Annotated in this window: 51 protein-coding genes; 33 read left to right on the forward strand and 18 right to left on the reverse strand. The window is 58.0% G+C overall.

Features of this window, described 5'->3' with window-relative positions:
- Positions 1-224: 224 nt before the first annotated feature.
- Positions 225-1,916: a long-chain-fatty-acid--CoA ligase FadD1 gene (gene fadD1 / locus CKW31_RS25205; protein WP_095101186.1), complete on the reverse strand. Its 1,692-nt coding sequence runs from the start codon at positions 1,914-1,916 to the stop codon at positions 225-227.
- A gap of 404 nt (positions 1,917-2,320) precedes the next feature.
- Positions 2,321-4,009, reverse strand: a complete 1,689-nt coding sequence (gene fadD2, locus CKW31_RS25210) for a long-chain-fatty-acid--CoA ligase FadD2 (protein WP_095101188.1) — start codon at positions 4,007-4,009, stop codon at positions 2,321-2,323.
- A 210-nt stretch (positions 4,010-4,219) separates the two neighbouring features.
- On the opposite strand from fadD2, the gene CKW31_RS25215 reads away from it, so the two are divergent.
- Positions 4,220-5,164, forward strand: coding sequence for an alpha/beta hydrolase (locus CKW31_RS25215; protein WP_095101190.1), 945 nt, complete (start codon positions 4,220-4,222; stop codon positions 5,162-5,164).
- Positions 5,165-5,236: 72 nt separating this feature from the next.
- Entirely contained in the window at positions 5,237-5,707 is a 471-nt protein-coding gene (locus tag CKW31_RS25220) for a MaoC family dehydratase (protein ID WP_095101192.1), read from the forward strand.
- Between the two features lie 705 nt (positions 5,708-6,412).
- Here the strand turns inward: CKW31_RS25220 and CKW31_RS25225 are convergent.
- Positions 6,413-6,574, reverse strand: a complete 162-nt coding sequence (locus CKW31_RS25225; RefSeq protein ID WP_095101194.1) for a hypothetical protein — start codon at positions 6,572-6,574, stop codon at positions 6,413-6,415.
- A 160-nt stretch (positions 6,575-6,734) separates the two neighbouring features.
- Here CKW31_RS25225 and CKW31_RS25230 point away from each other — a divergent pair, with 160 nt between their 5' ends.
- The 3 genes from CKW31_RS25230 (at position 6,735) to CKW31_RS25240 (ending at position 9,449) form a co-directional block, all read left to right on the forward strand.
- On the forward strand, positions 6,735-7,679 hold the full coding sequence (locus CKW31_RS25230) for a LysR substrate-binding domain-containing protein (RefSeq protein ID WP_095101380.1): 945 nt from the start codon (positions 6,735-6,737) through the stop codon (positions 7,677-7,679).
- Between the two features lie 88 nt (positions 7,680-7,767).
- Entirely contained in the window at positions 7,768-8,238 is a 471-nt protein-coding gene (locus CKW31_RS25235) for a RidA family protein (RefSeq protein ID WP_095101196.1), read from the forward strand.
- Positions 8,235-9,449 carry an aminotransferase class V-fold PLP-dependent enzyme gene (locus tag CKW31_RS25240; RefSeq protein ID WP_095101198.1) on the forward strand — a complete coding sequence of 405 codons (1,215 nt, stop codon included), beginning with the start codon at positions 8,235-8,237 and terminating at the stop codon, positions 9,447-9,449. Before CKW31_RS25235 ends, CKW31_RS25240 begins: the two co-directional genes overlap by 4 nt.
- Here the strand turns inward: CKW31_RS25240 and CKW31_RS25245 are convergent.
- A complete protein-coding gene (locus CKW31_RS25245) occupies positions 9,446-9,784 on the reverse strand; it encodes an aspartate-semialdehyde dehydrogenase (protein WP_095101200.1) in 339 nt (112 codons plus the stop codon). The two genes, CKW31_RS25240 and CKW31_RS25245, sit on opposite strands and share 4 nt — an antisense overlap.
- A gap of 215 nt (positions 9,785-9,999) precedes the next feature.
- Here CKW31_RS25245 and rapA point away from each other — a divergent pair, with 215 nt between their 5' ends.
- Positions 10,000-12,846, forward strand: a complete 2,847-nt coding sequence (gene rapA, locus CKW31_RS25250; protein ID WP_095101202.1) for an RNA polymerase-associated protein RapA — start codon at positions 10,000-10,002, stop codon at positions 12,844-12,846.
- 111 nt (positions 12,847-12,957) lie between these two features.
- On the opposite strand, the gene CKW31_RS25255 is transcribed toward rapA, so the two are convergent.
- A complete protein-coding gene (locus tag CKW31_RS25255; protein ID WP_095101204.1) occupies positions 12,958-14,313 on the reverse strand; it encodes an MFS transporter in 1,356 nt (451 codons plus the stop codon).
- Positions 14,314-14,596: 283 nt separating this feature from the next.
- Between CKW31_RS25255 and CKW31_RS25260 the strand changes: the two genes are divergently transcribed.
- A complete protein-coding gene (locus CKW31_RS25260; RefSeq protein WP_095101206.1) occupies positions 14,597-16,831 on the forward strand; it encodes an EAL domain-containing protein in 2,235 nt (744 codons plus the stop codon).
- Between the two features lie 698 nt (positions 16,832-17,529).
- On the opposite strand, the gene CKW31_RS25265 is transcribed toward CKW31_RS25260, so the two are convergent.
- Positions 17,530-17,835: a DUF2288 domain-containing protein gene (locus CKW31_RS25265; RefSeq protein WP_095101208.1), complete on the reverse strand. Its 306-nt coding sequence runs from the start codon at positions 17,833-17,835 to the stop codon at positions 17,530-17,532.
- A 326-nt stretch (positions 17,836-18,161) separates the two neighbouring features.
- On the opposite strand from CKW31_RS25265, the gene CKW31_RS25270 reads away from it, so the two are divergent.
- The 5 genes from CKW31_RS25270 to CKW31_RS25290 all read left to right on the forward strand — a co-directional run bounded on the left by CKW31_RS25270 (position 18,162) and on the right by CKW31_RS25290 (position 23,154).
- On the forward strand, positions 18,162-19,289 hold the full coding sequence (locus CKW31_RS25270; protein WP_095101210.1) for a branched-chain amino acid ABC transporter substrate-binding protein: 1,128 nt from the start codon (positions 18,162-18,164) through the stop codon (positions 19,287-19,289).
- A gap of 216 nt (positions 19,290-19,505) precedes the next feature.
- On the forward strand, positions 19,506-20,435 hold the full coding sequence (gene livH, locus CKW31_RS25275; RefSeq protein WP_095101212.1) for a high-affinity branched-chain amino acid ABC transporter permease LivH: 930 nt from the start codon (positions 19,506-19,508) through the stop codon (positions 20,433-20,435).
- A complete protein-coding gene (locus CKW31_RS25280; RefSeq protein ID WP_095101214.1) occupies positions 20,432-21,688 on the forward strand; it encodes a high-affinity branched-chain amino acid ABC transporter permease LivM in 1,257 nt (418 codons plus the stop codon). Before livH ends, CKW31_RS25280 begins: the two co-directional genes overlap by 4 nt.
- Positions 21,685-22,452 (forward strand): high-affinity branched-chain amino acid ABC transporter ATP-binding protein LivG, encoded by a 768-nt coding sequence (livG, locus tag CKW31_RS25285; protein WP_003413166.1) that lies wholly within the window; start codon positions 21,685-21,687, stop codon positions 22,450-22,452. The genes CKW31_RS25280 and livG overlap by 4 nt, the downstream gene beginning before the upstream one ends.
- A complete protein-coding gene (locus CKW31_RS25290) occupies positions 22,453-23,154 on the forward strand; it encodes an ABC transporter ATP-binding protein (RefSeq protein ID WP_003413161.1) in 702 nt (233 codons plus the stop codon). It begins immediately after the preceding gene.
- Between the two features lie 196 nt (positions 23,155-23,350).
- Here the strand turns inward: CKW31_RS25290 and CKW31_RS25295 are convergent, their stop codons facing one another.
- Positions 23,351-24,274: a LysR family transcriptional regulator gene (locus CKW31_RS25295; RefSeq protein WP_095101382.1), complete on the reverse strand. Its 924-nt coding sequence runs from the start codon at positions 24,272-24,274 to the stop codon at positions 23,351-23,353.
- Between the two features lie 114 nt (positions 24,275-24,388).
- On the opposite strand from CKW31_RS25295, the gene CKW31_RS25300 reads away from it, so the two are divergent.
- The 5 genes from CKW31_RS25300 to nhaA all read left to right on the forward strand — a co-directional run bounded on the left by CKW31_RS25300 (position 24,389) and on the right by nhaA (position 29,760).
- Positions 24,389-24,988: a short chain dehydrogenase gene (locus CKW31_RS25300; protein ID WP_095101216.1), complete on the forward strand. Its 600-nt coding sequence runs from the start codon at positions 24,389-24,391 to the stop codon at positions 24,986-24,988.
- Positions 24,989-25,049: 61 nt separating this feature from the next.
- Positions 25,050-25,730 (forward strand): COG3650 family protein, encoded by a 681-nt coding sequence (locus CKW31_RS25305; RefSeq protein ID WP_095101218.1) that lies wholly within the window; start codon positions 25,050-25,052, stop codon positions 25,728-25,730.
- Between the two features lie 687 nt (positions 25,731-26,417).
- Entirely contained in the window at positions 26,418-26,573 is a 156-nt protein-coding gene (locus CKW31_RS29920) for a hypothetical protein (RefSeq protein WP_176469985.1), read from the forward strand.
- Between the two features lie 200 nt (positions 26,574-26,773).
- Entirely contained in the window at positions 26,774-28,384 is a 1,611-nt protein-coding gene (locus CKW31_RS25310) for an NAD(P)/FAD-dependent oxidoreductase (protein WP_095101220.1), read from the forward strand.
- Between the two features lie 194 nt (positions 28,385-28,578).
- Complete coding sequence (gene nhaA, locus CKW31_RS25315) at positions 28,579-29,760, forward strand: Na+/H+ antiporter NhaA (RefSeq protein WP_095101222.1); 1,182 nt, start codon at positions 28,579-28,581, stop codon at positions 29,758-29,760.
- A gap of 218 nt (positions 29,761-29,978) precedes the next feature.
- Here the strand turns inward: nhaA and CKW31_RS25320 are convergent, their stop codons facing one another.
- From CKW31_RS25320 to dinG, 5 genes are all read right to left on the reverse strand, one after another.
- Positions 29,979-30,443 carry a glycine zipper 2TM domain-containing protein gene (locus tag CKW31_RS25320; RefSeq protein WP_095101224.1) on the reverse strand — a complete coding sequence of 155 codons (465 nt, stop codon included), beginning with the start codon at positions 30,441-30,443 and terminating at the stop codon, positions 29,979-29,981.
- A 160-nt stretch (positions 30,444-30,603) separates the two neighbouring features.
- Positions 30,604-31,251, reverse strand: coding sequence for a pyridoxamine 5'-phosphate oxidase (gene pdxH / locus CKW31_RS25325; protein ID WP_095101226.1), 648 nt, complete (start codon positions 31,249-31,251; stop codon positions 30,604-30,606).
- Positions 31,252-31,318: 67 nt separating this feature from the next.
- On the reverse strand, positions 31,319-32,440 hold the full coding sequence (locus CKW31_RS25330) for an OmpA family protein (RefSeq protein WP_095101228.1): 1,122 nt from the start codon (positions 32,438-32,440) through the stop codon (positions 31,319-31,321).
- A 153-nt stretch (positions 32,441-32,593) separates the two neighbouring features.
- Positions 32,594-33,742, reverse strand: a complete 1,149-nt coding sequence (locus CKW31_RS25335; RefSeq protein WP_095101230.1) for a serine hydrolase domain-containing protein — start codon at positions 33,740-33,742, stop codon at positions 32,594-32,596.
- A gap of 217 nt (positions 33,743-33,959) precedes the next feature.
- Positions 33,960-36,104, reverse strand: coding sequence for an ATP-dependent DNA helicase DinG (gene dinG / locus CKW31_RS25340; protein WP_087269212.1), 2,145 nt, complete (start codon positions 36,102-36,104; stop codon positions 33,960-33,962).
- Positions 36,105-36,234: 130 nt separating this feature from the next.
- Between dinG and CKW31_RS25345 the strand changes: the two genes are divergently transcribed.
- On the forward strand, positions 36,235-36,699 hold the full coding sequence (locus CKW31_RS25345) for a CopD family protein (RefSeq protein WP_095101232.1): 465 nt from the start codon (positions 36,235-36,237) through the stop codon (positions 36,697-36,699).
- Between the two features lie 191 nt (positions 36,700-36,890).
- On the opposite strand, the gene CKW31_RS25350 is transcribed toward CKW31_RS25345, so the two are convergent.
- The 3 genes from CKW31_RS25350 to CKW31_RS25360 all read right to left on the reverse strand — a co-directional run bounded on the left by CKW31_RS25350 (position 36,891) and on the right by CKW31_RS25360 (position 38,805).
- The gene (locus CKW31_RS25350) at positions 36,891-37,649 is read right to left on the reverse strand and encodes a hypothetical protein (RefSeq protein WP_095101234.1); all 759 of its coding nucleotides are present in this window, start codon (positions 37,647-37,649) and stop codon (positions 36,891-36,893) included.
- On the reverse strand, positions 37,642-37,917 hold the full coding sequence (locus CKW31_RS25355; RefSeq protein ID WP_095101236.1) for a DUF1145 domain-containing protein: 276 nt from the start codon (positions 37,915-37,917) through the stop codon (positions 37,642-37,644). The genes CKW31_RS25350 and CKW31_RS25355 overlap by 8 nt, the downstream gene beginning before the upstream one ends.
- Positions 37,918-38,103: 186 nt before the next feature.
- Positions 38,104-38,805, reverse strand: coding sequence for an OmpA family protein (locus tag CKW31_RS25360; RefSeq protein ID WP_095101238.1), 702 nt, complete (start codon positions 38,803-38,805; stop codon positions 38,104-38,106).
- 266 nt (positions 38,806-39,071) lie between these two features.
- Between CKW31_RS25360 and CKW31_RS25365 the strand changes: the two genes are divergently transcribed.
- Both CKW31_RS25365 and CKW31_RS25370 read left to right on the forward strand, forming a co-directional pair.
- Positions 39,072-39,569, forward strand: coding sequence for a DUF6231 family protein (locus tag CKW31_RS25365; protein ID WP_095101240.1), 498 nt, complete (start codon positions 39,072-39,074; stop codon positions 39,567-39,569).
- 3 nt (positions 39,570-39,572) lie between these two features.
- Complete coding sequence (locus CKW31_RS25370; protein WP_095101242.1) at positions 39,573-40,046, forward strand: YchJ family protein; 474 nt, start codon at positions 39,573-39,575, stop codon at positions 40,044-40,046.
- Between the two features lie 13 nt (positions 40,047-40,059).
- Here CKW31_RS25370 and CKW31_RS25375 read toward each other — a convergent pair whose 3' ends face one another.
- Entirely contained in the window at positions 40,060-40,572 is a 513-nt protein-coding gene (locus CKW31_RS25375; RefSeq protein WP_095101244.1) for a hypothetical protein, read from the reverse strand.
- Between the two features lie 101 nt (positions 40,573-40,673).
- On the opposite strand from CKW31_RS25375, the gene CKW31_RS25380 reads away from it, so the two are divergent.
- The 13 genes from CKW31_RS25380 (at position 40,674) to pdeM (ending at position 55,882) form a co-directional block, all read left to right on the forward strand.
- Positions 40,674-41,162: an LEA type 2 family protein gene (locus CKW31_RS25380; RefSeq protein WP_095101246.1), complete on the forward strand. Its 489-nt coding sequence runs from the start codon at positions 40,674-40,676 to the stop codon at positions 41,160-41,162.
- A 4-nt stretch (positions 41,163-41,166) separates the two neighbouring features.
- Positions 41,167-41,376, forward strand: a complete 210-nt coding sequence (locus tag CKW31_RS25385; protein ID WP_095101248.1) for an SEC-C metal-binding domain-containing protein — start codon at positions 41,167-41,169, stop codon at positions 41,374-41,376.
- A 106-nt stretch (positions 41,377-41,482) separates the two neighbouring features.
- Positions 41,483-42,133, forward strand: a complete 651-nt coding sequence (locus tag CKW31_RS25390; protein WP_095101250.1) for a glutathione S-transferase N-terminal domain-containing protein — start codon at positions 41,483-41,485, stop codon at positions 42,131-42,133.
- A 257-nt stretch (positions 42,134-42,390) separates the two neighbouring features.
- Entirely contained in the window at positions 42,391-44,856 is a 2,466-nt protein-coding gene (locus CKW31_RS25395; protein ID WP_095101252.1) for a penicillin acylase family protein, read from the forward strand.
- 327 nt (positions 44,857-45,183) lie between these two features.
- Entirely contained in the window at positions 45,184-46,239 is a 1,056-nt protein-coding gene (locus tag CKW31_RS25400; protein ID WP_095101254.1) for a ligase-associated DNA damage response exonuclease, read from the forward strand.
- Complete coding sequence (locus CKW31_RS25405) at positions 46,236-47,951, forward strand: ATP-dependent DNA ligase (RefSeq protein ID WP_095101256.1); 1,716 nt, start codon at positions 46,236-46,238, stop codon at positions 47,949-47,951. The genes CKW31_RS25400 and CKW31_RS25405 overlap by 4 nt, the downstream gene beginning before the upstream one ends.
- Positions 47,952-48,280: 329 nt before the next feature.
- Positions 48,281-49,063 carry a transporter substrate-binding domain-containing protein gene (locus CKW31_RS25410; protein ID WP_095101258.1) on the forward strand — a complete coding sequence of 261 codons (783 nt, stop codon included), beginning with the start codon at positions 48,281-48,283 and terminating at the stop codon, positions 49,061-49,063.
- Between the two features lie 85 nt (positions 49,064-49,148).
- Positions 49,149-49,877, forward strand: coding sequence for an ABC transporter permease (locus CKW31_RS25415; RefSeq protein WP_095101260.1), 729 nt, complete (start codon positions 49,149-49,151; stop codon positions 49,875-49,877).
- A complete protein-coding gene (locus CKW31_RS25420; RefSeq protein ID WP_095101262.1) occupies positions 49,874-50,584 on the forward strand; it encodes an ABC transporter permease in 711 nt (236 codons plus the stop codon). Before CKW31_RS25415 ends, CKW31_RS25420 begins: the two co-directional genes overlap by 4 nt.
- Before the next feature lie 9 nt (positions 50,585-50,593).
- The gene (locus CKW31_RS25425) at positions 50,594-51,712 is read left to right on the forward strand and encodes a succinylglutamate desuccinylase/aspartoacylase family protein (RefSeq protein WP_095101264.1); all 1,119 of its coding nucleotides are present in this window, start codon (positions 50,594-50,596) and stop codon (positions 51,710-51,712) included.
- 13 nt (positions 51,713-51,725) lie between these two features.
- Entirely contained in the window at positions 51,726-52,490 is a 765-nt protein-coding gene (locus CKW31_RS25430; RefSeq protein ID WP_027898451.1) for an ABC transporter ATP-binding protein, read from the forward strand.
- 249 nt (positions 52,491-52,739) lie between these two features.
- Entirely contained in the window at positions 52,740-55,229 is a 2,490-nt protein-coding gene (locus CKW31_RS25435; RefSeq protein ID WP_095101266.1) for a ligase-associated DNA damage response DEXH box helicase, read from the forward strand.
- Complete coding sequence (gene pdeM / locus CKW31_RS25440; RefSeq protein ID WP_095101268.1) at positions 55,226-55,882, forward strand: ligase-associated DNA damage response endonuclease PdeM; 657 nt, start codon at positions 55,226-55,228, stop codon at positions 55,880-55,882. The genes CKW31_RS25435 and pdeM overlap by 4 nt, the downstream gene beginning before the upstream one ends.
- Positions 55,883-55,994: 112 nt before the next feature.
- On the opposite strand, the gene CKW31_RS25445 is transcribed toward pdeM, so the two are convergent.
- Complete coding sequence (locus tag CKW31_RS25445; RefSeq protein WP_095101270.1) at positions 55,995-56,213, reverse strand: hypothetical protein; 219 nt, start codon at positions 56,211-56,213, stop codon at positions 55,995-55,997.
- 118 nt (positions 56,214-56,331) lie between these two features.
- Complete coding sequence (gene dcd, locus CKW31_RS25450) at positions 56,332-56,898, reverse strand: dCTP deaminase (RefSeq protein WP_027898447.1); 567 nt, start codon at positions 56,896-56,898, stop codon at positions 56,332-56,334.
- Positions 56,899-57,180: the final 282 nt, after the last annotated feature.

Genomic DNA, 57,180 nt, shown 5'->3' on the forward strand with positions numbered 1-57,180 from the left:
TACTCGAATCACTTCGAGGCAGAACGTGACGTGATGGATTTTATTGCTCACTACAACCATCGACGTTGCCACTCTGCCTCGAATAACCTGCCGCCAGCTATTTTCGAAAAACTGGCGGCCTAATACTCCTACAGAATGGTCCAAAAAAACTGGACCATTACACCTCGGCTCCTACAGAAAATAACAAACCCCGCATTTGGCGGGGTTTGGGCTATCGGGTTTGTTTACTTCTTCAACCCCAACTTCTTCAACTCTTCATCGCGCAATTCACGACGCAAGATCTTGCCAACGTTGGTGGTAGGCAACGAGTCGCGAAATTCGACGCTGCGCGGGACTTTGTAGCCGGTCAGGTTGGCGCGCATGTGCTCCATGACTTGATCCTTGGTCAGGGTCATGCCCGGTTTGACCACCACGAACACCTTGATCGCTTCGCCGGATTTATCGTCCGGGACACCAATGGCCGCGCACTGCAGCACGCCCGGCAAGGTCGCCAGCACGTCTTCCAGTTCATTGGGGTACACGTTGAAGCCGGAGATGAGGATCATGTCTTTCTTGCGATCGACAATCCGCATGTAGCCGTCAGGCTGAATCAAGGCGATGTCGCCGGTCTTGAGCCAGCCATCCGCGTCGATCATTTCATCGGTCGCGTCCTGACGCTCCCAATAGCCTTTCATCACCTGAGGGCCTTTGATGCACAGCTCGCCGACTTCGCCCAGCGGCAGTTCGTTGCCTGCGTCATCGATGACTTTGCACCATGTCGAAGGTGCAGGAATGCCGATGGTGCCGATCTGGATTTTCTGGTTTGGGTTACAGCTGGCTACCGGACTGGTTTCAGTCATGCCATAGCCTTCGCAGATGGCGCAGCCGGTCACTTCTTTCCAGCGTTCGGCAGCGGCGAGTTGCAAGGCCATGCCGCCCGACAGCGTCACTTTAAGGGCCGAGAAATCCAGATTGCGGAATTCCGGGCTGTTGCACAGCGCCACGAACAACGTATTGAGGCCGACAAAACCACTGAATTTCCACTTGGAAAGCTCCTTGACCATCGCGGGCAGGTCACGCGGGTTGCTGATCAGGATGTTGTGGTTGCCGATCAACATCATCGACATGCAGTGAAAGGTGAAGGCATAGATGTGATAAAGCGGCAGTGGCGTGATCACCACTTCGCTGCCTTCGTTCATGTTCGCACCCATCAAGGCCTTGCACTGCAACATGTTGGCGATCAGGTTGCGGTGGGTGAGCATCGCGCCCTTGGCCACGCCGGTGGTGCCACCGGTGTATTGCAACACAGCAACGTCATTGCTGGCCGGCACTGCTTCAGTGAACGAAAGGCCGCGGCCTTTGCTGAGCACCTGATTGAACTTGACTGCCGTCGGCAAGTGATAAGCCGGGACCATCTTCTTCACATACTTGATAACGCTGTTGATCAGCAGACGCTTGAGCGGTGGCAGCATGTCCGCCACTTCGGTGACGATCACGTGTTTGACACCGGTCTTGGGCACGACCTTTTCAGCCAGGTGCGCCATGTTCGCCAGGCACACCAACGCCTTGGCACCGGAATCCTTGAACTGGTGTTCCATTTCCCGCGCGGTATACAGCGGGTTGGTGTTAACCACGATCAGACCGGCGCGCATGGCACCGAATACGGTGATGGGGTATTGCAGGACGTTGGGCAACTGCACGGCGATACGGTCGCCGGGTTGCAAGTCGGTATGGTGCTGAATCCAGGCGGCAAACGCGCCGGACTGCTCATACAGCTCACCATAGGTGAGGGTCTGACCCAGATTGGTGAAAGCCGGTTTGCTGGCGAAACGCTCGCAAGACTGCTTCAATACGGCCTGGACGTTGGGGTATTCGTCAGGATTGATCTCGGCAGGTATGCCAGACGGATACTTGTCCTTCCAGAAGTTTTCAATCATGGAAGCCGGGCTCCTCAGCGACAGCGAATTCTTCACACCGCTTGAATGCGATGATTTTTTTGTGTTTTGGAATTTTGCAGTTCACGCTTCGTTGCTTAATGACGGGTCAAAAGCGGGCCGAGAGTAGCAGCTTTGCAAATGGCCGCCTAGAGGCAAGGAATGCTTCCACAGTCACATAAATGACTCAAGAATTCATAAAAGTCACGTTTAGAGTTTTAGTTCTATTTATTCTGGATCTGGCTGAAATGGCTGGTTTAGAGACGTCGACCTGATCCAGCTTTGAAATGCGGCCTTAATGTGGGAGCGGGGCTTGCCCGCGATAAGACCTCCTCGGTCTATCTTGGATCGAGGTGCTCCTATCGCGGGCAAGCACCGCTCCCACATAAAATCCTGATCCACAAAAATCACGCGATATCCCGCAACTCCCTCCTGAGAATCTTGCCCACCGGCGTCATGGGCAGCGACTCGCGTAGCACGATCTGTTTGGGCACTTTATAGCCGGTGAAGTTTTCTTTGCAGAACAGCTTCAGCTCCTCAACGCTGACGCCGCCTGCGCGAGGCACTACAAACAGTTTCACCGCCTCCCCCGAGCGCTCATCAGGAACGCCGATCACTGCACAGTTGGCGACGCCCGGATGCCCCATCACCACCTCTTCGATTTCATTCGGGTAGACGTTGAAACCGGACACGATGATCAAGTCCTTCTTGCGATCGACGATGCTGACAAAGCCGTCGGCTTCAATCACCGCGATATCACCGGTCTTGAACCAGCCTTCGGCATCCAGTGCTTCGGCAGTCGCCTCCGGACGTTGCCAGTAACCGAGCATCACCTGCGGCCCCTTGATACACAGCTCGCCGCGCTCGCCTGACGGCAACTCATTGCCCGCATCATCAATGACCTTCATCAACGTGCCCGGCACTGGAATGCCAACCGTACCAAGACGCGCATATTCACCATAAGGATTGGCGCTCGCCACGGGCGAGGTTTCGGTCAAACCGTAGCCTTCGACAATTCGGCAACCGGTAATCTGCTCCCAGCGCTCGGCCGTGGCCTTGACCAGCGCCGTACCGCCGGAGTTGGTGCTTTTAAGGCTGGAGAAATCCAGCGACTTGAAGTCAGGGTGATTCATCAAGGCAACGAACAGCGTATTGAGGCCGATCATCGCCGTGAACCGCCATTTGCCAAGCTCTTTGATGAAGCCGCCAATGTCTCGGGGATTGGTGATCAGAATGTTGTGATTGCCGCTGACCATCATGCACATGCAATTCGCTGTGAATGCATAGATGTGATACAGCGGCAGCGGCGCGATCATGATCTCTTTGCCTTCCTGAAACACCGGTTGGCCGTCGCTGCCGTGCTGCAACATACAGGCGTAAACCTGCTGCATGTTTGCAACGAGATTGCCATGGCTGAGCATCGCGCCCTTTGCCAGACCGGTCGTGCCCCCGGTGTACTGCAGCACCGCGATGTCACTGAGTTGCAGGGCCACTGGATTCAGTTGATGGCCCCGCCCCTGACGCAGTACAGCTTTGAAACGGGTTGCCTGCGGCAAGTGATAAGCCGGAACCAGTTTCTTGACCTTATCGACGATCGTATTGATCAGCCAGCCTTTGGCAGCCGACTGCATGTCGCCCATTTTCACTTCGATCAGGTACTGGATGTCGGTATCAGGCAGCACTTCCTGGACCAGCTTGCCGAACACGTTCAGATACACCAGCGCCCGGGCGCCGGAATCCTTGAACTGGTGGCGCATTTCCCGAGCCGTGTACAAAGGGTTCGTATTGACTACGATCAGGCCCGCGCGCAAGGCGCCGAACACAGCAATCGGGTATTGCAGCAGGTTGGGCATCTGCACCGCAATGCGGTCACCGGGCTTGAGGTCAGTGTGCTGCTGCAGCCATGCCGTAAAGGCGGCGGAATGACGATCCAGTTCGGCATAAGTCAGGGTTACCCCCATGTTGCTGAACGCCGGGTGATCGGCAAACTTGCGACAGCTGCGTTCGAATACTTCAACAACCGACGTGTACGCCTGCAAATCCACTTCGGACGGCACGCCTGCCGGTCGCTTGTCGCTCCAGAAATCAGGTTGCATTGTTTTTATCCTCTTACCTGAGAGTGTCTGGCCCACGATGATGGCGCGGGGACTTCGCGGACGTTAGCAGCTAAAACACGGAAGGCAAACATAGAAGGAGGCGACATCATTACCATGAATTACAGAGCTGGCCGGTCTGCGATTCATCAGTCACTCTACACTGCATAAACAAAGCGTTTTAACGCTGCCTTTACCGTTTCCGGAGTCGTCATGAAACATCAGCCGTTCTGGCTTGACGCCAGCGACCGAAGCCGTCTCTACGTTAATGTATGGCTACCTGCGGTCGAGCCAAAAGCGGTGGTCATGCTGTCCCATGGCATGGCCGAACACAGCGGCAGATATGCGCGTCTCGGCAAGGCGCTGGGCGAGGCCGGGTATGCCCTGTATGCCCATGACCAGCGCGGCCATGGCAAAACGGCTGATCAGGGCATGCTCGGCCATTACGCTAACGAGCAGGGTTGGGCAAAAGTAGTCGGGGACCTGGCCAGCGTCGCTCAAGCCATCAACCAACGGCATCCTGACGTACCGGTTTTCCTGCTGGGCCACAGCATGGGCAGCTACATCGCTCAAGCTTATTTACAGCACCACGGCGCAGGCTTGCAGGGAGCGATTCTCAGCGGTTCCAATTTCCGGCCAGTCGCTCTGTATCGCAGCGCTCGCGTGATCGCCGGCCTGGAACGCTTTCGCCAGGGCAGCACGGGGCGCAGCCAACTGATTGAATGGCTGTCGTTCGGCTCATTCAACAACGCGTTCAAACCGGCACGCACCTGTTTTGACTGGCTCAGCCGCGATCCTGATGAGGTCGACAAGTACGCGCTCGACCCATTGTGCGGCTTCCGTTGCACCAATCAGTTCTGGCTGGACATGCTGGGCGGCCTGCAGCAAATCAGTAAGCCATCGAACCTGGCGCAGATCGATCCGGGCTTGCCGTTGCTGATCATAGGCGGCGAATGTGATCCGGTGAGTGATGGCAAGCGTCTGAAAGATCTTGCCGACGCATTGGTCGCGGCAGGCCATCAAATGTTACAACTGAAGATCTACCCGCAGGCGCGGCATGAAGTGTTCAACGAAACCAATCGTGATGAAGTCACCCGTGATCTAATCGACTGGCTGGAACAGACACTGAACCAGCCAAGACCGCGTCGGGCAGAGTAAACGAAGCTCACCGAGCGGTGCCGGACCGTTATCGCTGCGTTTGACATCAATATTCAATTTTCAGGATCACTCATGACCCAGGTTACCAACACGCCGTACGAAGCCCTCGAAGTCGGTCAGACCGCCACTTACAGCAAGACTGTTGAAGAACGTGATATCCAGCTGTTCGCCGCCATGTCCGGTGATCACAACCCGGTTCACCTGGACGCTGAATACGCAGCATCGACCATGTTCAAAGAGCGCATCGCCCACGGCATGTTCAGCGGTGCATTGATCAGCGCTGCCGTAGCCTGCGAGCTGCCTGGGCCGGGCACTATTTATCTGGGTCAGCAGATGACCTTTCAGAAGCCGGTCAAACTGGGCGACACCCTGACTGTGCGCCTGGAGATTCTGGAAAAGCTGCCGAAATTCCGCGTGCGCATCGCGACCCGTGTCTTCAATCAGCGTGATGAGCTGGTAGTAGACGGCGAAGCCGAAATTCTTGCGCCACGCAAACAACAGACCGTGACGTTGACCACGTTGCCAGCGATCAGCATCGGCTGATTTTTCTGATTGGTGTCGTGGGACCGGCTTTAGCCGGGAAGGCGGTGTTCTCTGCGGATGAAGATTCAGCATCTGTCCCGGCCTCTTCCCGGCTGAAGCCGGTCCCACGTCGTCATTGATTCCTGTGGAAGCGAGTGGGCGGGCAAGCGCCGCCCAACAGAAAAAACGCGCCAAATCGAACACAAAAAAATGGGCGACCGAAGTCGCCCAAAATGCCTTGCGTGCTCTTTTTATTGGAAGGCCTCTGCTTCACTTGCGTTTTTGCGAGTCCTTCCAGATGAATAGTCCCTGTTCAATAGGACTAGATTACCCAGATGCGCAGGGTAGAAATTGACTCAGATCAATAGCACCGCACGCCCGGTCGGTGAGCACGCAAATAACTGATCCGGGAAACGTTATTGAGAGGCTCAACGGATCACTGGAGCGAACTTGTTCGCGAAGCGGCAGACCTGAATCACCGCGTCACACCCTCTCGCCAACAAGTTGCCTCCTACCTGACTTAACCCGAACCAGTAGGAGCTAACTTGTTCGCGAAGCGGCAGACCTGAATCACCGCATCACGCCCTCTCGCCAACAAGTTCCCTCCTACCTGACAGCGTACGCCACACGGTAGCGAGCGATCGTCCACGTCAACTCTCGGCACCTGATTTGAAGGATTCGCAATCTTCGGCAGCTTCTATAGAGAAAGCACTTCGGTGCGTTCGCCTAGCGCTTTTTTGGCTTGTTTTTCGACTTTTTCTTGCCCTTAGCCAAGGGCATCGCCTGCTCGAATGCATTGCGCATTTCGTTGAGACGTTTGTCGTTCAGATCATGTACCCGCTTGGCGCGCTCTGCGCCCAGGTCGATCAGGTTTTCATCTGCGCTCATGACCAACAACTCTCGAACACTGGGAAGTGGGGTCAATAATGCTCAATCGCAGTGAGCCTGACCAGTGGCTATCTGACAAGAACATCGCCTTTGTTCACGCCAACCCTTTTTTAACGGCACAATTGCCGGTCAGCGCTGTTTATCAAAGGACTGGATGTTCATGCAATTATCCGCTTCAGAACCCTCGCCACAACCGGCACTGCATGGCGACCTGCCGCCAATGCTGACGCTGCGTGCCTTCGAAGCCGTGGCGCGGCACCTGAGTTTCGTCAATGCGGCTCGCGAATTATCAGTGACGCAAAGCGCCCTGAGTCATCAGGTACAAAAGCTGGAAGCGTTTCTCGAGTGCCGTCTGTTTATCCGTCGCACTCGCGCCATCGAACTGACCGAGGCAGGACGCGCTTATCAGCTACAGGTTCGACAGGCACTGGAAGGCATTGCCGCAGCGACGCGCATTATTCGCCATACCCCGCCCGCGCCCAGCGTATTGCGCATCGGCCTGCTCGCCTCGTTTGCAACGATGTGGCTGGCACCGCGTTTGTCCAGCTTCATCTCGGCCAATCCCGATATCCGCGTCGAACTGGTGCCGTCCTATGACCTGGCCGACGTAGCCGGTGGCGAAGTGGCGCTCGCGATCCGCTATGGCAAAGGTGGCTGGCCCAACGTAAACGCAGTGCGTTTCATGAACGAACGCCTTTTCCCGGTGTGCAGCCCGCAGTACAAAACCGGATGGCTCGCAGCGCAAAAGGGTGTCAAACAGCCGGGACTGGCTCCCGGCCCACTGCTCACTGCGCAAGCGACCATTCCGTTCGAATGGCTGGACTGGGCAAAACAACTGCGCGTGGAAATCAGCCAGCTACAGAGCCTGATGCTGCATGACTACAACATCGTGGTAGAGGCGGCGGTCGCTGGACAAGGCATCGCAATGGGCCGTGATCGTTTGATCAAGCGGCGCTTGCTGGATGGCTCGCTGGTGCATTTGCTGACCGACGCCATCTACGAAGGTGAAATCGGTTACTGGCTGGTAACCGGGGACGAGCCGTTGGGCAGCGCGGCGCAACGTTTCGCCGACTGGCTGGTTGCCGTAAGCCGCGAGGATGATTGAGCGATATCGATACGTAGGGTGAAATCTTTCAGTTTGTCGGACTGATCGCCGCCTTTCACTGTGCGTCCATCTTTATGGAGAGCGCCCAATGAACAACAGCCTGCGTGAACAACTCGAAAAACTCGACCTGCGGCTTCCAACTCCGGACGGCCCGGCCGGCAACTACGTCAGCACAGTGGTCAGCCAGAACCTGCTGTACGTGTCGGGACAGATCCCCATGATTGACGGTCAGCCCGCTTTCATCGGCCGGGTGGGTGACACGCTGAGCGAAGAACAAGGGATGGCCGCAGCGGAACTGGCAGCGCTGGGATTGCTGGCCCAACTGGACTCGGTGATCGGCGACGATCTGTCGAAGCTGGTGCAAATCGTGCGGCTGGGCGTGTTCGTTGCATGCCCCAGCGACTTCACGCGACAGGGCGCCGTGGGCAACGGCGCCTCGAATCTGCTGGTCAGTGTGCTTGGCAAAGCCGGTCGACACGTCCGCACCTCGGTCGGGGTTTCCAGCCTGCCCGTAGGTGTAGCGGTCGAAGTGGACGCCATCTTCGAGCTGAAACCATGAGTCAGACTTTGACCGAAGCGCACATCCAGACGTTGCGCGCCGCAACGCCTGGCTGCCAGCAAGTAATCCATTTCAATCATTCCGGGGCGTCGCTGCCGAGCCAGGCGACCGTGACGGCAATGATCGAGCACCTGAACCGCGAAGCCAGCCAAGGCCCTATGGAAGCCGCAGCACAAGGCGAGATACTGCTGGAAAACGCCCGCAACACCGCTGCCCGGCTGATCAACTGCGCCCCCTCTTCCATCGCATTCATGAGCAGCGGCTCTGCGGCGTGGGGCATGGCTTTTAGCGCACTGGGAGCATGGCGGCGCGGAGACCGCATTCTGGTCGGGCGTCACGAATGGGGCGGCAACCTGGCTTGCATGGCCCAGGCCTTCGCCGCCGGAGCCAGCCTGGAAGTGATCCCGTGCGATGAGAGTGGTGCGGTGTCAGTGTCCGCGCTGGAAGCGATGATCGACGAGCGTGTGCGTTTGATCTCTCTGACATGGCTACCGGCCAACGGCGGCCTGATCAACCCGGCTGCCGCCATCGGCACCATAGCGAAACGGTACGGTATTCCTTACTTTATCGATGCAGGTCAGGCATTGGGACAAATCAGCGTTGATATGCAGGCGCTGGGCTGCGATGTGCTCAAGGGTGCCTGCCGCAAGTTCCTGCGCGGTCCACGGGGTACGGCCTTGCTGTATATCCGCGAGGGTTTCGTCGAAAAACTTCAGCCGCCGTTCGTTGACGTTCTTTCAGCGCCCAGAAACGGCGAAAGCTTTACGCCGCGCAACGACGCTCGACGTTTTGAAACCAGCGAAATGTCCCTGACGCTGATCGCCGGTCTGAATAACGCATTGAGCGAATGTGAAGCATTGGGCGTAGCGCCTGTCCGCCAGCGTATTCGGCAACTGTCGTCACTGTTGAGGAAGCGGATGGCAGAAGTCGCAGGACTGAAGCTACAGGACCTTGGCGAGGCGCATGATCACTCGGGGCTTGTTTCATTCACGCTGGAAGGCTGGGACGCCCTGGAGATAAAAAAGGAATTAGCCATGCGAGGGATAAACATCGGCGCCAATGGCGTGGCTTATACGCCGCTGGACATGCAGGCCAGAGGGCTGGTGAACATTGCTCGGATTTCGGTCAGTCATCTGAACACTGAAAGCGAGATAGAGACGTTGCTCACGGCATTGCGCGAAATGAGCAACGGACAGCAGAAAACAGCCTAGACCTGAACGTCGACCCAAAGCCCCTGGCGCGGCTCGTCATCAATGATTGGCACAACCGGAACGGTGTTGTCGGCATTCAGCGCAACACCTGGGACGGCCAGATGTTCAGGCTCGTCGAAACCTTCTTCACGGCGACGCTGCTGTTCTTCGTGGCGTTGCTGCTCTTCGCGCAACAACCATGCCTTGCGCTGCTCTTCTTCGTTACGCAAGTCGATATTGGTTTCGCCAGAACTGGCCTGCACCGGCGCTACAGGAGGAATGTCAGGTACCTGCCGGGCCGGATCCAGTTGCGAAGTCACGGGTACCACACTCAGGGGAAGCGTCGGCTGCAACATTATTAGTTCTCCTTTTGAGTGGATGTCGGCCAAGTGTCTACCGACTTGACCCCGTAAATGAGAAACTTTCGACTCTGTTTTTGGTAACTAGTGCCTTTAACAGGCTTAAATTGTTGCAAGGGCGTTTAAATACAGGTGTTTTGTCACTGTACCTTTGGCCTGGGCAGCGTGTTCCGTTAACATAGTCGGCTTTTTCAACGCGGGAGACAGGCAGCATGGCGCAGCAGTATCAACCGGGGCAACGCTGGATTAGCGACAGCGAAGCCGAGCTGGGTTTGGGCACCGTTCTGGCACAGGACGGCCGCTTGTTGACCGTGCTCTATCCGGCCACTGGCGACACACGTCAGTACGCACTGCGAAATGCACCTTTGACGCGCGTGCGCTTCTCTCCAGGCGATGTGATCACTCACTTCGAAAACTGGAAGATGACCGTCCGTGAAGTCGATGACGTTGATGGCCTGCTGGTCTACCACGGCCTGAACGCGCAAAACGAAGCCGTCACCCTGCCGGAAACCCAGCTGTCGAACTTCATTCAGTTCCGTCTGGCAACCGATCGCCTGTTCGCCGGGCAAATCGACCCGCTGGCCTGGTTCTCCCTGCGTTATCACACACTGGAACACACCAGCCGCCAATTGCAGTCTTCTCTATGGGGCCTGGGTGGCGTGCGTGCGCAACCGATCGCGCACCAGTTGCACATTGCCCGTGAAGTGGCCGACCGTATCGCGCCGCGGGTTTTGCTGGCGGATGAAGTCGGTCTGGGCAAAACCATCGAAGCGGGTCTGGTTATCCATCGCCAGCTGCTTTCGGGCCGCGCCAACCGCATCCTGATTCTGGTGCCGGAAAACCTTCAGCACCAATGGCTGGTGGAAATGCGCCGCCGCTTCAACCTGCAGGTCGCCCTGTTCGATGCCGAGCGCTTTATCGAAAGCGATGCCAGCAACCCGTTCGAAGACACCCAACTGGCGCTGGTTGCCCTGGAATGGCTGGTCGAGGACGAGAAGGCGCAGGACGCCCTGTTTGCGGCGGGCTGGGACCTGCTGGTCGTCGACGAAGCCCACCATCTGGTCTGGCACGAAGACAAGGCAAGCCCTGAATACTCGCTGGTCGAGCAACTCGCTGAAGTCATCCCTGGCGTACTGCTGCTGACCGCCACCCCGGAACAACTGGGCCAGGACAGCCACTTCGCGCGCCTGCGCCTGCTGGACCCAAATCGTTTCCACGACCTGCATGCGTTCCGCGCCGAGAGCGAAAACTATCGCCCGGTCGCAGAGGCCGTGCAGGAGCTGCTCGACAAAGGTCGTCTTTCACCTGAAGCGCACAAGACCATTCATGGTTTCCTGGGCGCTGAAGGCGAAACCCTTCTGGCAGCCGTCAACGACGGCGACGAAGAAGCCAGTGCACGCCTGATTCGCGAATTGCTTGATCGTCACGGCACTGGCCGGGTGCTGTTCCGTAATACCCGTGCCGCCGTGCAAGGTTTCCCGGAACGCAAACTGCACCAGTATCCGCTGCCCTGCCCGGCCGAATACCTGGAGCTGCCGCTTGGCGAACACGCCGATCTGTACCCGGAGGTCAGCTTCCAGGCACAGCCGGACGCCAGCGAAGAAGAGCGCTGGTGGAAGTTCGACCCGCGTGTCGACTGGCTGATCGATACCCTGAAAATGCTCAAGCGCGTCAAGGTGCTGGTGATCTGCGCCCACGCCGAGACCGCGATGGATCTGGAAGACGCCCTTCGCGTGCGTACCGGTATTCCGGCCACGGTTTTCCACGAAGGCATGAACATCCTCGAACGCGACCGCGCAGCGGCGTACTTCGCAGATGAAGAGTTCGGTGCCCAGGTCCTGATCTGTTCGGAAATCGGCAGTGAAGGTCGCAACTTCCAGTTTGCCCACCATCTGGTGTTGTTCGATCTGCCTGCGCACCCGGACCTGCTGGAGCAGCGTATCGGTCGTCTGGACCGGATCGGCCAGAAACACACCATCGAACTGCACGTGCCTTTCCTGGAAACCAGCCCGCAAGCGCGTCTGTTCCAGTGGTATCACGAAGCGCTGAACGCCTTCCTTAATACCTGTCCGACCGGCAACGCCCTGCAACACCAGTTCGGCCCGCGCCTGCTGCCGTTGCTGGAAAGTGGTGACGACGATGAGTGGCAAGCGCTGATTGATGAGGCGCGCACCGAGCGCGAGCGTCTGGAAAGCGAACTGCACACCGGCCGCGACCGTCTGCTGGAACTCAACTCCGGCGGTGCGGGCGAAGGTGAAGCACTGGTCGAGGCGATTCTCGAGCAGGACGATCAGTTCACTCTGCCGATCTACATGGAAACCCTGTTCAATGCGTTCGGCATCGACAGCGAAGACCATTCGGAAAACGCCCTGATCCTGCGCCCTAGCGAGAAGATGCTCGATGCCAGCTTCCCGCTTGGCGACGATGAAGGCGTGACCATCACTTACGACCGCAACCAGGCGCTGTCTCGTGAAGACATGCAGTTCATCACCTGGGAACACCCGATGGTGCAAGGCGGCATGGATCTGGTGCTGTCCGGCTCGATGGGCAACACCGCCGTGGCGCTGATCAAGAACAAGGCGCTCAAGCCCGGCACGGTCTTGCTTGAGTTGCTGTATGTGAGTGAAGTGGTTGCACCGCGCTCGCTGCAACTAGGTCGCTATCTGCCACCCGCCGCCTTGCGCTGTCTGCTCGATGGCAACGGTAATGACCTGTCGGGTCGCGTTTCCTTCACTACGTTGAATGATCAGTTGGAAAGCGTGCCACGTGCCAGCGCCAACAAGTTCATTCAGGCTCAGCGGGACACATTGAACCCGCAGATCAATGCCGGTGAAGCGAAGATCGCCCCGAAACACGCCGAACGCGTCGCCGAAGCACAGCGTCGCCTCGCCGCTGACACCGAAGAAGAACTGGCCCGCCTGACCGCCCTGCAAGCCGTCAACCCAACCGTGCGCGACAGCGAACTGGTTGCGTTGCGCGAACAGCGCGAACAAGGGCTGGCCATGCTTGACAAGGCGGCGTTGCGCCTTGAAGCGATTCGGGTGTTGGTGGCTGGTTAATGGCCTGGCGATAAATCACCGCGCTCCAATCGCGGGCAAGCACCGCTCCCACATGAGATCGCATTTCTCCTGTGGGAGCGGTGCTTGCCCGCGATTGGGGCGCTGCGGTCCTTAAGCAATAGAAGCTACCGGCTCATCCGCCACCATCCCCGCCTTCATACTCGCCGCATCCCGACTGAAACACCGCGAAGCCAGATACAAAAACACCAGTGTCATGAACAGCGCCACCGGGATCAGGTACATGGCGTCGTGCAGACCAACCGCCTTGTACACCTCGCTCATCTGCTCAGCGCCCGCAGCCGCCATGGCCGAATGGGCAAAGTGATCTGACAGCAAACCCACCACCACGGGCCCCAGCCCGCCGCCCAACAAGTACAACCCTGCGAAGAACAACGCCATCGCCGTCGCCCGCAACCGGGGCTCGACCACGTCCTGAATCGCGGTATAGACGCAGGTGTAGAAGTTGTACGCAAACAACCAACCCAGGCTGAACACACTGACGAACACACCAATTTCAATGCGCCCCGCATGCAAGGCATAGCCCGTGGCCAGCGTCGCAATCAACATGCTGCCCGCCGCGAACAACAACCGACCGTTGGCGAACCGTTGATGCAATTTGTCAGCGACCCAGCCGCCGAGCGTCAACCCGACCAAACCCGTTACACCGACAATCATCCCGGTCGCCACCGCAGCATCATGCAAAGGCAGCAGAAAATACCGTTGCAGCATTGGCACCATGAACGAGTTGCACGCATAAGTCGCAAAGTTGAAGGTCAGCCCGGCCAGCACCAGCCAGCCAAAAGTCGGCACCGAGAGCACGCGACGAATCGGCCTGTCGATTTTCTCCTCGGACATGCGCACACTTTCCGCTGCGCCACGCTTGGGTTCACGAATGAAGAACATGAACACCGCCAGCACCAGACCCGGCACGGCAGCAATGAAAAACGGGGCCCGCCAGCTGTCGAAGGCTGTAACCATCGCTCCGATGGTAAAGAACGCCAGCAGCAACCCCAACGGCAGCCCCAGCATGAAAATACCCATGGCCCGTGCGCGTCGATGAGCCGGGAACAAATCACCGATCAGCGAGTTGGCAGCCGGGGCGTAGCTGGCCTCGCCAATACCGACGCCCATCCGTACCAACAGAAACGTCCAGAAACTGCCCGCCAACCCGTTGACCGCCGTCAGCCCGCTCCACACTGCCAGACCCCAGCCCATGATTTTCTTGCGCGAGCCGTTATCAGCCATACGCCCCAGCGGCAGCCCCGCAATGGCATAGACCAGCGTGAACGCGGTACCGATGATTCCCAACTGAAAATCACTCAAGTGCCACTCCTTGCGAATCGGCTCAATGATGATCGCGGGAATGGTCCGGTCAAAAAAATTGAACAGGTTAGCCAGAAACAGCAAAAACAGAACGCGCCAGGCATTGGACGCCTGTGGTGACAATGGCTGCGGAGTACCTTGCATGGTGGAGCTCCTTTTTTATTGTTATAGCAAGCGCTTGAAGCAGAAGGACTCTGGTTAATCTAGGAGGCCTTTGAATAGCTGTCTGTAAACATTCGCGGAGGAAATGACCTGCCATGGCGACACCGGCATCGCGTTATAACTTTTCGCTATTGAGTTAATTCCAAATTGATTGGACCCCTCAGCCCTTTCCAGTTGGCACGTTTGGCGCAACTCCTATACTGACAGCGAATCGCCACCACTCCTGAATGCTGGCGACCCTGGTATTGAACACATGGGGCCCGCTATGGAATGGCTTGGTTTGCACTTGATGTCCGGTCAATCCCACGACGGGATGCTGCTGCTGGACTGTACGCACAACATGTTCCTCATGGCGCTGTCCTTTGGCGTCATCTCAGCTGCATGCCTGGCGACGCTGGATATCGGCGAGCGCATCATCCATTCGGAAAACCACCAGAGTCGGCAACGCTGGCAGGTGCTGGGAGCTCTCTGCCTGGCAGGCGGAGCGTGGGCCATGCATTTCATCGGCATGCTCGCCTTTGAAACCCCGATGAAGCTCAGCTACGACCTTCCCACGACCATTGCTTCGCTGTTTATCGCGGCCATCGCTGGCGCGTTCGCGATCAAAGCCATCAGCCAGGAAGTCCTCGGGCCAGGGCAATGGCTGCTTAGCGCCATCGGTATAGGCCTAGGCGTGGTCATCATGCATTACGTCGGCATGTCGGCATTGCGCTCGTCTGCCGTTCAGTACTATCAACCCGGTCCGTTCGGGCTCTCGATCCTGATGGCCATCCTGTGTGGCGCAGTCTTCCTGCTAATGCCCAGCTATTTGCGTCAGGGCAGCGGCATGTTCCACCAGATGCTCAAATATGGCGCCAGCATGTTGCTCGGCGCGGGCTTGCTGGGCACCCATATGATCGGCATGTGGTCGCTGAATCTGGTGCTGCCGGAAAATGTCCCACTCGAATCGGCGCCCCCGGAAAACGCCATGCAACTGGGCCTGACCATTGCGATCATTGCCCTGCTGATTATTGCCGGTAGCCTCAGCGCCTCGATGGCAGACAAGAAACTGCAAAGCAAGGAACACGACCTGCGCCGCGTGAATGCACTGCTCAGCCAACTGGATCAGGCACGAATGTCGTTGCAACAGGTGGCGCATTACGACGCACTGACCAATCTGCTCAATCGTCGTGGCTTCAACCAGACCTTTGCCGAGAAGCTGACTGACCATTACGCCAGCGGCGGAATGATGGCGGTGATGTTCCTCGACATCGACCATTTCAAGCGTATCAATGACAGCCTTGGGCATGATGCTGGCGATGACCTGCTCAAGGCGATCGCCGAGCGCATTCGCAGCGCGACGCGTGGCGATGATGTGGTGTCCCGCTTCGGCGGCGATGAGTTCTGCATTCTGATCAGTCTGCATAACTATGAAGAGGCCGAGCAGTTGGCCAATCGGGTCATGCAGAAGATGAAAGAACCGATCGCCCTGGCGGGGCGGCATATGGTCATGACCACCAGTATCGGCATCAGCATCTTCCCGCAGGACGGCCAGACGTGCGACGAACTGCTCAAGCACGCAGACCTTGCGCTCTATCAATCCAAAGGCAACGGCCGTAACCGGGCGCATTTTTTCAGCCCTAACCTCAAGACCAAAGCCAGCCTGGAACTGCAGCTGGAAGAAGAACTGCGCAACGCGCTGCTTGAAGAAAACGGGCTGCAGGTCTATTACCAGCCCATCGTTGATCTCAAAACCGGTCAAGTGGCCAAGCTCGAAGCACTGGTGCGCTGGGAGCACCCGCAGCATGGTTTGCTAACCCCGGACCGCTTCATCGAGATAGCCGAGACCAACGGCCTGATCGCCGATCTTGATAACTGGGTGCTGCGCCGCGCATGCCTCGATCTGGGCCGACTGTCCGGCAATGGCCTGGATGAGCTGATTATTGCGGTCAATTGCTCTGCGCTTAACCTGACCCGGGAGAATCTCATCGATGACATCCAGCGCGCCTTGCGACAGGCCAATGTTCCCGCCCGGCGTCTGGAGCTGGAGGTCACCGAGAACGCTCTGATGGGCAATATCAGCACCACCATCGGTCTGCTCAAGCAAATCCGCTGCCTGGGTGTCTCGTTGTCCATCGACGACTTTGGCACAGGTTATTCATCCCTTGCCTACCTCAAGCGCCTGCCGCTGGACACGGTCAAGATTGATCGCTCTTTCATTGGTGATATACCCGGCTCCGCTCAGGACATGGAAATCGTTCAGGCAATCATCGTGATGGCCCATACCTTGCGATTGAAGGTCGTGACCGAAGGGGTAGAAACGTCGCAGCAGAAGGAGTTTCTCAGCAAATATGACTGCGATTATATTCAGGGCTATCTGGTCAGCCGACCACAGCCTCTTGAGCAGATCCTGCCGCTGGTGCAGAAGCTGAACCAGCGTAAAACGGCCAGTCAGACCGGCCCGAAGACAGCTCAGCACACTCCCATGCCGGAAAAGTGGAGTCATGGCCCCGCGCGCTGATGATGGGATTGAACAGGCTCAGTTACTCATGTCGTGGGACCGGCTTTAGCCGGGAAGAAGCCATTGCAGTCAGCACATCTTCATCGTCTGGAATACTGTCGTGGGACCGGCTTTAGCCGGGAAGAGGCCATTGCAGTCAGCACATCTTCATAGCCTGGAATACTGTCGTGGGACCGGCTTTAGCCGGGAAGAAGCCATACAGTCAGCACATCTTCATAGCCTGGAATACTGTCGTGGGACCGGCTTTAGCCGGGAAGAGGCCATTGCAGTCAGCACATCTTCATCGTCTGGAATACTGTCGTGGGACCGGCTTTAGCCGGGAAGAGGCCATACAGTCAGCACATCTTCATAGCCTGGAATACTGTCGTGGGACCGGCTTTAGCCGGGAAGAGACCATTGCAGTCAGCACATCTTCATAGCCTGGAATACTGTCGCGGGACCGGCTTTAGCCGGAAGAGGCCATTGCAGTCAGCACATCTTCATAGCCTGGAATACTGTCGTGGGACCGGCTTTAGCCGGGAAGAGGCCATTGCAGTCAGCACATCTTCATCGTCTGGAATACTGCCTTCCCGGCTAAAGCCGGTCCCACATCGGGTCATTTGGCGAAATTCATTGAGAGATTTCGCTACCCGGAGCCCCCGGCGCAGTTACCAGACTTCCCACTTGAACCTGCAGTTCGCACCAAAGCAGATCACGAACTAAGCAGGCGCCCTATCCTGGACCAGAACCCAAGGTGCCACTACGACGGCCCAAAGCACCGGATCGCGCTCCACAAGCTCTAGCGCCTTGGCTTCAGCCACCTTGCCGACTTCAGCACTGGCGAGCCACGCACCGACTTTATCCGCTTCGTTCTGCGCAACCGCCTGCGCTACCTCAATCAAATCCAGCGTCGGCTCGACCCACAACAGGGCACCTCGCGCAAAGAACGGCTGAAGCTCGGTCCAGGTAATTGATGCCGTCTCGCCGAGCAATTTGGCATAGAGGGTGCTTGGTTCTTCACTCATGGGTTTCACCGAAAAGAAAATCGACGCAAATGATAGCGCCGAGTCCGCTCAAGACAAACCCAGATACAAGTAATTGATTGCAGGGAAGATCAGGCAAACCAGGGGTTTAGAGGTCGATTGGACAAGTCGACCCGCATGATTCTGTATCTTTCTTACAATTAAGCGACATCGATCGTTTTTGCCCCCTGCGGCTAGCTATTCAAGCCATTGACCGGCGCTCTAAACTGTTCCGGTACAGTTTGCCGGGGGTTAGATCGGTGTTTAAAATCCGGTCCCGCTGCCTAGGCATCAGGATTATAAAAATTAAAACACAAGAGTGGAGCATCATGACTAAGGGTACCAAGAAGCTTTCCAAGCTGTTTGCCGCATTGGTTATGGCGGGGGTTGCCAGCCATTCGTTCGCAGCAGACACCATCAAGATCGGCATCGCGGGTCCTAAGACCGGCGCAGTTGCCCAGTACGGCGACATGCAGTTCAGCGGCGCAAAAATGGCCATTGAGCAGATCAACGCCAAAGGCGGCGTCGATGGCAAGAAACTCGAAGCCGTTGAATACGATGACGCTTGCGATCCTAAACAAGCGGTCGCGGTAGCCAACAAAGTCGTCAACGACGGCGTCAAGTTCGTGATCGGCCACCTGTGCTCCAGCTCCACCCAACCGGCTTCGGACATCTACGAAGACGAAGGCATCATCATGGTGACTCCGGCGGCTACCAGCCCGGAAATCACTGCACGTGGCTACAACCTGATCTTCCGCACCATCGGTCTGGACAGCGCTCAGGGCCCGGCAGCTGGCGACTACATCGCCAAGCAGGTCAAACCTAAAACCGTCGCCGTCATCCACGACAAGCAACAGTACGGTGAAGGTATCGCCACCGCTGTTAAGCAGACTCTGGAAAAAGATGGCGTTAAAGTCGCACTGTTCGAAGGCATCAACGCTGGCGACAAAGACTTCTCGTCGCTGATCGCGAAGATGAAACAAGCCAACGTCGATTTCGTTTACTACGGCGGCTACCACCCGGAACTGGGTCTGATCCTGCGTCAGGCTCAGGAAAAAGGCCTGAAAGCCGGCTTCATGGGTCCGGAAGGCGTGGGTAACGCGTCGATCTCGCAGATCGCTCAGGATGCGTCCGAAGGCCTGCTGGTCACCTTGCCTGCTTCGTTCGACCAGGATCCAGCCAACAAGGCTCTGGTTGAAGCGTTCAAGGCCAAGAAAGAAGATCCAAGCGGTCCGTTCGTGTTCCCGGCTTACGCTGCGGTTCAAGTGATCGCTGATGGCATCACCGCTGCAAAAAGCGAAGACACTGCCAAAGTTGCCACTGCGATCCACAAAGGCACCTTCAAGACGCCAACCGGCGACCTGTCGTTTGACGCCAAGGGTGACCTGAAAGACTTCAAATTCGTGGTCTACACGTGGCACAAAGATGGTACCAAGACTGAAGCGCCTGTGAAGTAAGCATTCGCCATAAGTTGAACCCAAAGCCCACTGCAACCGCAGTGGGCTTTGTTTTACGAGCGCAGGTGATCCACAAGACCAACTGTCGCTGACCATCTTGAAACCGTCACCAGTGATTCACTGGGCTTGTATCCAACGTGGACACATACCACGACGTGCAAGCGGCCAAAGACTTCACCAGTGAAACATAGAGCAGGTTTTTAGGAGCACGCTGTAATGCCCGAGATAGACATCTATCACTTCCTCCAACAGCTGGTTAATGGTCTGACCATTGGCAGCACCTATGCCTTGATTGCCATCGGTTACACGATGGTCTACGGCATCATCGGCATGATCAACTTCGCCCACGGCGAGGTGTACATGATCGGCTCCTACGTCGCGTTCATCGCCATCGCCGGGTTGACCATGATGGGCATCGATAGCCTGCCGCTGGTCATCACTGCAGCCTTTGTCGCGAGTATCGTCGTCACCAGCGCCTACGGTTATTCCATCGAACGCGTGGCTTATCGACCGCTGCGTGGCAGTAACCGCCTGATCCCGCTGATTTCTGCCATCGGTATGTCGATCTTCCTGCAGAACTCGGTTCTGTTGTCTCAGGACTCCAAAGACAAATCGATCCCCAACCTGATTCCCGGCAACTTCGTGTTTGGCTCGGCCAGCACTCATGAAGTCGTGATTTCCTATATGCAGGTGCTGATTTTCGTCGTGACACTGATCGCGATGCTCGGCCTGACCTGGTTCATCTCCCGCTCCCGTCTGGGTCGCGCCTGCCGCGCCTGTGCGGAAGACATCAAGATGGCCAATCTTTTGGGCATCAACACCAACAACATCATCGCCCTGACCTTCGTCATCGGCGCTGCGCTGGCGGCAGTTGCTGCCGTCTTGCTGAGCATGCAATACGGCGTGATCAACCCCAACGCAGGTTTCCTGGTCGGCATCAAAGCCTTCACCGCAGCAGTACTGGGCGGCATCGGCAGTATCCCGGGCGCGATGCTCGGTGGTCTGGTGCTCGGCGTGGCAGAAGCGTTTGGTGCCGATATCTTCGGCGACCAGTACAAGGATGTGGTGGCGTTCGGTCTTCTCGTATTGGTGCTGTTGTTCCGGCCGACCGGCCTGCTCGGCCGTCCGGAGGTTGAAAAAGTATGACCAGGAATCTCAAATCGGCGTTTTTCAGCGCCTTGCTGGTGCTGGCCGTCGCCTACCCGGTTTTCGGCCTGAAGCTGGAAATCGTCGGCGTCAAACTGGCCGTCATTGGCGCCAGCACCACCACCGTCAGCGTGATCATCGCGGGCGCCATCGCGATGTTCCTGCGCGTGCTGTTCAATGAGCAGATCACTGCGGCATGGCGCTCCTCACCGAACATGCCACTGGTGCCAGCCAAGGCCAGCAACTTCCTGAGCCTGCCGTCCACTCAGCGCTGGATCATTCTCGGCCTGGTACTGGTCGCACTGGTCTGGCCGTTCTTCGGCTCTCGAGGTGCGGTGGATATCGCCACGCTGATCCTCATCTACGTGATGCTCGGCCTGGGCCTGAACATCGTGGTTGGCCTGGCCGGTCTGCTGGACCTGGGCTATGTCGGCTTCTATGCCGTCGGCGCCTACAGCTACGCCCTGCTCTCTCACTACTTCGGCCTGGGTTTCTGGATCTGCCTGCCGATTGCGGGAATGATGGCGGCGCTGTTCGGCTTCCTGCTGGGCTTCCCGGTATTGCGTCTGCGCGGCGACTATCTGGCCATCGTGACCCTGGGCTTCGGCGAAATCATTCGCTTGCTGCTGCGGAACATGACCGATATCACCGGCGGCCCGAACGGCATCAGCAACATCGAAAAACCGACCCTGTTCGGCCTGTCGTTCGAGCGTAAAGCAGCTGAAGGCATGCAGACCTTCCACGAGTATTTCGGGCTGCCATACAACTCCATCAACAAGGTGATCTTCCTGTATCTGGTTGCCCTGTTGCTGGCGCTGGCTGCGCTGTTCGTGATCAATCGCCTGCTGCGCATGCCCATTGGTCGTGCCTGGGAAGCATTGCGTGAAGACGAAATCGCCTGCCGTGCACTGGGCCTGAATCCGACCATCATCAAGCTGTCGGCCTTTACCCTGGGTGCAGCATTTGCCGGTTTCGCGGGCAGCTTCTTCGCCGCTCGCCAAGGTCTGATCACGCCGGAGTCGTTCACCTTCATCGAGTCGGCAATCATTCTGGCCATCGTCGTATTGGGTGGTATGGGCTCGCAACTGGGCGTCATCCTCGCAGCCATCGTGATGATCCTGCTGCCTGAGCTGATGCGTGAGTTCAGCGAGTATCGCATGTTGATGTTCGGCGCCATGATGGTGCTGATGATGATCTGGCGTCCTCAAGGTCTGCTGCCCATGCAACGTCCACACATGGAGCTGCGCAAATGAGCCGCCCTATCCTCGAAGTCAGCGGCCTGAGCATGCGCTTTGGCGGTCTGCTGGCGGTCAACGGCGTAGGCCTGACCGTCAATGAGAAACAAGTCGTGTCGATGATCGGCCCCAACGGTGCTGGCAAGACCACGGTGTTCAATTGCCTGACCGGTTTCTACAAGCCCACAGCGGGCACCATCCTGCTCGACGGCGAGCCGATTCAAGGGCTGGCGGGTCACCAGATCGCCCGTAAAGGCGTCGTGCGGACGTTCCAGAACGTGCGCTTGTTCAAGGAAATGACAGCCCTGGAAAACCTGTTGGTTGCTCAGCATCGTCACCTGAACACCAACTTCCTGTCGGGCCTGTTCCGTACTCCGGCGTTCCGTCGCAGTGAGCAAGAGGCCATGGAATATGCCGCGCACTGGCTGGAAGCGGTCAACCTCAAGGAGTTCGCCAACCGGACTGCGGGGACCCTGGCCTACGGTCAGCAACGCCGTCTGGAAATCGCCCGCTGCATGATGACCCGTCCGCGCATCCTGATGCTCGACGAGCCTGCTGCCGGTCTGAACCCGAAGGAAACCGAAGACCTCAAGGCCTTGATCGGCGTACTGCGTAACGATCACAACGCGACTGTTCTGTTGATCGAACACGACATGAAGCTGGTCATGAGCATTTCCGACCACATCGTAGTGATCAACCAGGGCACACCGTTGGCCGACGGTACACCGGAACAGATCCGCGACAATCCTGACGTGATCAAAGCCTACCTGGGGGAAGCGTAAATGCTGCAATTCGAAAACGTTTCCACCTTCTACGGCAAGATCCAGGCCTTGCACGGCGTCAACGTTGACGTGCGTCAGGGCGAGATCGTGACGCTGATCGGCGCCAACGGTGCGGGTAAATCCACACTACTGATGACCTTGTGCGGTTCGCCTCGGGCCCACAGCGGCAGCATCCGTTACATGGGTGAAGAACTGGTCGGTCTGGAATCCTCGGTGATCATGCGTAAAAGCATCGCCGTGGTCCCGGAAGGCCGTCGCGTGTTTGCGCGTCTGACCGTGGAAGAGAACCTCGCCATGGGTGGCTTCTTCACGGAAAAAGACGACTATCAGGAGCAGATGGACAAAGTGCTGCACCTGTTCCCGCGCCTGAAAGAACGCTTCAACCAGCGCGGCGGCACCATGTCCGGTGGCGAACAGCAAATGCTCGCGATCGGCCGTGCGCTGATGAGCAAGCCCAAGCTGCTGTTGCTGGACGAGCCGTCACTGGGTTTGGCGCCGATCATCATTCAGCAGATTTTCGAGATCGTCGAACAGCTGCGTCGCGACGGGGTGACCGTGTTCCTGGTCGAGCAAAACGCCAACCAGGCCTTGAAGATCGCTGATCGTGCCTATGTACTGGAAAATGGTCGGGTGGTCATGCAAGGCACCGGTGAAGAGCTGCTGGTAGACCCGAAAGTGCGAGATGCTTATTTGGGTGGTTGATACAGCGCTGCAAGAGCACCCTCCCGGCTAACGCCAATCTTATTGAATGGCACAGAACCTGTGGGAGCGGTGCTTGGTCTGGGCGGCATTCCGACGATAAGGCTGGACGCGGTTCACTTCAGAATTGCGTTGCGCTTATCGCGGGCAAGCACCGCTACCACATGGGATTGCATTCCAACTCAGGCTGCAGACTGCTTCAGGTATCCCCCACCCCCAACCGCTCCAGCGCCGCACTGCTGCGCTGAAACCAGCCCAACAGATAATCGGCCAGCACCTGCATACGCTTGGGCAATTCCCCTTCATAGGGGTGGACCAGAAACAGCGGTGAAATACTGGTCTGGTAATCGCGGAACAGCCAGTGCAGCCGACCATCGTTGATTTCTGCGTGCACCATATACGAGGGCAATCGGGCGATGCCGGCACCGACCAGTGCCGCCTTCTTCAATAAACCATAATGGTTACTGGCAAACGTGCCGTTGACCTGAACCCGGGTCAGTTCGTGGTGCTGGTGGTAAAGCCACTCGTTCCGACCGCTGTAATGGCTATTGAGCAGACAAGTGTGGGCAATCAGTTCATGGGGGCTGTTCGGCTGCCCATGTAATTGCAAATAAGCGCTGCTGGCACAGGTCAGCTCCTGCATGGCGAGCAACGGCTTGGCGACGAGGCGCTCATCACTGGCCACATGGGAGCGAATGGCCAGATCAAAGCCGTCCCGGCGCAAGTCACGAAAAGCGTTATTGAGTTCCAGCTCGACTTTCACCTGCGGGTACTGCGCAGAAAACTCCATCAGCAGGCCTTCGAAAAACGTCTCCCCCAGAGACACAGGGGCAGTGACACGCACCTGCCCCACCATGTCATCGCGCATCAGCTCGACGATATTACGTGCCCGCTCCACGCTCGCCAGCAACTGCTGCCCTTGCGGCAACAAGGCAGCACCCGCCGACGTCAGGCTCAGACTGCGAGTGCTCCGATGAAGCAGCATCACGCCATAGCCCTGCTCCAGCTGGCTTATCCGCTTTGACAAGTAGCCTTTGCTGCAGCCCAGACGTGCCGCCGCAGACGTGAAGCTGCCTGCATCGATCAAAACCGCAAAAGCTGCGAGGTCATCAATTTCACTCACCGTCATTGTTTCCCTATGAGAACCAAAGGTTGCCTATTAGCACGCTTATCGACTGCAAATAGCGACCCTACACTGCCCACTCGACATCCATGAATGAATCTCCGGAGCAGCAGCATGAAAATTGTATTGATTGGTGCAAGTGGCACCATTGGATCGGCCATCGCCCAGGAACTGGCCCAACGTCACGAGATCGTCCGCGCAGGCCGCAACAGTGGAGAGGAGCAAGTGGATATTAGTGATAGCGCTTCAATTCGAAAACTGTTCGAACGGATAGGCCGATTCGATGCAGTGGTCTGCGCCGCTGGCAATGTGAAGTTCGCGCCGCTGGCGGAGATGAATGAAAGCGACTTCGCCCTCGGCTTGCAGGACAAATTGATGGGCCAGGTCAACCTGCTGCTGATCGGTCGGGAGTTCGCCAACGATGGTGCATCGTTCACCTTTACCACCGGAGTCCTCAGTCACGACCCGATACGCGCGGGCGCTTCGGCCAGCCTGGTCAATGGTGCCATCGACGCCTTCGTGCGGGCAGCAGCCATTGAGTTGCCACGCGGCATGCGGGTCAATTCGGTCAGCCCTAACGTTCTGATTGAGGCCATGGACAGCTATGCGCCGTATTTCCGGGGTTTTAAACCGGTGGCCGCAGCCGATGTAGCGCTGGCTTACGCGAAAAGTGTCGAGGGCCTGCAGACCGGTCAGACGTATCACGTTGGTTAATGCCTCTTGTGATGGGGCCGCAGGCTGAGTAACGTGGCGGCACATGTCTGGAGACCACTCAATGTTTGCTGTTCGTTCCGCTCTGCTCGTCGCGCTGTTGCCACTGTTCGCTGGCTGCCAGATGCTTGGCTCTCAATCCGGTTCAGACCCCGTTTCGAAGGCTGGCTGGATTCGCATGCAGGGTAATCTGACCGGTGATGGCGGCAAGCTGATGTTCCAGCCGTGCAATGAGCAGCGTCGTTATGTGGTCAAGGACGGCGACAACACCGGCATCCTGCAGGAAGCGACGTCCCTGGCGGACAGCTCCGGCAAGGTATTCGCCGACTTGCGCGGCGTGTTCGTTGCCAGTAAAGCCGTCAACAGCGATGGCCAGTTGGACCTGCGTCAGGTCTACCGCGTCGAACGTGCGGGCCAGGCCTGTGAAGACCCCAACTTCAAGCGCCTGACCTTGCACGTCAACGGCAACAAACCGGCGTGGAACGTTAACGTCAGCGGCAAAGGCATGGTCATTGAGCGTCTGGGCAAAGACTCCATCGCCGTGCCTTATGTGGAAGAACAACTGCCCGACGGCCGGTTCAGCGTCAGCAGTGAGGCCAACGGCAACAAGATGGAGCTCTGGGTCGCGCCACAACGTTGCGTCGATAGCGTGGATGGCTCGGTGCAGCATTTGACTGCCGAGTTGCGGATCAACGGCGAGACCTCGCGGGGTTGCGGGTATTACGGCGGGTCGCGGGATGATTGATCTCGGTTGAGTTAAAACTCGAGGATTACTGCTCCCATATCGCGGAATAGGTATCTGCACAACTTTTCCATGCAGGGATGTTTTTGTACATATCCATTTTTGCGTTATGGCTGATATTGGTTGCGCTTTTACAGCGCGTCACTTTTGATAGAGCGCAAAAGTAACCAAAACGCTCTTGCCCCACCACTGGGTGCCTCGCTGTCGCTCGGCATACCCGTAATCCGACATTGCTGCGTGGGGCCGCCGCCACCGGCCATCCATGGCCTGAGGCGGCTAAACCGGCATCCCTGCCGGTTTGCCCCACACAGCAATATCGAATTCCGGCCGGCGTGGTTTAACGGGGCGCTTAAGATCAAAATCAAAAGCAGATCAAAAGCAGATCAAAAGCAGATCAAAAGCAGGGCCTGGATATACGCGGTTTCATGTGGGAGCGGTGCTTGCCCGCGATTCAGGCGCCGCGGTATATCTGACGTACCGCGGCGCCTGAATCGCGGGCAAGCACCGCTCCCACAAAGTCCGTGTTGGTCGGAACTGAGGTAGCAAGTTCACACAACCAGGTCGGCTGTCAGGCCGCCGCGCTTTTGATCTTGGGCGCCCCGTTAAACCACGCTGGCCGAACGCAGATTCTGAACCGTGGGGCGCTCTTGAATTAAAGAGGGGCAGGACGCCGGGTTAGCCGCATCGGCCATGGATGGCCCATTGCGGCGGCCCACGGTTCAGGATCTGCGGGCGGGTACACCGAGCGCCAGCGAGGTGCCAAGTGGTGCCAAGTGGTGGGGCAAGAGCGCTTTGGTTACTTTCGTCTGGGCCGGCTTCCGGATTTTCGAAAGTGACGCGCTGTAAAAGCGCAACCAATATCAGACATCACCGCGGTAATGGATATGTACGCAAAAATCACGGCATAAATGTGTTCGCCCCCCCCTAATAGCGTAACCATCAAACTCAGACAACCCACCACCCCGCCTCCCCTCAATGTGTCTTATAATCCCCGGTTCTTGTAGCGCTGTCGGGCTGATCCTGCGGCCCGGAAACTGGATCTTTTCATGTTACGAATCACCGAACTCAAGCTGCCGATCGACCACCCGGACGAAGACCTGCGTCCCGCCCTCCTGCAGCGCTTGGGCATCGCCAGCGATGAACTGCTGGACTTCACCCTGTTCAAACGCAGCTACGACGCGCGCAAAAAATCTTCCGAGCTGTGCTTCATCTACACCATCGATTTCGAAGTGCGTAATGAAGCCGCCCTGCTGTTGCGTCTGGCCGACGATCGTCATCTCAACCCCGCGCCAGACGTCAGCTATAAAGTCGTAGGCCATGCGCCAGAAGGCCTGACCGAACGGCCGGTAGTTGTCGGCTTCGGCCCCTGTGGCATATTCGCGGGCCTGCTGCTTGCACAGATGGGCTTCAAGCCGATCATCCTTGAGCGCGGCAAAGAAGTCCGCCAGCGCACCAAAGACACTTGGGGTCTGTGGCGCAAGAACGTGCTGAACCCTGAGTCCAACGTGCAGTTTGGCGAAGGCGGCGCCGGGACATTCTCCGACGGCAAGCTCTACAGCCAGATCAAGGACCCGAAATTTCACGGTCGCAAGGTCCTGCACGAGTTCGTAAAAGCTGGCGCACCTGAAGAAATTCTCTACGTCAGCAAGCCACACATCGGTACGTTCCGACTGACCGGTGTCGTGGAAAACATGCGTCACCAGATCGAAGCGCTGGGCGGTGAAGTGCGCTTCGAACAGCGCGTGACGGACGTACTGATCGACGACGGCCAGTTACAAGGCGTTGTCGTGGAAGGTGGCGAGCGAATCGAGTCGCGCCACGTGATCATGGCCCTGGGACACAGTGCCCGTGACACGTTCCGCATGCTCCACGGCCGTGGCGTTTACATGGAAGCCAAGCCGTTTTCTGTGGGCTTCCGCATTGAACATCCACAATCGCTGATAGACCGCGCTCGCCTGGGCAAGTACGCCGGGCATCCAAAACTGGGGGCGGCCGATTACAAGCTGGTGCATCACGCTAAAAACGGTCGTTCGGTTTACAGCTTCTGCATGTGCCCGGGCGGTACGGTGGTGGCCGCGACGTCGGAACCCAACCGTGTTGTCACCAACGGTATGAGCCAGTACTCGCGTAACGAACGCAATGCCAACTCAGGCATCGTGGTCGGTATTACCCCCGAAGATTATCCGGGCAGCCCATTGGCAGGTATCGAACTGCAAGAGCGTCTCGAATCCCACGCCTATGTGTTGGGCGGCAGTACTTATGAAGCACCTGCGCAATTGGTCGGTGATTTCATCGCGGGCAAAACATCGCAGGCACTCGGCAGTGTAGAACCGTCATACAAGCCAGGGGTCAAGTTGGTGAATCTGGCGGACGCGCTTCCCGCTTATGCCATCGAAGCCATCCGTGAAGCACTGCCAGCGTTCGACAAGCAGATCAAAGGTTTCGCCCTGCATGACGCCGTACTGACCGGGATCGAAACCCGCACGTCTGCGCCATTGCGAATCACCCGTAACGAAAGCATGCAAAGTCTGAACGTCAAAGGCCTGTTTCCGGCCGGTGAAGGTGCAGGTTACGCCGGTGGCATCTTGTCAGCCGGGGTTGATGGCATTCGGATCGCAGAGGCATTGGCAAGAAGCATGTTGGGTATCGAAGCCTGATCCAGGTGCAATTTCGGAAGATTCCTACACCACAAAAAGTATCTTCCTACCACCAAAAACGCACTAACTGACAGACTCGGAAACACTCTAAATCGGCCGTTCCGCTTAGAACAAAAACGAATATAACTTTTGTTTTAACGGCGGGAAGTCCGGGTTAGGGTGTCGCTCCTTTTTGTTGGATTGGAGCGCAAACCTTGCCTCTGCGTATTACTGTTACTCGTTTTTTCCAGCTCGAAGCGGCGGGAGGTCTGTTACTGATCGCCGCCGCTGCCTTGGCATTGATCATCAATAATTCGCCGCTGTCCTGGATGTACAACGCATTCCTGGATACCCCCGTTGTGGCACAGATCGGCGCGGTCAAAATCGCCAAGCCGCTATTACTGTGGATCAACGACGGGATGATGGCGCTGTTCTTTCTGCTGATTGGCCTTGAGGTCAAACGGGAAGTTCTGGGAGGCCATCTTTCACGCCCCTCGCAGATCATTCTTCCGGGTACGGCGGCTATCGGCGGTATGGTGATTCCGGCGCTGGTGTTCTGGGCGCTGAACAAAGGCGATACGGCGGCGATGAATGGCTGGGCGATTCCCATGGCCACCGATATCGCCTTTGCACTGGGCGTGCTGGCGTTACTGGGCAAGCGAGTCCCGGTGTCGCTCAAGCTGTTTCTGATGACGCTGGCGATCATTGACGACCTGGGCGCGATCATCGTTATCGCATTGTTCTATTCAGGCGAACTGTCGAACCTGTCACTGATGTTGGCCGGTTGCTCAATCGCCGCGTTGATCGCGATGAATCGATTGGGCGTACGCAAACTGGGGCCTTATCTGCTGATCGGCCTGCTGCTTTGGGTCTGCGTACTCAAAAGTGGCGTGCATGCGACTCTTGCCGGTGTGGTGCTCGCGTTCTGCATTCCATTGCGCACCGCCGACCCTGACGCATCGCCGTTACTCTCTCTGGAGCACGCGCTGCATCCCTGGGTGGCTTACGGCATTCTGCCGCTGTTCGCCTTTGCCAACGCGGGCGTGCCCCTGAGTGGCGTGACACTGGAAAGCTTCACCCATCACGTACCAATGGGCATCGCGGCTGGCTTGCTGCTGGGCAAGACCGTCGGCGTGTTTGGCCTCACCTGGCTTGCGATCAGGATTGGTATCGCCAAGCTCCCCGGCGGTGCCAACTGGGGGCAGGTGCTGGCTGTCTCGATTCTGTGCGGGATTGGTTTCACCATGAGCCTGTTTGTTGGCTCGCTGGCGTATGTGCCAGGCAGCAGCGAATACGCTGGCGTGGATCGCATGGGGATTCTGACAGGTTCGATACTCGCGGCATTTATTGGCTACGCCGTGATGGCGGTTAGCAGTCGGAAAAATCCAATCCGTTGAATTGAGTGAAATGAATCCTCTGCAGGAGCTGGCGAAGGCTGCGATAGCGGTATGTCAGGATGAAATCATCGCAGCCTTCGGCAGTTCCTACAGGGAAAGTATTTGCTGCGTGCCCCAGGAAACAGGGTGACACCAAGCATCAACGATCACCCACAAAAAACCCGATCACCAGGATCGGGTTTTTATGTTTCAAGGCGCTACAAACGCTGTGCAATAACTCAATGGGCTACACGGCTGGTGCCATTGACGGTCATGATGCGAACGCGCTCGCCAACCCGGAAAATCTCGTTTTCCTGAACTTGCTGCACGTAAGCACGCATAGTGCCGTCGTCTTCACGCACGGTGATTTCAACGCCTTGTGTGCGGGTCAAACCTTCTTCAGTGGCCGAACCCAGCAAGCCACCCGCTACCGCACCGATAACAGCCATGACAATGCTGCCACGACCACCGCCGATGGCACTGCCGCCGACGCCGCCGACGACTGCGCCAGCACCGGCGCCGATTGGCGTCTTGCTGCCTTCGATCTTGACCGGACGCAGGGATTCGATGGTGCCCAGGCGAACGGTCTGCACTGTCCGCGCTTCGTCACGGGAATAGGAGTCGCCAGTCAGGTTCGACATACAGCCAGTGAGGGTCATGGCCAAAGCAGTGAACGTGGCAACCAGCAGAACAGACTTACGCATAAGGGTATCTCCAGAGGAACATGCAGCCATTAGACTCCGCGCTATCAGCGCTGTCACGTGCCGTTCCTCGTTAATTTATTTTCATTCAGGCGGTATACAGCACCGGCTGCCGTAACTCTAGGACGAGTTGGCAGCCGAATAATTCAAACAAACCGATGAGCTAGGGAGCGAGGCGTTCGCGCGTCCACTGGGTGTCCACCAGACGATAATTCAGGCGGTCATGCAGACGACTAGGGCGGCCTTGCCAGAACTCGATGCGCTCCGGCAGCAGACGGTAACCACCCCAGTGATCCGGGCAATGCGGCTGGGTGTCCATGAAGCGTTGCTCAGTGGCTTTGATCATGCCTTCAAGTTCGGCGCGATCAGCAATCACCCGGCTTTGAGGTGAAGCCCAGGCCCCAAGGCGGCTACCCAAAGGACGCACCTGAAAATAAGCATCGGACTCTTCAGGAGTGACTTTGACCACTCGCCCTTCAATGCGCACCTGACGCTCAAGCGTCGGCCAGAAGAACGTCATCGCCGCGAATGGACGCGCCGCCAGTTGCTGCCCCTTGGCGCTGTCGTAGTTGGTGAAGAACGTAAAGCCTTCCGCATCCAGGCCCTTGAGCAGCAGGATGCGACAGTGCGGACGGCCTTGATCGTCAACGGTCGCCAGCGTCATCGCATTGGCCTCGACGGGCGCCTGCTCGGTTTTAACCGCCTCGGCAAACCATTGATGAAAGAGCCCGAACGGCTCTTCGGGTGCCTGCGCTTCGGTCAAACCATCGCGGGCGTAGTCACGGCGCATGTCGGCCAGAGACTGGGTCATGACGTCTTTCCTTGATTGAAAAGCACCCTCGCAGACTCGCGCAACCGGGCGCGAGCCTGCGAGTGGATTAGTTGCTGGCCTGATCGGTAGCCGCAGGTTTCTTCTTCACTGCGGCCTTGGCAGGAGCAGCCTTGGCGGGCGTTGCCTTTTTCGCCGGAGCGGCCTTCTTGGCAGCCGGCTTGCTCGCTGCAGCCTTCTTGGCCGGTGCGGCTTTGGCTGGCGCAGGAGCAACGGCTGGCGCTGGTTTAACGTCCTGAGCAGCAACCATGGTCGCCGTTGGCGGCAAGGCGTATTTGCTCATCAGCGCGAGCATGGTGTTTTCCGGCGTCATGACGATTTCCACGCGGCGGTTCAGCTTGCGACCTTCAGCGCTGTCATTGGCTGCACGGGGCATGACGGCACCCATGCCACGCAGGCTGAGGCGATTACGCTCCAGACCACTGAGGCGGAAAATAGCAGCAACCGACTGGGCACGCTCCTGGCTGATTTTCTGATTCGCAGGGGCTGCCCCAGTGGTGTCTGCGTGACCCAATACCAGTACAGCGGTTTTCGGATCGGCTTCAACCAGTTTGGCCAGACGCGTGATCGGACCCAGTGTCACGGGCAGCAACATGGCCGGACGATCAGGGTTGAACGAGCTGTCTACCGGAGCGGTGATCACCAGAACATCTTCACGACGCTCAAGTTCGAACGGGCTGTCCTTGATGGCCAGACGCAGGCGTGGCTCGTAGTCATCCAGCCAGGCCTGAGTCACTTTAGGATCGACCTTGGGCACGGCCTTGGCCTCTTCCTTCTTGTCGCTGCTACCGAACGGCCACCACCACTTGCTATCGGTTTCATTCTTGGCAATCAGCGGCGGCACGCTTTTGTCAGCGGGTTTGGCGGCGGGCGCTGCAGCCACATCAGCTTTTGGTTCGGCACTGTCGCTGGACGCAAACGGCCAATACCAACGAGTACCGCTCTCGGCTTTGGCGACTGGAGCAGCAGGTTTGGACGCAGTAGCCGGGGCAGCGGCGGGTGCTGCGGCCGGCGCCGCTTCCGGGGATTTGACGGGTGCTGCGTCGGCGACTTTATCGGAGCCGAACGACCACCAGCTATTGCCAGTGTCAGCGGAATCATTTTTTGGCGTTTGCGCACAGCCGGTTACGGCGAGGCAAAGGGCGATTGCGAGGCTTTTATTGGATGACATGGACGACCCACAAAAAGTAGTAAACAGACAATGAACTTGGCAGTGCCCATATAACACGCATAAACGGGCAGTTGGAAAAGGAAACCGTCGCACGGTTCCTGTTCGGGGGTATTAACTGACAGTCGGTATTAAACAAGCACTTATGACGACAACTTAGCGCAAACACTCACCTAGCACCCGCACCAGTTTCTGTGCCCGCGGATCCATCAATACGTAGGGACCGAGGGTGTTGGTCACGAAGCCGAATGCGACGTCCCGATCAGGATCAGCAAAGCCGATCGACCCGCCAGCACCGGGGTGACCGAACGCTTTCGGGCCCAGACCGTAGGTAGCGTTTGGCACATTGGGTTGATCAAGCATGCAGCCCAGACCAAAGCGGGTCTGGGTCAACAACGTTTTGTCCTGGCCGGTGCTGTGTTCACGAGTCAGCTCGTTGAGCAGCTCCGATTCCAGCAAGCTGCCATCCAGCAGACCGTTGTAGAAACCGGCCAGACTGCGGGCGTTACCGTGACCATTGGCGGCTGGCTGCTGCATGCGCCGCCACTCGGGCTTGTTGGTGCTGGTCATGATCGACGGCGGGTTGGTAAACGCCCGGGCCGTCATCGAGTCTGGCTCGCGCATAGTGGCTTGCAGCAGGCGCTGGGCAGACTCATCACCAGCGTTACCTTTGCTGCGAGCGATGTGTGCAACGCGATGAAACTCTTCATCAGGCAGGCCGACGTGGAAATCCAGCCCCAGCGGGCGAGCAATACGCGCCGCGATGGCCTCTCCCGGCCCGCGCCCGTCAGCACGACGCAGTATTTCGCCTACCAGCCAGCCATAAGTGATCGCGGCATAGCCATGGCCTTGACCGGGCGTCCACCAGGGTTCTTCTGCGGCGAGCGCTTCGGTCATCGCTGTCCAGTCATAAAGTGCTTCAGCGGGGAGCATTTGGCGCAGAGCAGGAAGACCGGCTTGATGACACAGCAATTGGCGCAGGGTAATTGCGCCCTTGCCTGCCTCTGCAAATTCAGGCCACAGGCGGGCGACGGGCTCATCGAGCCTCAGTTTGCCTTCATCGACCAGTTGCAGAGCAGTGACCGCGGCGAAGGGTTTGGTGCAGGAAAACAGGTTCGCGATAGTATCGGTGTGCCAGGCTTCGGCACCGTCCTTGTCGGCCGTACCAGCCCAGAGGTCAATGACGGTTTCACCGCCAATTTGAATGCACAGCGCTGCGCCACGCTCCTGGGTATCCTCGAAGAGCGCCGCAAACGCCTCACGCACTGCCTCGAACTTAAGCTCGAAATGACCCTGAATCTGCACCCGCTGGCTCCCGGATTGGCTGATAAAAAAACGGCGTGCATTGTTTCAGCGATTGAGGGGTTTGTGAACAGCTGGATCAGCACGTGCTGGTTACTGTATGTGACGTCGTGGGACCGGCTTTAGCCGGGAAGAGGCTCGTACATTCGATATATTTTCATCGTCAGAAATACCGTCTTCCCGGCTAAAGCCGGTCCCACGTCGTGACCGAGAGTAGCAGTCAAGAGATCTCCCGCCGAAACGGCGGCAGCGCATTCAGGATCGCCTTGCCGTAACGCTGTGTCACCACCCGCCGATCCAGCAGCGTGATGGTTCCGCGGTCTTCCTCGGTACGCAGCAAACGACCGCATGCCTGCACCAGCCGTAATGAAGCATCCGGCACGGCGATTTCCATGAACGGATTGCCACCCCGAGCCTCGATCCACTCGGCCAGAGCCGCCTCGACAGGATCGTCCGGCACGGCAAAGGGAATCTTGGCAATCACCACGTGCTCGCAATACGCGCCGGGCAAATCGACGCCTTCGGCGAAGCTCGCCAGCCCGAACAGCACACTGGAGTCACCGCCATCGACTCGCGCCTTGTGTTTGTTAAGCGTTTCCTGCTTGGACAGGTTGCCTTGAATGAACACCTGCTTGCGCCAGTCACGCTCCAGGCCGTCAAAAACGTCCTGCATCTGTTTACGCGAGGAGAACAGCACCAGAGTGCCGCGTGAGCCTTCTACCAGACCCGGCAACTCGCGAATGATCGCAGCGGTATGCGCCACAGAGTCACGCGGGTCGGCTTTCAGATCAGGCACGCGCAACACACCGGCATCAGCGTGATGAAACGGACTGGGCACGACCGCCGTCACAGCGACCTTGGGCAGACCGGCACGCATGCGGAAGCGGTCGAACTTGCCCAGTGCTGTCAGCGTCGCGGAGGTCACCAACGCGCCATAAGCGACGTTCCACAGATTGCGGCGCAGCATCTCCGCCGCCAGGATCGGGCTGGCGTTGACCTCGATATCGAACAACGCACCGCTGTCGGCCAGGGTCAGCCAGCGCGCCATGGGCGGGCTGTCTTCCGGGTCTTCAGCGGTGAAGGCCGTCCATAATTCCCAGTTGCCATGGGCACGAGCCAGCAGGCTGCCAAATAGCGGATACCATTCTTCGGCCTGATGGCTGGCGATGCCGATATTCACTTCACCATCCATGCCTTCCTTGAGCAGGTCAGCCAGACGGGTGAACAGGTCATCAAGGCGGGCAAAGCCTTTCTTCAACTCGATGCCCATTTCGCGAATGTGTTCCGGCACCACGCCACCGATGAAACGATGACGTGGGCGCTCGCGCCCTTGCATGTCCTCACCGGCCCGGAAGTCAGCCAGTTGTTCGCAAGCGCTGAACATGAATTGCTGCTGCGCCTTGATCTCCCGGGCCAGCTCCGGCACTTGCTCGATCAACTTGCCCAGATCGCCCGGCAGCGGATGTTGCGCCAGCAGCTTGGCAAGGTTCTTGGCAGTCTGTTCCAGCCAGTCCGCTGTAGAACGAAGCCGCGTGTAATGTGCGAAATGGCCAATCGCTTTGTCAGGAAGGTGATGTCCTTCGTCGAACACGTACAAAGTGTCACGTGGATCGGGCAATACCGCACCGCCCCCCAAGGCCAGATCTGCCAGCACCATGTCGTGGTTCGTCACGATCACGTCGACTTTTCCCATGCCTTCGCGGGCTTTATAGAAGGCGCATTGTTGAAAGTTCGGACAATGGCGGTTTGTACACTGACTGTGGTCAGTGGTCAGTCGCGCCCAATCCTGATCTTCCAGCGCCTGCGGCCAGCTGTCCCGGTCGCCGTCCCACTTATTGCCGGCAAGCTTTTCGATCATGCTGGTGAACAGCTTCTGACTGGCCTCATCGACCTCGATCTTGAAGCCTTCTTCCTCGAAAAGCTGCGCAGTGGCATTGGTGGCATCGCCTTCCTGCAGCAACATGTCGAGCTTGGACAGGCACATATAGCGGCCACGCCCCTTGGCCAGCGAGAACGTGAAGTTCAAGCCGCTGTTACGCATGAGATCGGGCAGGTCCTTGTGGACAATCTGCTCTTGCAGGGCGACCGTCGCGGTGGCAATCACCAGACGCTTGCCCGCCAGCTTGGCGGTGGGGATTGCGGCGATGGCATACGCGACGGTCTTGCCAGTACCGGTGCCCGCTTCCACCGCCACTACGGCGGGGTCGCTGGTGCGTCGGCCTTCTTCATCGGTATCGATATCACCCAGTACTTTGGCGACCTCGGCGATCATCAAACGCTGGCCATAGCGCGGCTTGAGGCTCTTGGCTTCGAGGAAACGCGAGTAGGCGCCCTGAATCTGGGATTTGAGTTCGTTGCTGATCATGGGTTTTGTTGGCTCGGGCGCTACAGGCATCGGTAAAAATTAAAGCGCGAAACGCTGGATATATCTTCAGTAGTTCCAGCAGGCGGCTATCATACCCCGCAAATTCCATCCGCGCAGAACGGAGTACCTGATGACACCCTTTTCCCTCGTCTACACCCTGCATGTTTTGGCCGCGCTGGTCTGGGTTGGCGGCATGTTTTTCGCCTGGATGGTCCTGCGACCGGCGGTCGTCAGCGCATTACAGGGTCCGGCTCGCCTGAAATTGTGGCTGGAAGTGTTTCCGCGATTTTTTGTCTGGGTCTGGGCAGTCGTGGTGGTCTTGCCCATTACCGGAGTCGGCATGATCCAGCTGCAGTTCGTCAGCTTCGAGACGGCGCCGCGCTATGTTCAGGTAATGATGGGGTTGTACGTGGTGATGACCGCGCTGTTCATCCGCATTCAATCACTGCAACTGCCTGAACTGCGTCGTGCGGTTGAGGCCGAGCAATGGGCTGAAGGTGCGGCGGCGCTGGGCCGGATTCGACGGTTGGTGGGGATCAACCTGTTGGTCGGGTTAGCGGTGGTCGCTATCGCCGCGGCCAGACCCCATTTCTAACGTGACTTCTACCTGAACCGCATGACACGGCCCTATTCGGTAGGAGCGAACCTGTCCGCGAGGCGGCAGGTCTGAAGCACCGCGTCAGTCACTCTCGCCAACAAGTTGCCTCCTACCTGAGACGGTGTTAACCGGTAGGAGCGAACTTGTTCGCGAGGCGGTTCCTGCAATCAATCAGCCATGCAGCATGCTTACAACCGCTGCAACGTCAACGCCCCCGCAGGCCCAGCCGCCCCCGGCTGCCCTGCTTCACCTGCGCGTCCGGCCTTGCCGCCGTCAGCCCGATAAACGAAGCAACCTTTGGAGGCGCCACCTTTACCCGGTTTGCCACCTGCACCCGCCAAACCGCCTGCACCGCCCTGAACATCAACCTTGATGCGCTCAACCGGGAAATCCCGTGGCAGTTCAAGACGCACCTGCGCACCGGCGGCGCCGTCGTGACCATTGCCGCCGTTATCACCGTTGTGACCACGTCCAGCGCTACCCCAGGCGCAACCCGGCGCTACACCGTTTGCGCCATCCAGGCCGACATATCCCGGCGAACCGGCACCGCCCCGGGCATCGACGAACAGTTCTTCACCCTGCAAATGCTCGACGCGCAGGTTCAGGTTGCGGCCTGGCAATGGCGGCTTTTCGTAAGTGCCCGGGGCACCGCGAGCAGTGATCTGGCTACCCGTGCCCAGCTCACCCTGGCGGACCACCAGATTGAGCGCCTGACTGCTGGGTACGATGGCGATGCGCGCTTCGTGGCCCAGCACCAGTTGATCGACTTTCACTTCAGTCAGCCCGGACGGGATCAGCAACGTGCCGTAATCCGCAACTTCCAGGCGCTCGAGCTGCAGCACGCTGGTCTGGCTCGGCAGACGCATCAGCGAGTGCGATTCGACATTGATGGTCTGGGCCATGGCCAAAGGGCTGCAAAAGGCAGCCAGCAGACAAAGCTTACGCATGAGCGGCCTCCTGGGCTTTTTTCGGGAGAGACTGAACGTGGAAGATGCCGAACAGAAGAATACGCAGCCGGTCGCGCCAGGGACGTGGACGCCCGCGCAAGCTGCCGTTGAACAGCAACAGCTCAGCGACGTGAATCAGTGCCAGCAGGCAGCCCGCAAGCTTGATCAGAAGAGCAAACGGAGTCGGTAGCACAACCATCAGGTTGAACAACACCACCAGCCAGAACGCTGCGGTCAACAGTTTTCCCAATCCCCAAAACACCTTCATTGCCAGAGCCTGTCCGTAATTGTTATGTCTGCAAACGCTTATCGTTGCGAGAAAATTCTGCGCGCACAGTAAACGCCTGCGAGGTGAAATATGCCAGCGCACGACTGAAATTTAATCTGACACGAGGATCGGCTGAATCGGAATTGGCCCGGCACCCATGCCGGGCCAACGGTTGGAGGCACTGCGTTAACGGTTGATCTGGATCTCGACACGACGGTTCAAAGAACGACCACTTGCAGTGGAGTTGTCGGCTACCGGACGCGCTTCGCCGTCACCTTCAACAGAAACAAATGCACTGCGTGGAATCCCGGTGCTGACCAGGTAGTCCGTCACCGAAACGGCACGTTTCTGAGAGAGTTTCTGGTTGTAGGTATCACTGCCGACACTGTCGGTATGGCCGCTGACGCGCAGTTGCGCACTCGGTGCTTCGCGCTTCAGACGGGTAGAGATGAGATCGAGTTTCGATTTATCGGCAGCGGTCAGGCGCGCAGAGTCGAATTCGAACAGTACGTCATTGATGACAATGACCTCCTCCTTGACGACCACCACCTCTTCAACCACCACGGGTGGAGCTGGCGGTGCCAACGGGCAACCAGTCGCATCTACGGCAACACCTTTCGGTGTATCCGGGCATTTGTCGACGCTGTTTTTCACGCCATCGCCGTCATCGTCGCCATCCCCATGAACCCAGCAATACGCGCCCGCCATAATACCAACCGCGCCCCCCAGCCCCGCGGATACGGCTGCGCTCTGGAATGCACCCGCCGCCGCACCCGCCACGCCGCCGCCCAACGCACAGAGCGGCCAGTCAGTCTTCTGCAGGCCCGCACAACCGGTTAACACACTGGTGACCAAAATAAGAGGTAATGCTGTCCGGATTATTCTCATTAGTTTTCTCCCAAGGTTCGGCCCAATCCGCCGCTCATGGAGTAAAGACAGCAAAGTGCCAGCCCGCCACTTCTGGCCTTGTTTTATTGGGGTTTCAGGCCTTTTGGAGCGATATACCTCTCGGTAGGAGCCAACTTGTTGGCGAGGCGGTGTATCAGTCCCACCGCCTCGCCAACAAGTTGGCTCCTACCGACGCTATGTGAACTCCAGGGCTAGGCCCACGCCTCACCACAGGCTAGTCTTGCAGGTCATAAAGAGGATTTCTGATGAGCGAAGGCTTTTCCACGCGCACACCGCAACAGGCTCTGGCCGCCCTGCTCGACTTGCAGGCTCCCGAACGCCTGCTGTTGATCGGTGCCGAGGCGTTCCCGGCGTTACAGGCATTTCAGGAAGCCCATCCTGGCACTCGACTGGCCCACGCCAAACCTGGTGTGCTGCCGCCGGATCTGGCCGCGCAACGTTTTGACCTGGCCCTCGTGGTCGATTGCCTCGAACACATCACCAAGCGCGAAGGCCTGGAGCTGCTCGGCGGCATCCGTAATCTCAACGCCAGCCGTATCGCCGTACTGGCTGACCTGCAGGCGTGTGGCTGGAAAGACACAGACTTCTATTCACTGGCGCTGCAGGCCAGTGAGCGTTTCACCCGCGATGAGCAGGTGCTGACGCTGTACACCTACGATTTACGCGAATACAAACAAGTACCCGATTGGCTCAACGCACGGTTCTGGGCCAATCCGGAAAACTTTGGCAAATATTGGTGGTGAGCTATGAATAGCGCGATTTGCCCCTGCGGTAGCGGGGATCTGCTGGCAGCCTGTTGCGGACCGTTCCACGCGGGCCAACCTACGCCCTGCGCCGAAAAACTGATGCGTTCACGTTACAGCGCCTACGTGCTCGGCCTGATTGATTACCTGGTCGACACCACGCTGCCCGTGCAGAAGGCCGGACTGGACCGCGAGTCGATCAGTCAGTGGAGCCTGCAAAGCACTTGGCTGGGTCTGGAAGTGGAAAGCTCAGAAGTGTTCGGCGGTAAACCTGAACATGCTTTCGTCACGTTCACCGCCCGCTGGCATGACGGCAGCGGTGAGCACAGCCACCGGGAACGTTCTTCTTTTGTACAGAATCAGGGCCGCTGGTATTTCATCGATCCCAACGCAGGACTCAAAGCCGGACGTAACGATGCCTGCCCATGTGGCAGTGAACAGAAGTATAAAAAGTGCTGCGCCAGCTACGTGAATTAAAAGACTGCACGCTTCAAACGAGCTTCAAGTGTGAAGTGTCTGGAGCAGGACCGGCGTGTGTACTCGGCAACTGACCCAACTCGCTGCCAGCCGGGGCAAGACTGAACTGCGATAAATCCACGGATGGCGCCAGAGGTGCAGGCTTTTGATCCTGCATGTCGCTGCCCACCTCGCACACTTCAAGATCCGGTGCATCAACGGCAACAAAGGCCGCCATGTACACGTCCCGCGGAGTAACCTGAAGTCGGCCGGGCTGTGCAGAGGGCGTGGCGACGGCATCCGTCTCAGCCTTGATCGCCTGCATTTCCAGGACTTCGACCAGCGCCCCGGCGCGTTCCAGAGTGGAGCGATACTTTTCTGCGGCCTCACTGTCGAGATTGTTTTTCAGGACCAGTCGACGACCACTGAACAGCAGCTCCAGCCGTTGCGCGTCGCTCTGAAACAACTTGCCGAGGTTGGCCTGGACCTTGTCCAATTGGGCACCGGGGACCAATTGGCCACTGAATATAATTTCATACAGATTCATTGGTCATACTCTGGGTGCACGTGCGAGAAGTATGCCGCAGCTTTATCAAAAAGGAATGGGCAGTCGCTTTGTCAAACAATGGCTTCACATGGAGCATCCACATGTTTTCACAGGCGCATGTCATACGAGTCCTGGGCTTTGGCCTGTTGTTGTCGCTGCTGAACGGTTGCTCGTCCGTACGCGTCAGCGACTATCAGGAGCCTCAAGTGCACCTGCTCAAAGTGGACGTGGTCAGGGCCAAGCTATTGCAGCAGGACTTCAAGCTGCGCTTTCGCGTCGAAAACCCGAATGATCGCAGCCTGCTGGTGCGCAGCCTGCGCTACAAAATCATGCTTAACGACGTAGTGCTGGCTGAAGGCGAGTCCACCGACTGGTTCGTGGTCGATGGCCAGAGCAGCAGGAATTTCGTGGTGCCGATCCGGACCAATCTCTGGAAGGACTTGAAGCAGATCGCGAAAATGCTGAAAAAAACCGACCAGCCGATCCATTACCGGCTCGAAGGCAAACTCAAGACCGGCTTTTTGTTTCGGCATAACGTGCGTATTGGACGCAACGGCGAGATAATGCCCGGCAATTTTATTCCGGAGTGACCCGATGAACCAGCAAGCCCATGTGCATGGCCCCGATTGCAACCACGATCACGATGACCATGCCCATCACGACCACCAACATGGCCATGTCCACGGTCCGAACTGCGGCCATGCCCATCAGGAGCCGGTGCGTAACGCCTTGAAGGACGTTGGCCGCAACGATCCTTGCCCATGTGGCAGCGACAAGAAATTCAAGAAGTGCCACGGCGCGTAAGCTGACGTGAAGCTCGAACGGCCTGCATTGCAGGCCGTTTTCATTTGTATGGCCGGGGCGTGGGGGAGTAAAACAGGCAGTCCGTTCCATCCAACAGGAGTTTTTGATGATCGATCTGCATTACTGGACCACACCCAACGGCCACAAAGTGTCGATGTTTCTTGAGGAGGCCGGTCTGCCGTACAAGGTCTTCCCGGTCAATATCGGCCAGAACGATCAGTTCAAACCCGAATTCCTGAAAATCTCCCCGAATAACCGCATCCCGGCCATCGTTGACCACGCGCCTGCCGATAGCGGTGAACCGATCAGCCTGTTCGAGTCCGGTGCGATCCTGCTTTATCTGGCAGAAAAGACCGGCCAATTCATCCCGAAAGACCTGCGAGGTCGGCAAGAAGCGCTGCAATGGCTGTTCTGGCAAATGGGCGGACTGGGGCCGATGGCGGGTCAGAATCATCATTTCAGGCGATCCGCCAAAGAAAAGATTCCTTACGCGATCAAGCGCTATGTCGATGAAACTGCCCGGTTGTATGGCGTGCTGGACAGGCGTCTGGCGGATCGCGAGTTCGTAGCGGGCAGCGACTACAGCATTGCGGACATGTCGATCTATCCGTGGATTGCGCGGCATACCTGGCAAGACCAGAACCTGGATGATTTTGCGCACCTCAAGCGCTGGTTCGATGCAGTCAGTGAGCGCGAGGCGACCAAGCGGGCATATGCGCTGGTTGATCAGGTGAACCCGCCGCAGGCTCAGGCCTGAAGCCTCGCGAACAAGTTCTCTCCTACCGAACAGAGCCGTGTAACGCGGTCCAGGTAGGAGGCAACTTGTTGGCGAGACGGTCAACCTGACAGTGCCTCGTCCCCCGAGACTCCAAGTCCCGGTTGCTCCTACAGCTGCAAACAGCCTCACGACCTTTGAAAAATCCTGAAATAAACTCCCTCTCCCCGCTTGCGTGGCGCTCGCCCGCTCTCTAACGTAGCGCCTTTTATACGTTAAGCCCCCGCAGGAGTTTCGCCATGGCCTCACCAGCCCGTTCCAAAGTTGTAAACCGGTTCGGTGCTGCCGCCGCTACGGTGGGGTTGTTGAGTCTTGCGGGCTGCCAATTGGGCGGGAGCCAAGGCGACTCGCTGCTGCCAGCTTCCGGCACCGTTGCGGTCAAAGGCCTGGCTCAGAACGTATCACTGCGGCGGACCAACCTCGGTATGCCGCTGATTGAAAGCAGCACCTTTCACGACGCGCTTTTCACGTTGGGTTACGTGCACGCCAGCGACCGCATCACGCAAATGCTGAGCATGCGCCTGCTGGCCCAGGGTCGGCTGTCGGAAATGGCCGGGCCCAGCGCACTGGATATCGACCGTTTGATGCGCGCAGCGAATCTGAAAAAGAGCGCCAGCGAGCTTTACAACGCATCTACCCCGCGTCTGCAACGCTTCTTTGAAGTGTATGCCCGTGGCGTCAACGCTTACCTGTTCCGCTACCGCGACAATCTGCCTGCGGATCTGGCCAGTTCTGGCTATCGCCCGGATTACTGGAAGCCTGAAGACTCCGCATTGATCTTCAGCCTGCTGAACTTCAGCCAGTCGGCAAACCTGCAAGAAGAACTGTCCTCACTGCTGCTGGCGCAGAAAGTCGGTATCGACAAGCTGGCCTGGCTGGTCCCGACGTACCCGGACGAAGAGCTGCCGTTTTCCGAAGCCGACAAGCTCAAGGGCTTGAACCTTGGCGGGCAGGTTTCAGGTCTGAGCGATCTTAATAAAGTCGCCCAACAATTGACCGACCTGAACATGCTGGGCATCGCCGCCTCCAGTAACTGGGCTATCGCACCGCAACGCAGCCGTACCGGCAAAAGCTTGCTGGCCAACGACGTGCAATTGCCTGCCGGGTTGAATTCCGCGTGGAGCTTCGTACAAATCCGCGCACCGAAGTATCAGGCCGCTGGCGCCACGATCGCGGGTCTGCCGCTGATTCTGAGTGGTTTCAACGGCAAGCTGGGCTGGTCGATGACGTCAGTGATGGGCGACAACCAGGACCTGTTTCTGGAAAAGCTGAAACGTGAGAACAATCGCCTGATGTACCTGGCGGATGGCAAGTGGCTGCCCGCAACAGCCCATGAAGAAACTTTCCTCATAAAAGGTGGCCGTCCGATTCGTGAAACCGTTTTTGCGACCCGTCACGGTGCGCTGCTCAATAGCAACCCGAGTGAAGGTCAGCTAAACAACGGGCTGGGTCTGGCATTACAAACGCCGGACTTTAAAGACGACAAGAGTCTGGACGCCTTCTTCGATCTGTCCCGCGCGCCGAATGTCGACAAGGCTTTCGATGCCAGCCGTGAAATCCGTGCCATCGCGCTGAACATGGTGTTTGCTGATGCGTCGAACGTCGCCTGGCAAGTCACCGGTCGCTATCCAAATCGCCGTGAAGGCCTGGGCTTGCTGCCTTCGCCGGGCTGGGAAAGCCGTTACGACTGGGATGGCTTCGCCGATTCGATGCTGCACCCTTACGATCAAAACCCGCAGCAAGGCTGGATCGCCACCGCCAACCAGCGCACCTTCCCGAAAGGTTACGGCATGCAGCTGTCCAACTCGTGGAAAGCCCCGGAGCGCGCCGAACGTATTGCGGAGCTGGCCAACAGTGGCAAGCAGGACACACGCAGCGTCATTGCCATGCAATACGATCAGAGCACGACCTTCGCCGCCAAGCTGAGAAAGATGTTTGAAGCTCCCGGCATGGTCAAACCGCTGAAACAGGCCATAGACGCCTTGCCTGAAGCTGAGCGCAGCAAAGCGCGGGAAGCGTTTACACGGTTGATGGCATTCGACGGCAAACTCACACCAACGTCTGCCGATGCAGCGCTTTATGAGCTGTTCCTGCAGGAAAGCGCGAAGCAGACCTTCCTTGACGAGCTTGGCCCGGAAACCAGCCCGGCGTGGAAAGCACTGGTGCAGAACGCCAGCCTGTCGTACTCGGCACAAGCCGATCACTTGCTGGGACGCGAAGACAGCCCATATTGGGATGACGTGAAAACCCCGCAGAAAGAAGACAAACCCGCGATTCTGGCCCGCAGTCTGGCGGCAGCAATCACTGCCGGTGACAGTCTGATGGGCACTGATCGCAAAGCCTGGCAGTGGGGCAAGCTGCATCGCTCGACCCTGCAAAGCAGCGACTTCGCCGTCAACAGCTTTAACCGTGGCCCAAGTGCAACAGGGGGTGACCACAACACGCTGAACGTCGCGACGTATCCATGGGGTCAGAACTTCGACAGCCCGGTGGTACCCGCCATGCGCATGATTATCGACTTCGGCCAAAGCGAACCGATGCTCGGCCTGATCAACATCGGTCAGTCCGGCAACCCGGCCAGCCCGTATTACACCAACAGCATTGAGCCTTGGCTGAAAGGCCAGTACCAGACGATCCCGCTGCAAACCCAGAATTACGAACGGGCTTATGGCAGCAAGCGGCTGACGTTAGTGCCAGGGAAGTAATGCTGCGCAATAACGAACTTCTCTGTAAGAGATGGCGCGATGCCCTGACACCGTGCTGTCTCGTAGCAAACGCAAGACCCTGTGGGAGCGGTGCTTGCCCGCGATAAACGATAACGCGGTATCTCGTCTACCTGCGTCTCATGTATCGTCGGAATGCCGCCCAGACCAAGCACCGCTCCCACAGGGATATCATTCCAACTGCTACTTAGCCTGCTCTACGCCAGCTCAAAACCGGCAAGGTAGCGAAATATCAAGTCCGCAACGTTCTTCGAACTTCCTCCCCCGCCCCGCCCTCAAACCTGACAAGCCCATCCAGTCGGTTATTCCATGGATCTTGTTATCGCGCGTCCCGAAGGTTTGTATTGCCCGCCCGGGGATTTCTATATCGACCCGTGGCGTCCAGTGGAGCGCTCCGTCATTACTCACGCCCACGGCGATCATGCGCGAACCGGCAATGAGCACTATCTGGCCGCCGCGCCCGGCGAAGGCATTCTTCGTTCGCGACTAGGGCAGGACATCAACCTGCAAACCCTGGCGTACGGCGAAACCCTGGTGCACCACGGCGTCAAACTGAGCCTGCATCCAGCCGGGCATGTGTTGGGTTCGGCGCAGGTCCGGCTGGAGTACAAGGGCGAAGTCTGGGTGGCATCCGGCGACTACAAAGTCGAGCCGGATGGCACCTGCGAGCCGTTCGAGCCGGTGCGCTGCAATACCTTCATCACTGAATCGACGTTCGGCCTGCCGATCTATCGCTGGCAGCCGCAGTCGCACATTTTCGCCGGAATCAACGACTGGTGGCGGGCCAACGCCGCGGTCGGCAAAGCCAGCGTGCTATTCGCCTATTCCTTCGGCAAGGCGCAACGCATCCTGCATGGCATCGACCCGGAGATCGGGCCGATTCTGGTCCATGGTGCGGTGGAGCCGTTGAACCGGGTTTATCGGGAAGCCGGGGTGCGAATCCCTGAAACCCAGTACGCCGGCGACTTCAAGAAAACCGATCCGGCCCTGCGTCAGGCGCTGATCCTCGCACCTCCCTCCGCAGGCGGCAGCACCTGGATGAAGCGCTTTGGCGAGTTCAGTGATGCCTTCGCCAGCGGTTGGATGATGTTGCGCGGCACACGCAGACGACGCGGCGTAGACCGAGGCTTTGTGCTGTCGGATCACGCCGATTGGCCGGGCCTGCTATGGGCAATCGAGCAGACGGGTGCCGAGCGAGTGATGGTGACCCACGGTTCAGTAGCAGTGCTGGTGCGTTACCTGCGCGAGTCCGGACTCGATGCCCAGGGCTTCGTCACCGAATATGGCGATGAAGAGGACTCTGGCGCCGCAGAAACAAAACCAGAAGACACCAAACCTGAAAAATCAACCGAGGCCTCGGCATGAAAGCTTTTGCCGAGCTGTATTCCCGACTCGACGCCACCACCTCAAGTAACGCCAAGCTGGCCGCCATGCGCGACTACTTCGCCAAAGTGCCGCCGCAGGATGCAGCGTGGGCAGTGTATTTCCTCTCTGGCGGACGCCCACGCCAACTGGTGCCCACCAAACTGTTGCGCGAACAAGCCATGACCCTGGGCAAGCTGCCGGAATGGTTGTTCGAAGAAAGCTATCAGGCCGTCGGTGACCTGGCAGAAACTCTGGCGCTGCTATTGCCAGAGGCCGAACACGACTCCGACGAAGGTCTGGCCGTCTGGATGGAAGACAAGCTGCTGCCTTTGCGGGGCTTGCCTCCAGAAGAACTGGCCGAGCGCCTGCCGACATTCTGGAGCCAGTTGGACCGGGTCAGTCTGATGGTTTGTATCAAGCTGATCACTGGTAGCTTCCGGGTGGGCGTCTCGAAGCTTTTGGTCACTCGCGCCCTCGCCGCCATGGCCGATATCGACAGCAAACGCGTGGCGCAACGCCTGGTGGGTTACACCGACTTGTCTCACCGGCCCAGCGCCGAAGGTTTCCTTAAACTGATCGCAGCCGAATCGGCTGACGAGCACGCCCAGCGTGGCGGTCAGCCTTATCCGTTTTTCCTCGCCCACGCCTTGCAGCAGCCGGTGGATCAGTTCGAGAGCCTGCTGGGGCCTGCGGAAAACTGGCAAGTGGAATGGAAGTGGGACGGTATTCGCGCACAACTGGTCAAGCGCGAAGGTCGCTTGTGGATCTGGTCTCGCGGTGAAGAGTTGGTGACTGATCGCTTCCCGGAGTTGCACAGCCTGGTGCAGAGCCTGCCCGACGGGACGGTCATCGACGGCGAAATTGTCGTCTGGAAACCAGCAGAACAGGAAGTAACTGAGGGCGCGGAGTTTTCCCTCAGCGCTGAATCCCCGCCAGAGGCCACGCAGGCTCAACCATCAGTGCAGCCCTTCGCGCTCCTGCAGCAGCGTATCGGCCGTAAAACGCTGGGCAAGAAAATCCTCGAAGAATTGCCCGTTGTAGTGCTCGCTTACGACCTGCTGGAATGGCAGGAGCATGACTGGCGCAGCCGCCCGCAACATGAGCGGCGCACGCAATTGGAAAAAGTGATCGAAACCTGCCAAAGCCCCGTGCTGCTCCCCTCCCCGGTGATCAATGGCAAAGACTGGCTGGACTTGAGTGTCCAGCGTGAAGCCTCTCGCAGCCTGGGCGTCGAAGGCATGATGCTCAAATCCCGGGATTCTCTGTATGGCGTCGGGCGCACCAAAGACATGGGCGTCTGGTGGAAATGGAAGGTTGATCCGTTCAGCGTCGATGCGGTGCTGATCTACGCCCAGCGTGGCCATGGCAGGCGCGCCAGCCTGTACAGCGATTACACGTTCGCGGTGTGGGACGGCCCGCCCGAACAAAGCGAGCGCACCTTGGTGCCATTCGCCAAAGCCTATTCAGGCCTGACCGACGAGGAAATGCGCAAGGTCGACGCCATTGTGCGCAAGACCACCGTCGAGAAATTCGGCCCGGTCAGCAGTGTGACTCCAAGCCTGGTATTCGAACTGGGCTTCGAAGGCATTGCGCTGTCAAAACGCCACAAAAGCGGGATTGCGGTACGTTTTCCCCGTATGTTGCGCTGGAGGCAGGATAAATCAGTCGCCGAGGCCGATAGCTTGTCGACGTTGCAGGACTTGCTGGGGTAGGATGCCGCCCTTTTTTGGGTCGCACAGTTATCGATGCACCCTGTTGGAGCAATAACCGTGGGAGCAGAGCTTGCTCGCGATAAGTACACCGCGCATGCAGGTCGATCAAAGTGTCCTTATCGCGAGCAAGCTCTGCTCCCACCGGATTGGGTTTCAAATCAGAACGAAGTGATGGCGCAACACTGGCAGTCAACATTGCGACAACTCCGTACATTTAAAACGCACGTTCGTATCTTTGGTTCGGAAATTGCTATCTTCTGTGGTCTGGCACCCGCCGGTAGCAAGCCTCGCGTGTTCCCAACGCTCAATTTGGTTTTAAGGACTGAACGATGAAAAAAGCATGGCTGACCCTTTCTGCATTGGCTGTTTGTCTCGCTGCAGGCAATGCAATGGCCAAGGAATACAAGGAACTGCGTTTTGGCGTTGATCCTTCTTATGCACCTTTCGAATCAAAAGCCGCTGACGGCAGCCTGGTAGGCTTCGACATCGACCTGGGCAACGCTATCTGCGAAGAGCTGAAAGTTAAATGCAAATGGGTTGAAAGCGATTTCGACGGCATGATTCCAGGCCTGAAAGCGCGTAAATTCGACGGCGTCATCTCGTCGATGACCGTTACCCCGGCGCGTGAGAAAGTCATCGACTTCTCCAACGAGCTGTTCTCCGGCCCGACGTCCCTGGTGTTCAAAAAAGGTGCAGCCCTGACGGCTGACCCGGCTAGCCTGAAAGGCAAAACCGTGGGCTACGAGCAAGGCACCATTCAGGAAGCCTATGCCAAAGCCGTGCTGGACAAGGCAGGCGTGAAAACCCAGGCCTATGCCAACCAGGATCAGGTTTACGCCGACCTCGTTTCCGGTCGTCTTGATGCGTCCATTCAGGACATGCTGCAAGCCGAACTGGGCTTCCTGAAGTCACCGCAAGGTGCCGATTACGAAGTCAGCAAGCCAATCGACAGCGAATTGCTGCCTTCCAAAACCGCGATCGGTATCGCGAAAGGTAACAAAGAGCTCAAGGCCCTGCTGGATAAAGGTATCAAAGCGTTACACGACGACGGCAAATATGCCGAGATCCAGAAGAAGCATTTCGGCGATCTGAATCTGTATAGCGGTAAATAACACCCCGACGCCCATGGATTTCGGCGATCATCCACCGCCGATTTCCATGGGCGTTTTGTTTTATTGACCGTTAAAGGCTTTACCCATGTTCGATACGCTGCTGCAAACCCTCGGACTCTCCACCTTCAGCCTCAAAGGCTTTGGCCCTCTGCTGCTTGAAGGGACGTGGATGACCGTTAAATTATCGCTGCTGTCGCTGTTCGTGAGCATTGTGCTCGGACTGATCGGCGCCAGTGCAAAACTGTCGAGCGCCGCCATCGTGCGGATGCCGGCGCAGCTCTACACCACGCTGATCCGTGGCGTTCCCGACCTGGTGTTGATGTTGCTGATCTTCTACAGCCTGCAAACCTGGCTGAGTCAGCTGACCGACGCAATGGAATGGGACTATATCGAAATTGATCCTTTCAGCGCAGGCGTGATCACCCTCGGTTTCATCTACGGTGCCTACTTCACCGAAACTTTCCGTGGTGCGATCCTTTCCGTGCCGCGTGGACAGGTCGAAGCCGCCACCGCTTACGGCCTCAGTCGCGCACAGCGGTTCCGCTATGTGGTATTCCCGCAGATGATGCGTTTTGCCCTGCCGGGTATCGGTAACAACTGGCAAGTGCTGCTCAAGGCCACTGCGCTGGTGTCGATCATCGGTCTGGCCGATCTGGTCAAGGCCGCACAGGACGCCGGCAAAAGCACCTACCAACTGTTTTATTTCCTGGTCCTCGCTGCATTGATTTACCTGCTGATCACCAGCGCTTCGAACTTTGCCCTGCGTTGGGCTGAACGGCGGTATTCCGCAGGCAGCCGGGAGGCTCAACGATGATCGAACTGCTTCAGGAATACTGGCGCCCCTTCCTTTATAGCGACGGCGTACACATCACCGGCCTCGCCATGACCATGTGGCTACTCAGCGCTTCGATCGCCATCGGCTTTCTGGTCTCGATCCCGCTGTCCATCGCTCGCGTGTCCAGCAATTTCTGGGTTCGTTGGCCGGTGCAGTTCTACACCTATCTGTTTCGCGGCACGCCCCTCTATATACAGCTGCTGATTTGCTACACCGGTATCTACAGCCTCGAAGCCGTACGCGCGCAGCCGATCCTCGATTCGTTCTTTCGCGATGCGATGAACTGCACGATCCTGGCGTTCGCCCTGAACACGTGCGCGTACACCACCGAGATCTTCGCCGGGGCGATCCGCAGCATGAACCACGGCGAAGTCGAAGCCGCCAAAGCTTACGGACTGACCGGCTGGAAGCTTTACGCTTACGTGATCATGCCGTCGGCCCTGCGTCGCTCGCTGCCTTTCTACAGCAACGAAGTGATCCTGATGCTGCATTCGACCACTGTGGCCTTCACCGCCACTGTGCCGGACATTCTCAAAGTCGCTCGAGACGCTAACTCGGCCACCTTCATGACGTTCCAGTCGTTCGGTATCGCCGCCATTATTTACCTGTGCGTCACGTTCATCCTGGTCGGCCTGTTCCGCCTTGCCGAACGCCGCTGGCTGGCCTTTCTCGGCCCGACTCACTAGGACCTGCCCATGCGTCATGACACCCACGATCTGCTCGCGCCGGTGCCGGGCACTGCGCGGCAGATCCACAGTTTTCACTACGGTCCGCAAGACGGCGCCTGCAAGGTCTATATCCAGGCCTCGCTGCACGCCGACGAGCTGCCGGGCATGCTGGTTGCCTGGTACCTGAAGCAGCGTCTGAGTGAGCTGGAAAATGCCGGTTTACTGCTGGGTGAAATCGTCGTCGTGCCGGTGGCCAATCCCATCGGCCTGGAACAGGTCCTGATGGACGTTCCATTGGGCCGTTATGAGCTGGAAAGCGGACAGAACTTCAACCGCTGGTTTGTCGACCTCGGCGCACAAGTGGGCGATGACGTTGAAACCCAGCTAAACGACGATCCGCAGCACAACATCCGGCTGATCCGCCGCAGCCTGAGCAAAGCGCTTGAAGCGCAGATCGCATCGACCCAACTGCAATCGCAACGCCTGACCTTGCAACGTCTTGCCTGCGATGCCGACATGGTTCTGGACCTGCATTGCGACTTCGAATCCGTCGAGCACCTGTACACCACGCCTGAAGCCTGGCCACAGGTGGAAATGCTCTCGCGTTACCTCGGCGCTCAGGCCAGTCTGTTGGCCACTGACTCCGGTGGCCAGTCGTTCGATGAATGCTTCACGCTGGTCTGGTGGCAATTGCAACAGCGCTTTGGTGATCGCTTTGCGATTCCCATGGGCAGTTTCTCCGTAACTCTGGAGCTGCGCGGCCAGGGCGATGTGAATCACGCGCTGGCCAGCCGCGACTGTCAGGCATTGATCAATTATCTGATCCATTTCGGTGCCATTGGCGGTGAAGTGGCGACCGCTCCGGAATTACTGTATCCAGCCACGCCACTGGCGGCGGTGGAACCCGTCGCTACGCCGGTCGGCGGGCTACTGGTGTTTTGCGCCCAACCCGGCGAATACGTCGAGGCGGGCCAGTTGATCGCAGAAGTCATCGACCCGATCAGCGACGCCGTCATGCCGATCCACACGTTCAATTCCGGACTGCTCTATGCGCGCTCGTTACGCCGCATGGCCACCGCCGGCATGGTCATCGCTCACGTCGCAGGCACCGAAGCCTACCGTAGCGGCTACCTACTTTCTCCTTGAGGACTTGCTTGTCATGTACAAACTGACCATCGATGGCCTGCATAAAAGCTACGGCGATAACAAAGTACTCAAAGGTGTTTCGCTCAAAGCCAGCAGCGGCGATGTCATCTGCCTGATCGGCGCCAGTGGCTCCGGCAAAAGCACGTTCCTGCGCTGCATCAACTTCCTCGAACAGCCCAACGATGGCGCCATGAGCCTGGACGGCAAGCAAGTCCGCATGGTGAGCGACAGGGGCCACATGCGCGTCGCCGACCCGGACGAACTGCAAAGCATCCGCACCCGTCTGGCCATGGTGTTCCAGCATTTCAACCTGTGGGCGCACATGACCGTGCTGGAAAACATCACCATGGCACCGCGCCGGGTGCTGGGGGTTTCAAAAGAAGAAGCCGAAGCCCGCGCCCGCAAGTATCTCGACAAGGTTGGCCTGCCGGAACGTGTTGCCGATCAATACCCGGCGTTCCTTTCTGGCGGTCAGCAGCAGCGCGTAGCCATTGCCCGTGCGTTGGCGATGGAACCGGAAATCATGCTGTTTGACGAGCCTACTTCAGCGCTCGACCCGGAACTGGTCGGTGAAGTGCTCAAAGTGATTCAGGGCCTGGCTGAAGAAGGCCGGACCATGATCATGGTGACTCACGAAATGAGCTTCGCCCGCAAAGTCGCCAACCAGATCGTGTTCCTGCACCAGGGCCAGATCGAAGAGTCCGGGCACCCGGATGAAGTGCTGGGCAACCCTAAAAGCGAGCGGCTGCAGCAGTTCCTTAGTGGGAATTTGAAATAGCCTGTGACAGGTGATGACCTGTGGGCTGATGACGTGGGACCGGCTTCAGCCGGGAAGGCTGACTGGCAGGCGCCACACATTCAGCGGCTGTCACGGCCTCTTCCCGGCTAAAGCCGGTCCCACGTCAGCTTGCAGGCAGACATCGAATCTCCCGCAGGTCCGGCGTTGCTAAGACCTGCCTATCCAACAAAACTAATCCCCTCGCCCCGCTGTCTCTGAAATACCCCCTTTCAGAGCACACAGCGGCGCATGAGCAGACCTACCGATTTCGCTCAGCGATGGTTTTCGGAACGCAGCTGGAAACCTTTTCCTTTTCAGAAAGAGGTCTGGTTGGCCGTTAAGCAGGGGCATTCAGGCCTGCTGCACGCCAGCACCGGCTCGGGCAAAACCTACGCCGTATGGTTCGCCGCGCTCAATCGTTTCGCCCAAGCCGTCAAACCGCCAGCCGACGACAAACCCCGCAAGCGCAAACCGCCTGCGGCCGTGTTGAGCGTGTTGTGGATAACTCCCATGCGCGCACTGGCCGCCGACACGGCCAGGGCGCTTGAAGCTCCCTTGGCAGATCTGGACATCCCCTGGAGCGTCGGCCTGCGCACAGGCGATACCAGCAGCAGCGAACGCGCCCGACAAGGGCGGCGACTGCCCACTGCGCTGATCACCACGCCCGAAAGCCTGACCCTGCTGCAGACCCGCGCTGACGCTCAAAGCACGTTCTCGACCTTGAAAATGGTGGTCGTGGATGAATGGCACGAACTGATCGGCAACAAGCGCGGCGTTCAGTTGCAACTGGCACTGGCCCGCTTGCGCCAATGGAATCCGGATCTGATCGTGTGGGGCGTTTCTGCGACGCTTGGCAATCAACAGCACGCTCAGGAAGTGCTGGTCGGCGAAGGCGGCGTCAGCGTTCAAGGAAAAATCACAAAAGAACTGCGGGTGGATACCCTGTTGCCACCGTCCATCGAGCGCTTTCCGTGGGCCGGGCATATGGGCCTGCGGATGCTGCCGCAAGTACTGGCAGAAGTGGACAGCAGCGCCAGTTGCCTGGTATTCACCAATACTCGTGCACAATCGGAGATCTGGTATCAGGCCCTGCTGGAAGCTCGTCCCGACTGGGCCGGACTGATTGCCCTGCACCACGGCTCACTGGCACGGGAAGTGCGTGACTGGGTCGAGCGCGCCCTGAAGGATGGCCAGCTCAAAGCGGTGGTGTGTACGTCCAGCCTTGACCTGGGTGTGGACTTTCTGCCCGTCGAACGCGTGCTGCAAATCGGCTCACCCAAAGGCGTCGCACGTCTCATGCAACGCGCCGGGCGCTCAGGCCATGCGCCGGGCCGCCCGTCGCGGGTGACGCTGGTGCCAACGCATAGCCTGGAACTGGTTGAGGCCGCTGCGGCCCATGACGCGGTTGCGGCACGGATGATCGAGCCTCGAGAGTCGCCACATAAACCGCTCGACGTACTGGTCCAGCATCTGGTCAGCATGGCGCTGGGCGGCGGCTTCGATCCTGAAACGCTGTTACACGAAGTCCGTACTGCCTGGGCTTATCGAGAACTGACCGATGACGAGTGGCAATGGGCATTGGCTTTCGTTCGTCATGGCGGCCATTCGTTGACCGCCTATCCGGACTACCGACGCGTAGAGCCTGACGAAAATGGCATCTGGCGGGTGCCGGACGCCCGCCTTGCCAGACGTCACCGCATGAGCATTGGCACCATCGTCAGCGACGCCAGCATCAACGTGAAGTACTGGAAAAAAGGTGGCGGCGGTGGCTCGCTGGGCAGCGTCGAAGAAGGGTTCATTGCGCGACTGAAACCCGGTGATGGCTTTCTCTTTAGTGGGCGGCTATTGGAGCTGGTACGCGTGGAAAACATGACCGCCTATGTGAAAAAGGCCACCAGCAAAAAAGCCGCTGTTCCTCGCTGGAATGGTGGGCGCATGCCGCTCTCCGGCGAACTGGCGGCTGCGGTGGTGACAAAGTTCGACGCAGCCGCTCACGGAGAATTCAACAGCCCGGAAATGCAGGCCGTCAAACCCTTGCTTGAAGTCCAGCGTCAGTGGTCCGCCCTGCCCCAGGAAAATACCCTGCTGGCAGAAATCATGAAATCCCGTGAGGGATGGCACCTGTTTCTCTACCCCTTTGCCGGTCGTCATGTGCATCTGGGGCTGGCGAGCCTGTTGGCCTGGCGACTGAGCCGCCATACACCGCTAACCTTCTCCATCGCCGTCAACGACTACGGCTTTGAGCTGCTCAGCGCCACCGAACTGGATTGGCAGGCACAACTGCACCCTGAGCTGTTCAATGAAGAACACCTGATGAACGACATCATGGCCAGCCTCAACGCGGGCGAACTGGCCCTGAGACGCTTCAGGGAAATTGCCCGTATTGCCGGGCTGGTATTCTCGGGGTATCCGGGTGCGCCGAAGAGCAATCGGCAACTGCAGGCGTCCAGTGGATTGTTCTTTGAAGTTTTCAAACAATACGACGCTGGCAATCTACTGCTGACCCAGGCTCAGGAAGAGGTTCTGCGTCAGGAGCTGGATGTCACGAGACTGGAGCACACCTTGCAACGCATCAACCAACGCACGCTGGACGTACACTTGATCAAACGCGCTACGCCTATGGCGTTTCCCCTGCTGGTGGAACGCATGCGAGAAAGCCTGAGTTCGGAAAAACTCGCCGACCGGATTGCCCGAATGGTGCGCGATCTGGAAAAAGCAGCAGGACCTGACGCCACATGAATCCTCACGTCCCGGTACAACTGGCAGGTGCGGAACTGTGGTTGCTGGCTGAAAAAGCGATTTACTATCCCGAATACAGAGCTCTGCTGATCGCCGATGTGCATTTTGGCAAAGCGGCTGCCTTTCGTGCGCTTGGACAACCGGTGCCACAAGGCACGACCCAGAACAATTTGCAGCGCCTTGATGATCTGCTGCAAAGCTATCCCTGTGATCGGCTGATCTTCCTCGGTGACTTCCTGCATGCGAGGCAATCACGCACCCCGTCAACGCTAGAGGCATTGAGCAATTGGCGATCACGACATCCGACGCTGGCAATCACGCTGATCCGCGGCAATCACGATAAACACGCGGGTGATCCGCCCTCGGATCTGATGATCGAGACCGTACCGGAGCCTCTACTGCTAGGGCCGTTCGCGCTGCAGCATGAGCCCCATCCGCACCCGACTCATCACGTGCTGGCCGGGCATGTTCATCCGGTTTATCACTTGCAGGGGCGTGGACGTCAGCGGTTGCGACTGGCTTGTTTCTATCTCAATGAGCGCACGAGTCTATTGCCCGCGTTCGGCGCATTCACCGGCGGGTACAAAGTAGAACGTGAGGAAGACAGCAGAATTTACGTGGTGGGGGATGGTGCGGTGTGGGCGACCGGCTGAAACGATTCATGCCTGCGCTTTCAACCCCAATAAGCGCCTGATCGAGCATGACCTGGACGTCATCAGCAGCACTACTGGCCAATGCATGCGCCAGCAGTGACAAGAAAATTATTCAGGCAACCGGAGCCGGTGGTGGCTCGTCGGGAACGGTTGGGCTACCGGGTTCAATCGGATCGGGATTGTCTCCCGGCCCATCTGGCCCTGGTTGGCCTGGAATACCGCCGCCAACCATATTGAACTGCGGATAGGCGAGTAACGACAAGGCAAGCAGACCCACGTGATTCTCTCGCGGGTCAGCCCCCTGGGCGCTGGCGTTCGATTGTCTCTTCATAAGGTACTCCTGAGCGTTATCCCCTACCCACGCAGTGTGAGGAGAAGCGATTCAGTCAATAGAGTGCCGAATTGAGGACTAATTCAATTTCGCCAGCGTTAACGGTAACAAATATCAGTTAAGCGCGAGGCAAGGTAACGCCGCGCTGCCCTTGATATTTGCCGCCACGGTCCTTGTAAGACACTTCACACTCTTCGTCGGACTCGAGGAAAAGCATCTGTGCCACGCCTTCGTTTGCGTAGATTTTCGCAGGCAGTGTGGTGGTGTTGGAGAACTCCAGCGTCACATGACCTTCCCATTCCGGCTCAAGCGGGGTCACGTTGACGATGATGCCGCAGCGTGCATAAGTGCTTTTACCCAGACAGATGGTCAGCACATTACGCGGGATGCGGAAGTATTCGACGGTGCGGGCCAGGGCGAACGAGTTCGGCGGGATGATGCAAACGTCGCTTTTCACGTCGACAAAGCTGCCTTCATCGAAGTTTTTCGGGTCAACGATTGCAGAATTGATGTTGGTAAAAATCTTGAATTCATCTGCACAGCGCACATCGTAGCCATAGCTGGAAACGCCATAAGAGATGAGACGACTGGCACCTTCGCCACGCATCTGGCGCTCGACGAAGGGCTCGATCATGCCCTGCTCCTGCGCCATGCGGCGAATCCACTTGTCCGATTTGATGCTCATGGCGATGTCCTGATAGCTGGGTGAAAAAACATGTCCGGCATCTTACCGGGCCACGGCGCCGTGTTCAAAGCCTGTAGCAGCGTGCCAGCCAATGCTTTTCCCCATGAATGGAAATAATCCTCAATTGACGGTTGGCATGCTCAAAAAAAAGCGTTAAGGTGGCGTCACTGTGTTGCTTGTGTCACTGAGAATCTCTACACGATGTTGAATTTCGATCCAACCATCTCCAAGAATTTTTCCTGCTCTTTGCACTCAGTCTCGGCCAGGGCACTTCCTGAGTCG

Source organism: Pseudomonas sp. Irchel 3A5, from assembly GCF_900187575.1.
GTDB lineage: Bacteria > Pseudomonadota > Gammaproteobacteria > Pseudomonadales > Pseudomonadaceae > Aquipseudomonas > Aquipseudomonas folii.

What these genes read in the sequence shown, in the direction of transcription:
- fadD1 (WP_095101186.1), bottom strand. Translation starts at nt 1,916, where the DNA reads ATGATTGAAAACTTCTGGAAGGACAAGTATCCGTCTGGCATACCTGCC.
- fadD2 (WP_095101188.1), bottom strand. Translation starts at nt 4,009, where the DNA reads ATGCAACCTGATTTCTGGAGCGACAAGCGACCGGCAGGCGTGCCGTCC.
- CKW31_RS25215 (WP_095101190.1), top strand. Translation starts at nt 4,220, where the DNA reads ATGAAACATCAGCCGTTCTGGCTTGACGCCAGCGACCGAAGCCGTCTC.
- CKW31_RS25220 (WP_095101192.1), top strand. Translation starts at nt 5,237, where the DNA reads ATGACCCAGGTTACCAACACGCCGTACGAAGCCCTCGAAGTCGGTCAG.
- CKW31_RS25225 (WP_095101194.1), bottom strand. Translation starts at nt 6,574, where the DNA reads ATGAGCGCAGATGAAAACCTGATCGACCTGGGCGCAGAGCGCGCCAAG.
- CKW31_RS25230 (WP_095101380.1), top strand. Translation starts at nt 6,735, where the DNA reads ATGCAATTATCCGCTTCAGAACCCTCGCCACAACCGGCACTGCATGGC.
- CKW31_RS25235 (WP_095101196.1), top strand. Translation starts at nt 7,768, where the DNA reads ATGAACAACAGCCTGCGTGAACAACTCGAAAAACTCGACCTGCGGCTT.
- CKW31_RS25240 (WP_095101198.1), top strand. Translation starts at nt 8,235, where the DNA reads ATGAGTCAGACTTTGACCGAAGCGCACATCCAGACGTTGCGCGCCGCA.
- CKW31_RS25245 (WP_095101200.1), bottom strand. Translation starts at nt 9,784, where the DNA reads ATGTTGCAGCCGACGCTTCCCCTGAGTGTGGTACCCGTGACTTCGCAA.
- rapA (WP_095101202.1), top strand. Translation starts at nt 10,000, where the DNA reads ATGGCGCAGCAGTATCAACCGGGGCAACGCTGGATTAGCGACAGCGAA.
- CKW31_RS25255 (WP_095101204.1), bottom strand. Translation starts at nt 14,313, where the DNA reads ATGCAAGGTACTCCGCAGCCATTGTCACCACAGGCGTCCAATGCCTGG.
- CKW31_RS25260 (WP_095101206.1), top strand. Translation starts at nt 14,597, where the DNA reads ATGGAATGGCTTGGTTTGCACTTGATGTCCGGTCAATCCCACGACGGG.
- CKW31_RS25265 (WP_095101208.1), bottom strand. Translation starts at nt 17,835, where the DNA reads ATGAGTGAAGAACCAAGCACCCTCTATGCCAAATTGCTCGGCGAGACG.
- CKW31_RS25270 (WP_095101210.1), top strand. Translation starts at nt 18,162, where the DNA reads ATGACTAAGGGTACCAAGAAGCTTTCCAAGCTGTTTGCCGCATTGGTT.
- livH (WP_095101212.1), top strand. Translation starts at nt 19,506, where the DNA reads ATGCCCGAGATAGACATCTATCACTTCCTCCAACAGCTGGTTAATGGT.
- CKW31_RS25280 (WP_095101214.1), top strand. Translation starts at nt 20,432, where the DNA reads ATGACCAGGAATCTCAAATCGGCGTTTTTCAGCGCCTTGCTGGTGCTG.
- livG (WP_003413166.1), top strand. Translation starts at nt 21,685, where the DNA reads ATGAGCCGCCCTATCCTCGAAGTCAGCGGCCTGAGCATGCGCTTTGGC.
- CKW31_RS25290 (WP_003413161.1), top strand. Translation starts at nt 22,453, where the DNA reads ATGCTGCAATTCGAAAACGTTTCCACCTTCTACGGCAAGATCCAGGCC.
- CKW31_RS25300 (WP_095101216.1), top strand. Translation starts at nt 24,389, where the DNA reads ATGAAAATTGTATTGATTGGTGCAAGTGGCACCATTGGATCGGCCATC.
- CKW31_RS25305 (WP_095101218.1), top strand. Translation starts at nt 25,050, where the DNA reads ATGTTTGCTGTTCGTTCCGCTCTGCTCGTCGCGCTGTTGCCACTGTTC.
- CKW31_RS29920 (WP_176469985.1), top strand. Translation starts at nt 26,418, where the DNA reads ATGGATGGCCCATTGCGGCGGCCCACGGTTCAGGATCTGCGGGCGGGT.
- CKW31_RS25310 (WP_095101220.1), top strand. Translation starts at nt 26,774, where the DNA reads ATGTTACGAATCACCGAACTCAAGCTGCCGATCGACCACCCGGACGAA.
- CKW31_RS25320 (WP_095101224.1), bottom strand. Translation starts at nt 30,443, where the DNA reads ATGCGTAAGTCTGTTCTGCTGGTTGCCACGTTCACTGCTTTGGCCATG.
- pdxH (WP_095101226.1), bottom strand. Translation starts at nt 31,251, where the DNA reads ATGACCCAGTCTCTGGCCGACATGCGCCGTGACTACGCCCGCGATGGT.
- CKW31_RS25330 (WP_095101228.1), bottom strand. Translation starts at nt 32,440, where the DNA reads ATGTCATCCAATAAAAGCCTCGCAATCGCCCTTTGCCTCGCCGTAACC.
- dinG (WP_087269212.1), bottom strand. Translation starts at nt 36,104, where the DNA reads ATGATCAGCAACGAACTCAAATCCCAGATTCAGGGCGCCTACTCGCGT.
- CKW31_RS25345 (WP_095101232.1), top strand. Translation starts at nt 36,235, where the DNA reads ATGACACCCTTTTCCCTCGTCTACACCCTGCATGTTTTGGCCGCGCTG.
- CKW31_RS25350 (WP_095101234.1), bottom strand. Translation starts at nt 37,649, where the DNA reads ATGCGTAAGCTTTGTCTGCTGGCTGCCTTTTGCAGCCCTTTGGCCATG.
- CKW31_RS25355 (WP_095101236.1), bottom strand. Translation starts at nt 37,917, where the DNA reads ATGAAGGTGTTTTGGGGATTGGGAAAACTGTTGACCGCAGCGTTCTGG.
- CKW31_RS25360 (WP_095101238.1), bottom strand. Translation starts at nt 38,805, where the DNA reads ATGAGAATAATCCGGACAGCATTACCTCTTATTTTGGTCACCAGTGTG.
- CKW31_RS25365 (WP_095101240.1), top strand. Translation starts at nt 39,072, where the DNA reads ATGAGCGAAGGCTTTTCCACGCGCACACCGCAACAGGCTCTGGCCGCC.
- CKW31_RS25370 (WP_095101242.1), top strand. Translation starts at nt 39,573, where the DNA reads ATGAATAGCGCGATTTGCCCCTGCGGTAGCGGGGATCTGCTGGCAGCC.
- CKW31_RS25375 (WP_095101244.1), bottom strand. Translation starts at nt 40,572, where the DNA reads ATGAATCTGTATGAAATTATATTCAGTGGCCAATTGGTCCCCGGTGCC.
- CKW31_RS25380 (WP_095101246.1), top strand. Translation starts at nt 40,674, where the DNA reads ATGTTTTCACAGGCGCATGTCATACGAGTCCTGGGCTTTGGCCTGTTG.
- CKW31_RS25385 (WP_095101248.1), top strand. Translation starts at nt 41,167, where the DNA reads ATGAACCAGCAAGCCCATGTGCATGGCCCCGATTGCAACCACGATCAC.
- CKW31_RS25390 (WP_095101250.1), top strand. Translation starts at nt 41,483, where the DNA reads ATGATCGATCTGCATTACTGGACCACACCCAACGGCCACAAAGTGTCG.
- CKW31_RS25395 (WP_095101252.1), top strand. Translation starts at nt 42,391, where the DNA reads ATGGCCTCACCAGCCCGTTCCAAAGTTGTAAACCGGTTCGGTGCTGCC.
- CKW31_RS25400 (WP_095101254.1), top strand. Translation starts at nt 45,184, where the DNA reads ATGGATCTTGTTATCGCGCGTCCCGAAGGTTTGTATTGCCCGCCCGGG.
- CKW31_RS25405 (WP_095101256.1), top strand. Translation starts at nt 46,236, where the DNA reads ATGAAAGCTTTTGCCGAGCTGTATTCCCGACTCGACGCCACCACCTCA.
- CKW31_RS25410 (WP_095101258.1), top strand. Translation starts at nt 48,281, where the DNA reads ATGAAAAAAGCATGGCTGACCCTTTCTGCATTGGCTGTTTGTCTCGCT.
- CKW31_RS25415 (WP_095101260.1), top strand. Translation starts at nt 49,149, where the DNA reads ATGTTCGATACGCTGCTGCAAACCCTCGGACTCTCCACCTTCAGCCTC.
- CKW31_RS25420 (WP_095101262.1), top strand. Translation starts at nt 49,874, where the DNA reads ATGATCGAACTGCTTCAGGAATACTGGCGCCCCTTCCTTTATAGCGAC.
- CKW31_RS25425 (WP_095101264.1), top strand. Translation starts at nt 50,594, where the DNA reads ATGCGTCATGACACCCACGATCTGCTCGCGCCGGTGCCGGGCACTGCG.
- CKW31_RS25430 (WP_027898451.1), top strand. Translation starts at nt 51,726, where the DNA reads ATGTACAAACTGACCATCGATGGCCTGCATAAAAGCTACGGCGATAAC.
- CKW31_RS25435 (WP_095101266.1), top strand. Translation starts at nt 52,740, where the DNA reads ATGAGCAGACCTACCGATTTCGCTCAGCGATGGTTTTCGGAACGCAGC.
- pdeM (WP_095101268.1), top strand. Translation starts at nt 55,226, where the DNA reads ATGAATCCTCACGTCCCGGTACAACTGGCAGGTGCGGAACTGTGGTTG.
- CKW31_RS25445 (WP_095101270.1), bottom strand. Translation starts at nt 56,213, where the DNA reads ATGAAGAGACAATCGAACGCCAGCGCCCAGGGGGCTGACCCGCGAGAG.
- dcd (WP_027898447.1), bottom strand. Translation starts at nt 56,898, where the DNA reads ATGAGCATCAAATCGGACAAGTGGATTCGCCGCATGGCGCAGGAGCAG.